Below are 57,047 nucleotides of genomic sequence, written 5' to 3'. Positions count from 1 at the left end.
TGCGCCTTGGCGTGAACGCATTTTTTGCCGATTACGCGCTGCGCGAATTCACCTCGGAAAAATTCGAAGCAATCCTAGGCAGCGCCAACGACCATCTCATCGTTTCGGAAAACGAGGATGGGATCGACGGCTTTATCCGCCTTTCCTTTGATCTCCCCGCGCCGTCCCCAAGCATGGCACAGACTGAGATCAAGACGCTTTATTTACAGCCGAGACACCACGGCAAGGGCATAGGCAAGCGCCTTTTGCAGGCAGCGCTGGCAATATGCGCTGCCAAAGACATTGAAACCGTGTGGTTGTCGGTCAATACCGAAAATAGCGCCGCGCGGCAATTTTACATGGCCAACGGATTTGTGACGATTGGTGAGACGCACTTCCGCATCGACGATCAGGCCTACCTGAACGAGGTGATGGAGTGCCGGACTAGATAACGTGAAACAGAACAAACCGGGCAGCGCAGGGCCGCCCGGTTCGAACATCACACTTGCAACGTCTTTAAGCGGCTTCCACCATGGATGCTGTGAAGACGATACGATCTTCATGCGCTTCATAGCTGATTTTCATGCCGGCTTCTTCAGCCATCAGCAGGGTGTAGTAAGGCTGCACGGAATGTGCATCGACGGCCTCTTCTTCAGTACCCTGCGAGAGTGCGGCGAATTTGGCCGGAACGCGCATCATGCGGCCTTTGACCGTAATTTCGAACCGCGCATCGGTCTCCGGGTTTTCCAGAACGATATCCACATTGCCGCCGCGCGGAATGGCGCTGTAGGCCACGAGGAAGAGGTTGAGCAGCATCTTCACGCGGTTCTTCGGGATGATGGCGCGCGGGCCTGTCCAGCTCACCTCTGCCTTCTTTTCAGCGGCGGCGAAGTCCTTGGCGGCCTTTTCGGCCTCGCCCGTATCGATGGACGCTCCGGCTGAACCGGATGCACCGAATGCCAGACGGGCGAATTTGAGGCGGACCGAGGCATTGAGCGCCGAGGTACGGATCAGGTCCAGCGCGTCTTCGTCCGAGCCGCCCTCATCCAGCAGCTCCAGCCCGTTGTTGATCGCACCAACAGGCGAAATCACATCATGGCAGACGCGACTGCACAGCAGCGCCGCAAGATCGGGGCCGGACAGCGTCAGATTCGGTTTGCTCGTCATAAAATTTTCTCCTGCGCAAGGCTGCGCGGACGGTGTGGAAATTATTAAGCCATAATGACACCATATTTGGTAAACCGATTGTTAATATCATGGTTTCAAAATGCCAAATGTCTTAACAGGGCAAAACGAACGAAACAGACGGACGGAATTGAAGATGCGACTGACCGAACTCCGCACCATCGCACGCCTCGGACTCTTCAGAATTTTCCTGGCGTTCACGAGCCTTTTCGTGTGTGCCGCGCACGCCTCTGCCCAAAGCAGCGACCAATATTCCCTACAGGAAATTGTTGACGCCGGACATGGGTTCTTTGGCGAAACGACGGGCGGACTGGCCAAGGTCGTTGAACGCGCATTCCAGCAATATGGCCTGCCCAATGGTTATATTCTGGGCCAGGAAGGCTCAGGCGCGTTCGTCGCAGGCCTGACCTATGGCGAAGGCCAGCTTTACACCAAGAATGCCGGTCAGCACCCTGTGTTCTGGCAGGGTCCCTCGCTCGGCCTGGATTATGGTGGCCAGGGCACACGCGCCATGATGCTTGTCTATAACCTGCCCGCGGTCAACTCGCTCTACCGCCGTTACGGTGGCGTCAGCGGTTCCGCTTTCATTGTTGCTGGCGTGGGCATGACCGTGCTGAAAAACAGCGATGTGACCATTGCTCCAATCAGAACCGGTATCGGCGCCCGTCTTGGCATCAATGTCGGCTACCTCAAACTGACCCCACAACCCACCTGGAACCCGTTCTGAGAGGCATGACTTTGCGACTGACAGAAATGTCGCCGCACCGGATATAAGGCCTGACGCAAGATTGGCGTGCAAGACATAGCGCCGATGGAATAGACCGGGATATGAACGACCTAGACGGTTTCCGGCACTGTATTTCGTATGGAGACGCGCTGCGTGATCGAGTACTCACTTCTTTTCGGCCTGGGTTTTCTCACCGCCATTCTCCTTGTGTCGCTAATGGCACCCGCGATCCATCGCCGCATCGTCGTCTATACGGAGAAGCGCCTGCGCGCCACGATGCCAATCAGCCCGCAGGAAGTGCGTGCGCAAAAGGATATGGCCCGCGCTTTATACGCGGCAGAAAACGCCCGCACCCGCCAGGAACTGGATGCCGAGCGCGAAAAGGCTCTTTCCCTGAAATTTCGCAATGCCGGTGCATTGGACGAAGCAGGCAAATTGCTGAATGAAACCCGTGAGCTGACATCCGAGCTGGAACAGATGCGGCTGGAAGCCAGCGATCTGCGCGCCAAAGCGCGTCGGCATGAAGATACGGCAGCCCGGCTGAAATCAGCTTTAAGTGACGCCGAGGAAACCGCCATTTCCCGCACGCAAGAGATTTCCGGCCTCACCAAGCGCATCAGCGCCATTTCCCGCGAATTTGACGATCTGAAGATTGCCCTGTCTGCCCGGGATCTGGAAGTTGAACAAGCGAGGCATAAAGCCGCCTCGTGGCGTAATGAGAGGGAAGCGCTGACAAAAGAACTTGATGAAGTGACTTCCAGAAACCGCGAGCTGTCCAGCAATGTTAACCGCGAAAGCCGCAAGGTCGCGCGGCTGGAAGAGCAGCTCGCCCAGGAAGCCGCGCGCCACGCCGACAAGGAACTGCTGCTGGAGCGCCGCACACAGGAAGCAGCAAGGCTCAAGGCGCAGATGGAAAACACCGCAAAGCCTGCAGCCCCGGAAGCAACTGTCGTTGCCGCACCCGCAACCGTCGTGGCAGCAAACACCCAGGCAGCCTCACCGGAGAGGATAGCCCGCGAAATCGAGGATATTCGCAACCAGGGCACGGCTTTGACCGAGCGATTGCTGAACAGCCGAGGCAGCGGCAATGACGAAGCGATTCGCCGGGAAATCTCGCAGATCGCCGCACGCATGATCGCGCTGACAATGGCTCAGGAAGGCAGTGCTTCTCCGATCCCGTCCATGATCGCTGCGGCATCCAGCCAAACCGGTCGTAAAAACCTGGCAAGCCGCGCCAGCGACCTTGTAGCTCAACAAAACAGCTGAACGTTTTCATCTCGCGAAGAAAAATCGAGATCGTTCGCATTAAAAATAACAACGGATAAAATTGTAGCTATCTGTTTAAAGCCCCTGAAAAGCCCGCCCTGTAATGTCGTCCTCACTGGCCCAGACGCAAAGCATCTGACGCCGACAGGACACAGCGGACAAGACCGGCACCAAGCTGGCCGACGCAAAAACGGGGTATGACAATGCTGAAGAAACTCTTTGCTGCCGCCATCTGTGGCATCGTTATCGCGTCTGTCGCAAGCCACGCCGAAGCGGCAGGCCCCGGCGGATTTGCCCGCGGATTTATGTCTATCGAACGAAACGTTGTTGCAGCTGTCGCGCCTGTTGGCAGCGCCTGCACGCTTGATCTGGCGGCATCTCAGATGAGATCCGCACTGGATAATTATTTCGCTGACTTTGATCAGTCGCTTGCGGCCAACTGACCACGCATTTTTGAATACATGACCAACTTGCCGCCGTTTCCTTATGGAACCGGCGGTTTTTTTCTTTCTGCAACGGCTATGCCTGTCAGCGTCAGCAGCAAGGCAATCAGCTGGTAGGGATGCAGGATCTCTCCAAGGATGAGCACGGACAGAAATGTTCCGAACACCGGGATGAGATTGATGAAAAGACCGGCACGGTTGGGCCCGATACGCTCAACACCCATGATAAAGAAAATCTGCGCGACGAGAGATGCAAACAGAGCGGTGTAAACCGTTATCACCCAGCCTTTTGCGTCCGGCCACTGGGCCGTCTCCTGCGAAACTTCCCACAACAGAAGCGGAACCGATGACACCAAGGCGGCCATAGCTGGAATGGCCATTAGCGTGCGCCAGTTAACAACGGGCTTCCAGCGCAGCATGACGGTATAGATGGCATAGGAAAGAACCGCGAGCAGCATGATGGCGTCGCCAATGTTCATGTCGAGGTGCAACAGTGACAAGAGATCACCGTGGGAGGCGAGAAGCGACACACCCGTAATGGTCAGAATGAAACCGATGATCTGGCCCGCGAAGATCCGCGTGCGGAATAGCGCGAAGTTCAGCGCAAAGATGACCATGGGAATGCCAGCCTGAATGACGGCAACATTGATGGCCGAGGTATGTTTCAGCGCGGTGTAGAGCGTGGCGTTGAAACATGTGTAGCCCACTGCACCCAAAGCGAAAAAATAGGGCAGCCGCGTTTTCACAACCGGCCAGTCGCGGCGCAGGTGCGGCAGAGAGATTGCGGTTATGACGGCCACCGCTATGGCCCACCGCAGAAATGTCAGAACCATGGGGCTGACATGCCCAACCGCCAGCTTTCCCGCCACGGCGTTACCGCCCCAGCACAGTGTGGCGATGATCAAAACGAGATAGGCTCTGGATGACACGGATTTTCGACTTTCAGATCAACAACCGCCGCTGTTCTGCACCGCCGATTCGCGTTCCGCAAGGAGGGATCGGGCCCAGGTTAGCGCCCTGAAACCGAATTGTGCCGGAAAAACAAGGATTCCCCCTATAAACAGGGTCGCTTTCCGCAAAACAACGCAGTATACATTCGCGGGTTTTAGTAAGGGGCGTTTATGCGCCAGGAGCAGGAAAGCAAGAAATGACGAATGTCGTGGTGGTCGGCTCGCAGTGGGGCGATGAAGGCAAGGGTAAGATCGTTGACTGGCTTTCGGAGCGCGCAGACGTCGTCGTGCGCTACCAGGGTGGTCATAATGCAGGTCATACGCTCGTCATTGATGGCGTCAGCTACAAGCTGTCGCTTTTGCCCTCCGGCGTGGTACGCCCCGGCAAGCTTGCCGTTATCGGCAACGGCGTCGTCGTTGACCCGCACGCGCTGATCGCAGAAATCGGACGCCTGGACGCTCAAGGCGTTAAGGTCACGCCGCAGAACCTGCGGATTGCTGACAACGCAACCCTTATTCTCTCGCTGCACCGCGAACTGGATGGCATGCGCGAAGACGCGGCTTCCAACAGCGGCACAAAGATCGGCACGACCCGTCGTGGTATTGGCCCGGCCTACGAAGACAAGGTTGGCCGCCGCGCCATTCGCGTCATGGATCTGGAAGACAAGGACGCTCTTTCCGCCAAGGTCGATCGTATTCTGACCCACCATAATGCCCTTCGTCGCGGCTTCGGTGCAGCGGAAGTCTCCCATGAAACCATCATGGAAGAACTGACGTCGGTCGCAGACAAGATCCTGCCCTTCAGCGAAACCGTATGGCTTCTGCTCGACAAGAAGCGCCGCGCTGGCGAACGCATCTTGTTTGAAGGTGCGCAGGGCTCGCTGCTCGATATCGACCACGGCACCTATCCCTATGTCACCTCGTCCAACACGGTCGCCGGTCAGGCATCTGCCGGTTCGGGCATGGGTCCGGGCTCGCTCGGCTATATTCTCGGCATCACCAAAGCTTATACGACACGCGTTGGCGAAGGCCCCTTCCCGACGGAACTGCACGATGAAATCGGCCAGTTCCTGGGCGAAAAAGGCCACGAGTTCGGTACTGTAACGGGCCGTAAGCGCCGTTGCGGCTGGTTTGACGCTGCACTGGTTCGCCAGTCCGTTGCAACCAATGGCATCACCGGCATTGCGCTGACGAAGCTCGATGTTCTCGATGGTCTCGAAGAATTGAAGATCTGCGTTGGCTACAAGCTGGACGGTCAGGAAATCGAGCATCTTCCAGCAAGCCAGGGCGCGCAGGCGCGCGTCGAGCCGATCTACATCACGCTTGAAGGCTGGAAAGAATCCACAGTCGGCGCCCGCAAATGGGCGGATTTGCCTGCTCAAGCTATCAAATATGTCCGCCAGGTCGAGGAGTTGATCGGAGCGCCCGTTGCGCTTCTATCGACCAGCCCCGAGCGGGATGACACCATACTTGTGACTGATCCGTTTGAGGACTAATGTCCTCAGCGATCATGTTTGGTAAACCATATCAGGCCAGAACGTCATTGGCCTCGACGAGAAAGTGCTTATGGCGGATTTTGTAGCAGTCATTCGCAAGGCCGTGGATGGCTTGGCGAACAATACTCCTGAAAACCGGGCAAAGGTTTACGACAAAGCGCGGAGCGCTGTCGTGCGCCAGCTTGAGAATATGAAGCCGCGTCCGCCCGAAGAACTGCTGAAGCGGCAGATTCTGAAGCTGGACACAGCCATTGCCGAGGTTGAAGGTGACTACGCCGAGGCGCTTCCCGCCGTTGAGGACGATGAAGATTACGCCGAAGCGGTGGCAGCACCCGTTGCTGCCCCGCCAACGCCTGATGTCTCCTCGCCCTATTATGAGGAAACCGTCGCCGAGGAACAACGCGCGTACGAGGAACCCGCAGCTCCCGAAGAGCAGCCGGTTTACGCACCGGTAGAGCCTGCTCCCGTTGAGCCCGAAACATATCACGACGAACCGGAAGCCCAAGAGCGCTACGCCGAGCCGGTCGATGAATATGTGAGCCGTGAACCGGAAGCGCCGACCTATTTCACGACGGCGACGGAAGTAACACGCTTTACCCCGCCTCAGGTTGAGGTTGAGCCTGTTGCTGCCGAACCGGAAGATCACGCCCACCAGAACTGGGTTGGACAGGATACGCCCGCAGACAACCGCGACGCCTATCCGCACGAGGAAACCAATCATCAGGCGGACGAAGACCTTCACCGGGAACCAGCCCGTCCTTCGGACGACAGCGATGTCTTCCACGCGAATATTGCCCAGCCCTATGATGCAAGCTACTCCGCCCCGTCACCCTATTATCAGGATGCGGTCACAGAGGATCAGCGGGCAGATACGCGCCACGACGAGATTCACTTTGGTGAGGCTCCAACCTTTGCTGATGAAGATCAGCGTCATCAAGACCAGCAGACGGGTGCACCAAAGCAGCCCCCTGCTGTCGTCGAAGATTACTCCACCTATTTCCAGGACACATCGCTTGACCTGACGGCAAAATCCACCCCGGGCCTGCCGCGCGCCGATGAAGATCCTTTCGCACCTCAGACGCCTAAGAAGGACGATGCGGAACGCACTCCATGGGACGATCTGGAAGAGCTGATCGGCTATGACGGGACGTCAGGCAACGTATCGAACAATGCCAGAAACGATGATTTCAGCTCTGGCATCGCCGCCGATGGCATCCCGGCGTCTGCGTACAGAACTCAGAAAAAACGCAAGCGCAACTATTCGGGCATGGTTCTTGGCCTGTGCGGCGTCGTACTTTTGGCAGGCGGAGCCTACGCTCTTTGGACCAATCGCGATGCGCTGAACGACATGGTCGGCGGTCTGGTGCAATCAGCCCAGAACAGCACGGGCACGTCAACGCAAACGCCGACCGAAACGGCCTCCGCGCCAGCCAATACGCCTGCAACCAGCACACCAGCGGCGCAGACCGGCACAACTGGCCAGCAGCCAGCTTCTTCCACCGCACCTCAGGCGGCAGACGATGGGTCGGTTACAGGCACGAAATACACACAGCGTCTTCTGACTGATGGTACGGAAAAGGACGACGGCGCAGGCCCTGGAGCCAATGGCCAGCCAGTGACCGCCGAAGGTCAGTCTGTTTACCAGCAGACCGAAGCGGCACCCGACGCCTCGGCCCAGACGCCAGCAGCGACAACCGGCGCAACAACAGCTCCAGCCGGACAGGCGCCCGCCCCACAGGCGGCGGCTGCGGCATCTGGCCATCGCATGTTCCTTTATGAGGAAGTGCTGGGCCAGACCGTGCCAACAGCCATTGAAGGCACCGTCTCATGGGGCCTGCAAAATGAAGCGGATGCGAATGGTAAGCCTTCGGCCACCGTACAGGGTCAGATCACCATTCCAGGACGTGGCCTCAGCGCATTGATCACCTTCAAGCGCAACACAGATCCGTCGCTGCCTGCCAGCCATCTGGTCGAGATCGTCTTCTCGGTGGGTGCAGGCTTTGAAGGCGGCGCAATCGACAGCGTCCAGCGCATCGCCATGAAGAGCACGGAGCAGGATCGCGGAAACGCCCTGATCGCGGTACCTGCCAAGATCACCGACGATTTCCACATGATTGCGCTGAACGATTTCCCGGACGCGTTGAAGACCAATCTGGAGCTGATGCGCACCCGTGACTGGATCGACATTCCGGTATCATACCGCAATGGTCGTCGCGCTTTGCTGACCCTTCAAAAGGGTGCAGATGGCAAGGCCGCATTCGACACGGCGCTGCGTGAGTGGAGCGCCGCAGTTCCCGCGACCAACCAGTAACGCGCTGTTGTCATCACACGATACAAAAAGGCCCCGAATGGAAACATTCGGGGCCTTTTGATTGATGGAGTAAATAGAAAGCGCAGTTTACGCGTCTACCACGCGCAGCGCCTTAGCCGCTTCCAGCGCTTCTTTCTGAACCGCTTCCTGCACCTTCTCAAACGCGCGGACTTCGATCTGACGAACGCGTTCGCGGCTGATGTCGAACTCAGTCGATAGATCTTCAAGCGTCACGGGATCTTCGGAAAGACGGCGAGCTTCAAAGATACGGCGCTCGCGCTCGTTCAGAACGTCCATGGCCTTTGCCAGCATGCGACGACGTGTCTCCAGCTCATCCTGCTGGATCAGCACGGTTTCCTGGCTTTCGTGGTCGTCCACCAACCAGTCCTGCCATTGGCCTGCTTCACCTTCCGCAGCCCGAATAGGCGCGTTGAGTGACGCATCGCCGTGCAGCCGACGGTTCATGGAGATGACTTCTTCCTCAGAAACCTGAAGCTTGGTCGCAATCTCGGTGACATGTTCCGGCTTCAAGTCGCCTTCATCGATAGCCTGAATTTTACCCTTCAGGCGACGCAGATTGAAGAACAGGCGCTTCTGGTTCGCCGTCGTGCCCATTTTCACGAGCGACCACGAACGCAGAATATATTCCTGAATGGATGCCTTGATCCACCACATCGCATAGGTCGCAAGGCGGAAACCACGCTCAGGGTCAAATTTCTTGACGGCCTGCATCAAGCCCACATTGCCTTCGGAAACAACCTCGCCGATCGGCAAGCCGTAGCCACGGTACCCCATGGCAATCTTGGCAACGAGACGAAGGTGGCTTGTCACCAGTCGATGCGCTGCATCGCGGTCCCCATGTTCGGCGTAACGCTTGCCGAGCATATATTCCTCTTGAGGCTCCAGCATTGGAAACTTGCGGATCTCATCAAGATAGCGGTTCAGACCGGCTTCGCCGGCTGTAATCGATGGCAAACTGTTGCGGGCCATAAAGCACCCCCTTATCGTTGTTCCAGGCTGGCTCCCTTCTCAGGCAAACCAAATTTGCGTGTCGAACTTCGACCCCGCACGAACCCATGTACCAAATATGTATTGAAAATACGCGTTTCAAGCCGTCGCGGATCACAGCAGCGTTATAAAATTACCTGATCCGTTGCCATGCAAACGGCGCAGACATGAATTCGTTCCGCATTTTTCGCTAAGTGGCAACTCTGCGCCCACGCGAAAGCAGACACGCTGCTCCCGCCCCGGGAGTTGCGTGCCTGTATAAGGCTCAAACGTGGTTGTTCTCAGCCGCGAAGCGCCTGTGCCAGTTCTTCCATATCGTCAGGCATATCGGTTTCAAACTCCATGACCTCGCCGGTCCGTGGATGCTCGAAAGCGAGAAGATAGGCATGCAGAGCTTGCCTTGAGAACCGGTTGACCACTTCCTTCGCCTCATCAGGCAAAAGGTTGGACTTGGTGCGGAAAGCGGCACCATATTCAGGATCACCGATCAGAGGATGGCCGATATGGGCCATGTGCACGCGGATCTGGTGCGTGCGACCGGTCTCAAGGCGGCACTCCACAAGGGAAGCAAGGCAGGTCGCATCCGGCTTCTCGTGATAACGCTCGATCACCTCATAATGGGTGATTGCCTCGCGCGCATCATCGGTATCTTCGCGTTTGACGGCCCGCTTGGTGCGATCAGCTCCGCGCCCAAGTGCTGCATCAATCGTACCGCGCAAGGTCTTGGGGCGACCCCAGACGATGGCCTTATAGGCGCGCTCCAACGGTCCGGTGCGACCGTGATCGGCAAATTGTGCGGCAAGCTTGCGATGCGCATTGTCGTTCTTGGCAACGACCATGACGCCGCTGGTTTCCTTGTCCAACCGGTGAACGATACCGGGACGCTTGACGCCACCAATGCCCGAAAGACTATCGCCGCAATGGTGAATAAGCGCGTTGACCAGAGTTCCCGTCCAGTTGCCAGCACCGGGGTGCACAACAAGGCCCGCAGGCTTCAGCAGAACGATCAGATCCTCGTCCTCATATTCCACCTCAAGCGGAATATCTTCACCCTTGGGTTCGGGGTCTTCCGGCTCCGGCATGGTAATCTCGATGCGGTCGCCCGGCTGCACCTTCTTCTTCGGCTCGGTCACGGCTTTTTCGTTCAGAAAAACCGCCCCCTGCTCGATAAGCGCCTTGATGCGGCTGCGTGAGAGATCGCCACCAACCTCGGCTGCCAACCACGCGTCGATACGGCCTTCGGCGTCTTCGCCGGCAATCAGGACTTTCCTTGCGTCTCCGCCTTGTTTAAAGGGGTCGTTCATTCTTATTTTCCGATCACTCAACAATATCCAAGGATCCCGATGACGCAGATCGAGCAAGTCGAACAGGACGACCAGCCGCTAGACCCGGCCATGGAAAAAGTTCGCCGCAAGATGATCCGGTTGCAGATCGTGTCGGGCTCCGTGATGTTTATCAGCCTTATGGCTGTCTTCGGCGCAGTTGTCTATAAGGCGGTCGGCCCGTCCAAGACCGTGGGCACAACTGCGACGACCACCGTTCCCTCCGATGCGCCGGTTGCCGCCACCGCCAGCCTGCCGCAGGGCTTCGCCATCGAGAACGTCTCATTCGCCAGCGGCGACATGCTGTTTTACGGTCGTCTGGCCAATGGCACGCGCAAGGCGCTGGTCTTCAACGTTCAGGCAGGCCGTTTCGTGGCTGATATAACCATCGATGCCCGGTGATCTCGCGCTAACGCCAATAACCGACGCTGACGACCCTCGCATCGCGGATTTCAAGGATATCCGCGAGCGTGATCTGACGGGCAGACAGGGGCGCTTCATCGTTGAGGGCACCGTCGTGCTGCGAATGTTGGCCGCAGCCCACAGGGCTGGCCGTGATTTCGAAGCGGAAAGCATTCTCATTCTCGAAAACCGCTTGGCAGGCGTCGCCGATATTCTGTGCGAGTTTCCATCCGATGTCCCGATCTATGTCGCCAAGGCATCGGTACTGGATGCGATTGTCGGTTTTCATCTGCACCGGGGCATTCTGGCGCTGGGGAAGAGAAAGAGCGACCGAGACATGGGCGCAACCCTTGGTCAATTGCCGCAATCCTCGCTCGTGTTGGCGGGCTGTGGAATTTCCAACCACGATAATCTCGGTGCGATGTTTCGCAACGCTGCAGCCTTTTACGCAGATGCCGTCTTCCTGGATTCCACCTGCTGCGATCCGCTCTATCGAAAATCGCTACGTGTCTCCGTAGGCTCCGTGCTTTCGGTGCCCTATCACCGGGGTGGTGCAGCACTGCAAATGCTGGAAACCCTGGCCGCAGAAGGTTTTGATATCTGGAGCCTGTCTCCAGCGGGCATCACCGAAATCCGCCAGATCAAGGCATCGAACAGGATGGCATTGGTCATCGGCACCGAGGGCGATGGCTTGCCGCCGGATGTTCTCTCGCGGTTTCACACGGCACGCATTTCTCAGTCGCCGCAGCTTGATAGTCTCAATGCTGCAACGGCTGCGGCCCTTGCACTGTACCAGATGGCCGGTGCGATGGGTCGCGTCTGAGGCCAGGCGCAAATGCTGACAAAACGTTAATAACGCGCATTTGCATTAACCTTGTCTCAAAACCGACCGTTAAGATTTACAATTTAGTAATAGGCGGAACGAAAGGTTTCGCGATGCGTAGCGTATTTGTCGTCGTTTTTCTTTTGGTAGCCTTGGCTGGTTGCGCGACTGCACCGTCGCAGATTACCAATGCCTGTGCGATTTTCGACCAAAGAGACGGCGTATTCAACAACTGGAAAAAAGATGCGCGGGCTGCCGAGCGGGAGTTCGGTGTGCCGGTTCCGGTGATGATGGCTACCATCTACACCGAATCCAGCTTCCAGCCCTATGCCCGCCCGCCGCGCAACAAGCTGTTCGGCTTCATTCCGTGGGGCCGCAAATCCACCGCCTATGGCTATGCCCAGGCGCTGGATGGCACGTGGAAAGTCTATCAGCGCGAAACCGGACGCTGGAATGCCAGCCGCACCGATTTCACCGACGCGATCCACTTCGTTGGCTGGTACCACGCCAAGAGCAACCGTCAGAACGGTATTGCGCTGAACGATCCCTACAATCTCTACCTCGCCTATTATTCCGGCCATGCCGGATATTCCAAAGGCGTATGGCGCAACAACATTGCCATTCAGAAAGCAGCACGTCGCTCCGCCAACATGGCCATCCGCTATGAAAAGCAGTTGCAGGATTGCGGCTATCGGTGAAGCCCGTCACCCGCGCATGATGCGAAGTGACGGAGCCAATCACGCGTAGGGCGCCATAAATGCCCTGACAGCCTCGATCTCGGTGGATCGTATTTCGTGGCCGCCCGAATGCCACTCCATGTCCACATCGCCGCCCTGCGCCTTGAAATAGTCCTGCAGCTTGTTGGTCAAAGGAATTGGGCAGATCGGGTCGCGCTCTCCCGCCGTGATGAGTAGGCGGCGTGATGGTGATGCGGGTGCAGGCTTCGGCTCAAATGGAATGAGCGGGTGCATCAACACCGCCGCATCGAACAGATCGGGAAACTCGATCAGCACATTCGCCAGAATATTCGCGCCGTTGGAAAAGCCCAGACCAACCACCAGCCCCGCCTCGTGGGCATCGCGGTTGGCTGTGACGAACTCCGCCATTTTCTTCGTGGCGCGATCCAGGTCGGCCATGTCATAAACGCCTTCTGCCGTGCGGCGGAAGAAGCGGGCCGCGCCGTATTCGGACACATCACCCTGCGGCGAAACAACGGTCGCATTGGGCAACAATCTCGCACCGAAGTCGAAGAACTGGTTCTCATCGCCACCCGTGCCGTGAAACACGAAAAAGGCGGGCTGCCCCGGTGCACCGGGTCGCACCTTATGGAAATAGCTATCCTTGCTCATAAAAACTCCTCAAAACAGCCTGCGGCGCTGAGGCCGCAAGCGTTTTTCCTGTGTCGAACAATCAATTTTCGAGCGGCTCAAGATGCTGCTCCAGCGTGGCGCGCAGATGCGCGTGCTGGCTTGGCAGTTTCAAAGCTTCGCCCAGATGCGCCGTGTCTTCGTCCCGGTCAAAGCCAGGCTCATTGGTGGCGATTTCGAAGAGAACGCCACCGGGCGTACGGAAGTAGATCGCCCAGAAGTAATCACGGTCGATAACAGGCGTGACCTGATAGCCCGTATCCATCAGCGCCTTGCGAACTTCCAGCTGCGTCTGGCGATTATCGACCGCAAATGCGAGGTGGTGGACAGAGCCGGCACCAAGGCGCGCATCTGAAATATTCGGCATGGTTTCGATATCGATGAAATCGGCACCATTGCCGCCGGGCATGCCCAACCGCAGCACGCCGTCCTTCCGGTCCACTTCCTGATAGCCCATGAACTTCAACAGTTCTGCCGTTGCACCTTCATCCTGAAGCCGCAGCGACGCACCCTGAAAGCCACGGATCGCCTGATCTTCACCGACGCCATTGGCGGTCCATTGCGCGCGCGCATCGTCCTTCACCTCAACCATGGCGAAACCATCGCCATCGGGTCCGGCGAAGTGCAGGCGCTTGTTGCCGAAAGCCTCATCGGCTTTCAGACCATCGACATTGGCCTTAGCCAACCGGTCCTGCCAGTAGCCAAGCGATCCTTCTGGAACGGAAAACAGTGTCGTGCCCACTTCGCCAGTGCCGGGACGGCCACGAGCGATATGCGGAAACGGGAAGTAGGTCATGACGGAGCCGGGCGTGCCAACCTCGTCACCGTAGTAGAGGTGGTAAACGTCTGGCGCATCGAAATTGACGGTCTTCTTCACACGGCGCAAACCCAGCGTATCGGTGAAGAAGTGATTGTTGCCGCGTGCACTCGCAGCCATGGATGTGACGTGGTGCAGGCCCTTGATCTGGTTCAACATTTTTGATCCCTCAAATCTGGATGGGTGCGCGGAACAGCGTCACCCTTCGTTCATGGGCTCAAGATGGTGCAGATCATGCCGTTCGTATAGATCGAACGTTCAGAACGGATTGTGCTGAATTTGTGAACGACGCAATATCATCGTTCAGCAATCAGTTTTTTTGCAGCCGGGTCAGTGGTCGTCATTGGCACCTTTGACCCAGTAACCCGCAGTATGCAGCGTGGTTTTAGGCAGTCCAGCCTCACCCATCAGCATTTTCTTGATTGTGCGCGCTTCACCCTTTTCGCAACCGACGAACACATGCAGACCTTGATGGTCGCCCCAGCGATGGTCACGCAGCGCCTTCTCCAGCAGGCCCGCACTGCCAGCGGCGCGGCCCTTGCGGTGCAGCCAGTGCCAGTTCACCTGCGCTTGCGAGGTGACCGGCTGCTGCTCATTTTCATCATCAATCTCGGCGTAGACCGTCACGGTCTTGCCCGTCGGCATTTCAGCTACCATGCGCAGCATCACGGGCAGCGCGGTCTCATCGCCTGCAAAAACATAAGTTGCGGCATCCGGCAATTCGCCACCGGGGCCAACGATACCGACAACATCACCGGGTGCCGCCGTTGCGCCAAAATGCGCGCCCGGCATGGCATCACCCTCATGCATGACGAAATCAAGATGGATCTCACCACGGGATACATCTCCTGACCTGATCGTGTAGACCCGTCGCGTCAACTCATCTGGCGCCTGCGGCCAGACGATGGCTCCCGTTTTTGATAGATGCGGCCAGACCGGCTCGCGCTTCTGATCCGGCACGATGAGAATGCGGACATGCAGGCCGCCCGTCATCAACCGCTCGATGCCGTTGTCGATGGCAATTACGACCCGCCGCATTTTCTGTGTGAGATTATAGGCTTGAACAACGCGGCCACTGAAAAGATTAGGCATCTCCCGCAGGTCAGCGCTGTGTCCTTCCCAGCGAAAATCGAGTGACGTATCGCCCGTGAACTCGACGATATGTTCAGCCACCATCGCCTTGACGGACAGCAGAACGTTTTCCGACACGCAATTGATGCGCGCCGCAAAGCGCCCGTCTTCCGCTTCAAATGTACCGTTCCCGTAATCCGCCTCGAAATGCAGGGCTGCACCGCTTCGGGTCATGGTCATGTATTCGGCAAAATGCTCGTGAAAAGCATCAACAATGGCTGCCGGATCGGGAAGAGCGACAGATGTTTGCGCAGACAAAAAAGACACCGCGTAAATCCTTCAGATTACAGTCCGGTTATCTTTAGATCAGCGACTTCGAAAGCGCAAAGCCGTTTTTACTGCGTCGATCACAGTTTTTGCGGCAACTGCCAATCAATTGGCTTTCCGCCCCTGGAAACGAGAAATTCGTTGGCCTTGGAAAAATGATGATTGCCGAAAAAGCCATTATGGGCAGACAGTGGCGAAGGGTGTGGGGATTTGAGTACCAGATGTTTCGCCTTGTCAACGAAGGCCGCTTTCTTCTGGGCATAGGCGCCCCAAAGCAGAAACACCACGCCTTCGCACTCGTCATTAACCCTGCGGATGATCGCGTCGGTAAACTTCTCCCACCCTTGTCCCTGGTGAGAGGCGGCACGGGCTTCCTCGACCGTCAGAACGCTGTTGAGCAGCAGCACGCCCTGACGCGCCCAGCTTTCCAGAAAACCATGCTGGACGGGCGCAATGCCAAGATCGCTCTGCAATTCCTTGTAGATATTGACGAGGGATGGCGGTGTGCGCACGCCGGGCTGAACGGAAAAACACAGGCCATGCGCCTGTCCCGCGCCATGATAGGGATCCTGCCCGAGAATAACGACCTTGACCGCATGAAGGGGTGTCAGATCGAGCGCGCGAAAATACTCCGCGCCCTTGGGAAATATCTGCTTGCCTGCATTTTTCTCGGCAAGCAGAAAATCCTTGAGCTTTTGCATGTAAGGGCTGGCAAATTCGGCTGAGAGAGCCTGTTTCCAGCTGTCATCGAGTTTCACGCCTGCGTCTACCATGGCCCTGCACTCGCCCTGTCCTTGATTGTCGCTCGCTTACTTGAACCGTTCGCCGCGCTGAAGCACTTCGATCTTGTATCCATCGGGATCGCAAATGAAGAAATACTTGGCGAATGGAGCGCCCTTATATTCCGCGTTGACGATCTTTCCGACGGTGAGGCCTGACTCTGTCAGGCGCGCGTGCTCGGCATCGACATCTTCAACACTGACGGCAATGTGGCCATAGCCATCGCCCAATGCGTAGGGCACTTCACGGCCCTTGTTGACCGTCAGCTCAAGCTCGAAGTCACCTTCGGCATTGCTCAGATACACCAGCGTAAAGGCTTCGAACTCGTAACGCGCAGCCACGTGGAGGCCAAAAGCTTGGCTGTAAAAACCAACCGAACGCTTTTCGTCCAGCACCCGGACCATAGAGTGAATAAGTTTGGCCATGGTGATACCTTCTTCTTGCTTCGTGGTGGCCTGCTGATCGTCGCAGGCATTGGGCAAGGCTGATAAAGGCAGAACGCGCCGGTTTCAACCCTTCAGGCCCTTTTGAGGCGCATGGCAGATAACAGCACATATGCCAACCGCCGGTCTTTTCGCACTATCATGAGCCCTGAACTCATGATACCGGCAATCATGCGCATCCTTTATCTCTGTCTTGGCTGGCTCATGGTTGGCACCGGCATCGTCGGTGCGTTTCTGCCTGTTTTGCCAACGACGCCGTTTCTACTCGTCGCGCTCTGGTGCTTTTCAAAGTCGTCTCCAAAGCTGGAATCATGGCTCCTGTCGCACCCAAAATTCGGGCCGTCCTTACGCAACTGGCGGGAAAAAGGCGCCATTCCACGCAAGGCAAAAATCGCCGCTGTGTCTCTGATGACAATGAGTTACGCGATTTTCTGGTTCGGAACAGAGCCCACGCCACTACGTGCATCCATCGTGGCAGCCGTCATGCTGGGTGCTGCCCTTTTCGTCACCACCCGGCCTGAGCCTTAACCCTCATCATTATCGATTGCGCGATTGCGGCAGGACGTAAGGAATATGGGAAGCGGGAACGCGCCCGACAGTGCCGCCTATGCCATAGACGCGAGCAATGGTCTCGTCATTGATGGTTTGCAGCGCTGGCCCGCAGGCCGTCACCTTGCCCTCGTGCATGACGATAAGTTGATCGGCAAATTCGGCTGCGAGATTGAGATCATGCAGCACCGCCAGCACTGCACCGCCACCATTGGCGAAATCGCGGGCGGTTTCCAGCACGGAAATCTGGTGGCCGAGATCGAGGCTCGATGTCGGTTCATCCAGAAGGAGCGCCCTCGGCTGCCCATTTTCGACAGGGTTTGGAACCTGCGCCAGCGTCCGGGCAAACTGCACCCGCTGCTGCTCCCCACCTGATAGCAGCGTGTAGGAGCGGCCTTCAAAGCCTGATAGCCCCACCTTCGCCAGAGCACGTCGTGCCTGCTCTTCCGGCTTCAGCGCACCTTGCGCCACCGCCCCCATGCGCACGACTTCCAGCACGGTGAAAGGGAATGAAAGAACCGTGCTTTGCGGCAACACCGCCCGAACCCGCGCCAGCTGCAAAGGCGAAAACAGCTTCACATCCACGGCATTATAGGAAACGACGCCCGCATCTGCGCGCATTTCGCCCGATAGCACCTTCATCAAGGTGGATTTGCCCGCACCATTGGGACCGATGATCACGCTGAACATACCGGGCTGAAGCTCGATAGAAACCTCGTCCAGCAATCGACGCCCAGACCGGGCTACGCTCACATTGCGCGTTGAAATCATGACGCATTCCTCAAACCGAGCCCGTTGCCACGGCCCAACAGCAGAAACAGAAACACCGGCGCGCCGATCAGCGCCGTCACCACACCAATTGGCAATTCGGCGGGCGCGGCCACCGTGCGCGCAAAACTATCTGCCAGCAGCAACAGCCCTGCCCCGCCAATGGCGGAAGCCGGCAGCAGAAAGCGGTGCGATGAGCCGATGACCAGCCGCAAAAGATGCGGCACGACAATGCCGACAAAACCTATCGAACCAGCAGCAGCAACGCTTGCGCCACAGGCGGCGGCAACCGCCAAGATGACGAGGCGTTTTAGGCGCTGCACGGGAATGCCCATGTGGAAAGCGGCGGCATCTCCCAGGATCAGCGCATCGAGCCCTTTGGAGACGAAGGGCATGCTGACCATGATGACCAGAAAGAACGGCAGCGTCGTCCAGATCTTGAGCGGCGTCGCCCCGCCCAGCGAGCCTAGGCTCCAGAAGGTGATGTCCCGCAGGGCGCGGTCATCGGCCATAAAAATCATCAGACCCATCAAGGCCGCACTCAGCGCGGCAAGCGCGATGCCCGCAAGGATCAGGACACTGGTCGATGTCGTACCGTTACGCGTCGCAATCATGTAAAGCAGCATCGTGTTCAACAATCCGCCCATAAAGGCCATGAGCGGCAGGAAGTGAACGCCGAACACCACGGACAGTGGTGCGAGAAGACTGCCACCCAGCGCCAGAGCGGCGACTGCGAAAAGTGCTGCACCAGAGGTGATACCGACGAGACCCGGATCCGCCAGCGGATTGCGGAAAAGCCCCTGCATCATGGCACCGGAAACGGCAAGCGATGCCCCGATCATCAGGCCAAGACCCGTGCGCGGCAGACGAACAGCCTCAAGGATCACACGGTCACGCGGCTCCATGGTCTGCGCGTGGCCGGTAAAATAGAGAACGAGTTCATGCAGCCCGACGCCCGTCGGCCCGCTGGAAAGCGATACGAAACAGGCGAAAACCAGAAAGGCGCACAGTGCCACAAGGGTGATGACACCCTTGCGCGACCGGTCGCCCGCAACAGGACCTGCGACGTCACCCATAGCCAGGATGCTCACGGCTTTACAACGCCGGGGTAAAGTTTTGCGGCCAGCTCACGGCCAGCGGCGGGAGTGCGCGGACCAAAGCCGATCAGATAAAGACCATCCATGCTGATCAGCGATTTGGACGCGGCAGCTGGTGTGGACTGGAATGCCGGGAAGCCGAAAACTTCATCGGGGTTGGCCGCATGGCTTCCACGCTGCATGGTCAGAACGACATCGGGCGCAGCCGCAATCACGGCTTCATCGGTCAAGGGCTTGTAACCCGTGATATCCTCAGCCGCATTGATGCCGCCCGCCATCTCGATGATAGCCGCTGCTTCCGTATCCTTGCCCGCCGCCATGATGCGACCGCCAGCGGTAGACAGAACAAACAGCACCCGCTTCTTCTTGTCGCCAACAGAAGCGACATCCTTCGCCAGAACAGCAAGGTCCGCATCGACCTGCGCTGCAAGTTCCTTCGCCTTGTCTTCCAGACCAACGGCTGAGCCAACGGCCTCGATCTTCGGCGCGATGGCTCGTCCCTCCGGTGGCGTGTCGATGGTCACCATCGGCACTTCACTCGCCTTGAGAATACCGATGACATCGGCAGGACCGGCACCATCTTCAGACAGGATGAGATCGGGCTTTTGCGACAGAATGCCCTCGGAAGAGAGTGCCCGCATATAACCGACATCAGGTTTCGACAACGCATCCGCTGGGTAGCTGCTGGTCGAATCCCGCGCCACGATGCGATCTCCGGCACCCAGCGCATAGAGAATTTCCGTCACAGTGCCACCCAGCGCCACAATCCGTTTCGCCTGCGGGTTGCCTGTATCGGATGCATGAACCATGATTGGGGAGAGCGCCAGAAGGGCACCGAAAGCAAATGAGCGTCGAAAAAGCGGCATGTCGTCATCCTGAAAAATGCGGTGTGCTACAGCCTGCACGCCATATAAGTTGAGTTAATTACACATCTTTAAATGCCAGACAATCCGATAAGTTGACTATTTTCGTTATCTTTTATATTTCGGGAAGCAGCGCGCTGGAAGGTCGGTCCGGCACCAGAAATTTGTAGGGAGATTATCGATGTTTATTGCCATGAACCGCTTTCGTGTCGTGCCGGGCTTTGAAGAAGCGTTTGAAACCATCTGGCGTGATCGCAAGCGTCATCTCGCTGAAATGCCGGGCTATCTGGAATTCCATATGCTGAAGGGTCCGAAGGCTGACGATCACACGCTCTACGCCTCCCACACGGTGTGGGCCACAAAGGACGACTTTACCGCCTGGACGAAATCCGAGCAGTTCCGTGCCGCCCATGCCAATGCCGGAAACAACCGCGGCAAGGTCGAATATCTGTCAGGCCCGCATTTCGAAGGCTTTGACGTCATCATTCACGAGGACAAGGACGGGCAAGACCACCCCGCTGCGGCTTGAAACATGATGGCGAACGCAAACCCCGAAACCGATAATGCCCGGCTGGAGCGCGCCAAGGCCGCCTTAGCAGAAAAGCCTGATGGCGTGGTTGAAGCCATCGCGGCCACGGCACATGTAACGGCGGCAGAGGTTCTGTCCATTCTGCCTTCTGGCGCTGCTGTTTCCGCGCCTGCGCAAGACTTCCTGAACATCTGGAACGAATTGCGATCCTGGGGCGAAGTCCTGATGATTGTACAGACACCGGATATTGTTTTCGAAGTTCGAGGCGCTCTGCCTGAAGGCACCGAAGGCCATGGCTGGTTCAACATTCACGGCGATAGCCCCATCGGCGGCCATATCAAGAAGGACAATTGCGCGTCCATTACCTTTGTCGACCGCCAGTTCCATGGGCGCCGGTCACTCTCCGTGTGGTTCATGAATGCGGGCGGCAGCGCAATGTTCAAGCTTTTCGTTCGCAGAGATGAGGGCAAGGAACTGCTTGGCGACCAGGTGACAAAATTTGAAGCCTTGCGCGACAGTTACCGGACATCATGACGACTGAAGCCGCCATCCGTGGCGGCTTTGCTTTGAACATCCGATGTCGCTTCCGGCATGGCTTACCCCGCCCGTGATGTCCTATGAATCCAAGGCCTTGATAAGCGTTGAAAGGGTAAGGCTTTGCGCCATGCTCGACCTGCGCTATAGGCGTTGCGACACATCTATGAGGGGAAGCCAATGACAACCTATGTTTTGACCGTAGCCTGCACATCCAAGCGCGGAATTGTCGCCGCCATATCGGGCTACCTGGCGGGCAAGGGTTGCAACATTGTTGACAGTTCCCAGTTCGACGACCTCGAAACCGGCAAATTCTTCATGCGCGTTTCCTTTATTTCCGAAGAAGGCCAGAGCATGGAGGCGCTGCAAACGGGCTTCGCCCCCATCGCAGCGGAATTCGGCATGGAAGCCAATATCTTCAGCGAAGGCGAGCGTACCAAGACACTTCTCATGGTCTCGCGCTTCGGTCACTGCCTGAACGATTTGCTTTACCGCTGGAAGATTGGCGCTCTGCCCATTGATATCGTCGGCGTGGTCTCCAACCATTTCGAATACCAGAAGGTCGTCGTCAACCACGACATTCCGTTCCACCACATCAAGGTCACGAAGGACAACAAGCCAGAGGCCGAAGCGCGGATCATGGATCTGGTTGATCAGACTGGCACTGAGCTAATCGTACTCGCCCGCTACATGCAGGTTCTCTCGAACGAGATGTGCCAGAAAATGTCTGGTAAGATCATCAACATTCACCACTCCTTCCTACCAAGCTTCAAGGGCGCGAACCCTTACAAGCAGGCCTATGAGCGTGGCGTGAAGCTGATCGGCGCGACGGCCCATTACGTGACCGCCGATCTGGATGAAGGCCCGATCATCGAGCAGGACACGGTGCGCGTTACCCATGCCCAGTCGGCAGAAGACTATGTGTCGCTTGGCCGCGATGTTGAAAGCCAGGTTCTGGCCCGCGCCATTCACGCCCATATCCATCACCGCACCTTCATCAATGGCAACCGCACGGTGGTCTTCCCGCCAAGCCCCGGTTCCTACGCTTCGGAGCGCATGGGCTAGAGCAATTCCAGCAAATATGGGCCCGCCAGCGACTGAGGATTTCGACTTTATTTTTGACCGGGAGCAACTGACTGCCGCATGCAGCCGTTGCTCCTGTGTTGTCAAACACAGAGGTCTCCCTCATGAAAAAGCTTATCATTGCCGGTACCGCGTTTCTTCTCGCGGCAGGGTCAACGCTTGCCCAACAGCCAGCCCCGCCACCGCCGCCGCCTGCCACTGCTCAAACCGAGCCCATGGCAGACGCACCGCCACCTCCTCCACCGCCAAAGCCCATGCCGGGTGGCCCGAGAGATGATGGCCCAAGACATGCTGGCCCGCGAGACGGCATGCGCGACCGCATGATGATGCCTCCGCCTCCACCGCCTTCGAAGGGTGCACATTTCCGCATCGAACAGGGCGAAACAAAGATCGACATCAAATGCGCCGATGACGAGCCCATGAAGGCCTGCGGCGATCTGTTGATGCAGCTCATCGACAAGATCAATGATTGATCCGAGATCAACGATTGATCTGTAGGCAAAATGGAATGGAAGCGGCGCGCTCGCGCCGCTTCACGCAAACCGCACAGTCGCCTTCAATCCATGTCCGCCAGCGCCATCTTCAAGCGACAGCCGACCATTGAAGAAAGCGGCAATCTCCTCGACAATCGCAAGTCCAAGCCCCGCTCCCGGCGCTGCATTGCCCTCTCCCCTTGCAAAACGCTGACGCACCATGCCGCGTTTTTCAGGAGATATCCCGGGACCATTGTCTTCCACCTCAAGACACACAGCGCCGCCATCACGCAACACACGCACAGTCACTTCCGTCCCGCGTCCGGTATAGGCAATCGCGTTGCTGATGAGATTGCCCAGCAATTCGCCCAGAAGCAGAGGTTCAGCCATGATACTGACCTCATCAATCTGCTCGAAGCCAAGATCGATCCCGGCCTCAGCTGCAATAGGGATGTAGTCGGCGGTAGTGGATTGCGCGAGCTGCGCAAGATCCACCTTCACAAGGCTCTGCTTCTCACCTGATCCTGCCGCATCGATATTGGCCATGCGCAAAAGTTGCGCCAGAATATGCTCGGCATGCGCCACCGACGCATCGCCCTTGCGTGCTGCGGCCTGAGCATCTTCCAGCGTGGATGCACGCGCCGACAGCGCAAGCTGCGTGCGAATGATAGCCAGCGGGGTCCGCAGTTGGTGGCTGGCGTTGCCGGTGAAGTGCCGCAACGCATCCAGCGCCGATTGCAGCCGCACCATAAAGGAATTAACGGTTTCCACGAGGTTCTCGACCTCGACAGGAACGGACTGGCGGATGGGGTGCAGATCATTGGGGCTGCGTTCAGCAATGGCTTCGCTAAGCCGGTAGAGCGGACGCAGCGAAATCGTTACCGCAATCCACACAATGATGGCCGCACCGACGATCATGAACAGCAGCCGCAGCGCCGAACGCAGGATGATGGCCTGCGCCAGACGGCTGCGCGCAATCGTCGTTTCGGCCACCGTCACCGAAAACGGGACCGAATTCACCCCGGTCGATGCGAAACGCTGGATCGCCGCCACCCGGATCGGCTCGCCGCGAAACTCGGCATCCACAAACACCGGAGCATCGCTGCGCAAGCCGCTCACGGACGGCAGGTTCTGATAGCCGGTGAGAAACTGTCCATTCGGCCCGTTGACGCGGTAAAACACGCGGTCTTGCGCGGCAGAGGTGAGCATTTCCAGCGCAACATAGGGTATATCGACTTCCAGCGACCCGTCTTCGGAAACCACCACCCGCTCGGCAATGGCCAATGCAGAGCCGGAAAGAACACGATCAGAGACGATATTGGCAGTATTGATGGCTTCCCGGTAGGTATCCGCCAGCGCGATGCAGCCAATGATCGCCGTCGATATCAGCAGCCAGCCAAGAAGACGCCGACGCAGCGAATAGGCCACCTGCCTCATTCAGCCATCTCCGGCAGTTTTTCGAGATAATAGCCAATGCCCCGCGCCGTCTTCACCGTCAGACCATGTGGCCCGAGGCGCTTGCGCAACCGGCTGACATATTGCTCGATGGCATTGCCGGAAAGCTCATCATCAAAGCCGGTCAGCGATTGAACGATGGCCTCCTTGGCCACCACCTTTCCAGCACGCATGAACAGAACCTCCAGCAGCGCCACTTCGCGTGCCGGAATATCGATCGGATGGCCATCGGCTGAAAAGGTCCGCGATGTCAGATCGAACGACACCTTGCCGAACTGGACCGAAGACGAGCGCAGCCCGGCATTGCGGCGCAGAAGTACCCGCACCCGCGCCTCGAATTCGGTGATGTCGAAAGGCTTGATCATGTAATCGTCGGCACCGAGATCGAGCCCTTTCACCCGCTCTTCCGGCGTGCCGCGTGCAGTCAAGATCAGCACTGCCGCCTTGTCCTGACGCGCACGCATGGAACGCAGCACATCTATGCCATCCATTTCAGGCAAGTTGAGATCGAGAATGACGAGATCGAAGCTCTCTGCTGCAATTGCAGCATCGGCAGAAGCGCCATCGGACACCACATCCACGGCATAGCCGCTTCCGCGCAACAGCGCAGAAAGCCCCTCGGACAGAACCGGATTGTCCTCCACCAGCAGAATTCGCACGCGACGCCCTCCATTTGGCCGAAATTTATCGGAGCGTTCCTGTCTTGTGAATGGCAAGTGGGTGCGGCATGATCTTTTCCATGCGTATTCTTCTGTTTCTCTGTCTTTTCATCACCGTTGCAGGCGGCACACAGGCGCAGCCAATGGTGTTTCCGGCTCCGTCAGGCAAAACCGATGCGCCGACACTCGTCGTTTACTCTTCCCTCGACGAGCCCTTGGCGATGCCGATGATCGCAGGTTTTCAAAAAGCCAACCCGGATGTGGCCGTATCTTATGAGGATATGCTGACAAGCGAGATCTATGATCGCATCGTGCGGGAGACGGACGCAGGCGAAAAAACCGCAGATTTCGCATTTTCGTCCGCCATGGACCTGCAGGTCAAACTCAGCAATGACGGTTATGCGCAACGATCCGACCTGCCCATGAGTGACCGCTGGCCCGCCTGGGCCAACTGGCGCAACACCGCTTACGCGCTGACATTCGAGCCCGCCGTCTTCGTTTACCACAAGCCGAGTTTCGCCAACACAAGTCCGCCAGCCAGCCGCGCTGAATTCGTGGAGTATCTGGAACGCAACGCCAGGGAAATCCACGGGCGCATCGCCACCTATGACATTGAACGCTCCGGCGTCGGCTTCCTCTTCATGTCGCGGGATCAGGAGCAGTTTGGCGATATCTGGAATGTCATCAAGAGCATGGGAACGGCGGGGGTGAAGGTTTACTCCACAAGCGCCGCCATTCTGGAGCGCATCTCGGACGGTCGCTTCATCATGGGCTACAATATTCTCGGTTCCTATGCGGCAGATTGGGCCTCACGCCATCCCGATGTCGGCATTGTGCTGCCGAAGGATTATACGGTAGTCATGTCGCGGATCGGCCTTGTGCCGCACGCTGCCAGAAATGCCGAGCTTGGCCGTCGCTATCTGGAATATTTCATGTCCAAGGAAGGCCAGACCATCATGGCGCGGCAATTGCAGATCCCAGCCGTCAGTCCCGATGTGGCGGGTGAAAACACCGCCAACATGATGCAGGCCATTCACGGCGCACAATTGCGCCCTGTTCCCGTCAGTCCCGGCTTGATGGTCTATCTCGATCAGGTCAAGCGCGCCCGCATCATCGAACGTTGGAATGAAGCGTTACGCGCCCAGTAGACGCGTTTCAAAAATTAATAGACAGTAAAGACGCTTGAGGGTTGCACGGCGTCAGTTAAATGACAGCTTTCTATGGTGCTGTGCAATTCTTCGTTCATCCGTGGAGGCGGACTGAAGAAGCGGGAGGAATGTTTCACGCGACAGACAATTCGGGGCGCAGATTGCCGCCCTTGAGGTCGTCCGTGCCGGCCCTTCCGCTATGATCAAAACAATGCCGAAACGGCATATCAAGGAGGGTTCACTTTGAAGCATTTCCTCATCGCTTCGCTTCTCGCAGGCGCTATGGCACTTCCCGCGGCAGCTGCCGATTACACCATCATCGCACCGGCAAATCCTGGCGGCGGCTGGGACCAGACGGCGCGCTCCATGCAGAGCGTGTTGCAGGAAGAAGGCATTTCCAAGCGCGTTCAGGTTCAGAACGTTCCCGGCGCTGGCGGCACCATTGGCCTTGCACAGTTTGCAAGCCAGCAGAAGGGCAACGCGAATTCGCTCATCGTTGGCGGCTACGTCATGGTCGGCGCGATCCTCACCAACAAGGCTCCCGTTACGCTGAATGACGTCACGCCTATTGCGCGTCTGACCGGTGAATACGAAGCCATCGTTGTTCCTGCATCGTCTCCGATTGAAAACATCGGCCAGCTTATCGAGCAGCTGAAGAAAGACCCGGGCAGCGTATCCTGGGGTGGCGGTTCTGCTGGCGGCACGGACCACATCACAGCGGGCCTGATTGCCAAGGCCGCAGGCGTTGACCCAACCAAGATCAACTACATCGCTTACTCCGGCGGCGGCGAAGCTCTGGCTTCCATCCTCGGCGCACAGGTCACAGCCGGCATTTCCAGCTATGGCGAATTCGAAAGCCAGGTTAAGTCCGGCACCGTTCGCATTCTGGCCATCTCCAGCGACGCCAAGATCGACGGCATCGACGCGCCGACGCTGAAGGAAAGCGGCCTCGACGTCGTGGTTCAGAACTGGCGCATGGTTGCAGCCCCTCCCGGCCTGACAGCTGAGCAGCAGAAGGCTGTCAGCGCAGATGTCGAAAAGCTGGTGAAGTCTGCCAAGTGGCAGGAAACACTCAAGACCAAGGGCTGGATGGATACCTATCTCGCCGGTGACGAATTCAAGGCACAGCTTGCAAAAGACACTGCCGCGACTGAAACCATTCTCAAAGACATTGGACTGGTAAAATGAGCCAGGGTTCAACCCCTTCACATCCTTCAAAGCGCCGCCCTGATTGGGCGGCGTTCGCGATTGCGGTTTTTCTGGTCATCGTCGCCGCTGTCATCTTCTGGGATTCAGCGCGCCTTGCCAGCGTCACCGGTTATTCGCCCGTCGGCCCGGCAACTGTTCCTTATGCCATCGCCTTCTGTCTTATTGGCCTAGCAATCTGGACGGCAATCGAAGCCTGGCGCAACGACTTTCCAGCCCGTGACAAACAGGAAATGGGACCCGTGTTCTGGGTCATTGCCGGTCTTGCCGCGCAGATGCTTCTGCTGAATGTTGCCGGTTTCTCCATTGCAACAGGTCTGCTGTTTGCCTTCACGGCGCGCGCCTTCGGCAAACGCAAGCTGTGGTTTTCAATCCCAATCGGCATCGTGTTCAGCTTCGTGATTTGGGTCATTTTTGCCCAGTTGCTGCAACTTTCGCTGCCTGCTGGACCTCTGGAACGGCTGTTTTTCTAACAGCCAGCCCACCCGATCACAACAAGACATGAGGCACCGCGAACGCGTTTCAAGCGTAAGCTGCGGCTTCACCCGACAGGGGGACAACTGTCCATGAGTACTTTTGACTTCTTGCTGCAAGGCCTTGCGATTGCAGCGCAACCCATGAACCTGGTCTATGCGCTGATCGGCGTTACGCTGGGTACGGCGGTCGGCGTTCTGCCCGGCATTGGCCCTGCCTTGACTGTGGCGCTGCTTTTGCCTGTCACTTACCAGCTGGATCCCGCCGGATCGCTCATCATGTTCGCCGGTATTTATTATGGCGGCATGTATGGCGGCTCGACAACCTCCATCCTGCTGAACACACCCGGCGAAAGTGCCTCCATCGTAACCGCGCTGGAAGGTAACAAGATGGCGCGGGCGGGTCGCGGCGGACCGGCTCTCGCGACAGCGGCCATTGGCTCCTTCGTGGCGGGTCTCATCGCAACCGTCGCACTGGCATTCGTCGCACCTTACATCGTCAAACTGGCGCTGGTGTTCGGGCCACGCGAGTATTTTGCGCTGATGGTGCTTGCCTTCGTCACCGTGTCCTCAGCTTTCGGTGATTCGGCTCTGCGCGGTCTCACATCCCTGTTCATCGGCTTTGCGCTGGCCATTGTCGGCATCGACCAGCTCACCGGCCAGACGCGCATGAGCTTTGGCGTGCCTGACCTGCTGGATGGCATCGAAGTCACGACGCTTGCCGTCGCCATGTTTGCTATCGGCGAAACGCTCTTCATCGTCGCTCAGGGTCAGGGCGGGCCTGACAAGGTTGAAGCCGTGAAGGGTTCTATCTGGATGACGGCGCAGGACTGGTCGCGTTCTTGGAAGGCCTGGCTACGCGGCACGCTGATCGGCTTCCCGATTGGCGCCATGCCAGCAGGTGGCGCTGAAATCGGAACCTTCCTGTCCTATGCGACAGAAAAGAAGCTCTCCAAGCACCCAGAAGAATTCGGCCATGGCGCTATTGAAGGCGTTGCCGGTCCGGAGGCTGCCAACAACGCATCGGCTGCTGGTACGCTCGTGCCATTGCTGACGCTCGGCCTGCCGACAACCGCAACGGCTGCCATCATGCTGGCCGGTTTCCAGCAGTTCGGCCTTCAGCCTGGTCCGTTGCTCTTTGCAACCAATCCGCAGCTCGTCTGGGGTCTGATTGCCAGCCTGTTCATCGCCAACGTCATGCTGCTGGTTCTTAACCTGCCGCTGATTGGCCTGTGGGTAAGGCTGCTGACCATTCCGAAGCCCTGGCTCTATGCAGGTATCCTGCTGTTTGCGACGCTCGGCACGATTGGTGCAAACCCGTCGGTGTTTGAACTCGGTATGCTGCTTGCTTTCGGTATCCTCGGATACGTGATGCGCATTTTCGGCTATCCGATTGCACCTGCGGTCGTCGGTCTCATCCTCGGACCATTGGCTGAACAGCAGTTGCGCCGCGCGCTGGCCATCGGCCAGGGTGATCCTTCGGTGCTGTTCACCTCATGGATTGCCGTTGGGCTGTTTGCCGTTGCAGCGGCTGCGTTCCTGATCCCGCTCATCATGCGCATGCGTGGTCGTGGTCAGGTGCTGTCGCAGCTGGCGGCCAACGAAGACTGATAAAGCGACCCTCCCAAGGTCCCTGCCCCGCATTCGAAAGTATGCGGGGCTTTTTTATGCGAGGAACGCAAAGGGCGCATCTGTGTTAGGACAGAACGAAATGATCCCGAGACGAGGAACACCCATGAAGAGACTTGCGCTCCTGTGCGTCGCCGCACTCACCTCCTGCACCACCGCCACATCAGGTGTCGAACCTATTCCCGGCAGCATCATCTATGGTGGACAACCAGCCACGAAACTCACCAAATCACCCATTGGCAGCACCGTGAACCATGACTTCATGATGTCGGATGGACGCCGCGCCTACGAGACCTACCGGATCGCACCAGATAGATCTCTCATTCTCCTGAACCGCGAAATCATGAGCGATCTGCCCTCGGACAGATAGAGCGGTCTGACCATCGGTTCCGGTCAAACATCATAAAGACCGATGGAACGACTGTCGGGCTAACTCGTTGCTTTCCTGCATGTTTCAAAAACACCCTTGATTGATGTTTCAGGAGAGAAAAATGAGAACCCATAAGACAAGAAACGATTTACCGTCCAACGCCAAGGCCACTGTCATCGGTCTGCTGAACGAGTCGCTGGCATCCGTTATTGATCTGTCCCTTGTCACCAAGCAGGCGCACTGGAACCTTAAAGGTCCCCAATTCATCGCAGTCCACGAGTTGCTGGACACATTCCGCGCGCAGTTGGACAAGCACAGCGACACCATCGCCGAACGCGCCGTTCAGCTTGGTGGCACAGCACTCGGCAGCGTCCAGGCCGTGACATCCACGTCAAAGCTGAAGTCCTACCCAACCGATATCTACAAGATTCAGGACCACCTCGATGAACTCATCGAGCGTTATGGCGACGTCGCAAATCTCATTCGCAAGTCGATTGATGAAGCGGATGATGCTGGAGACGCCAACACTGCAGATATCTTCACTGCCGCCTCGCGTGATCTGGACAAGGCACTCTGGTTCCTGGAAGCACACGTTCAGGAAAAAGCCTGATCGGTCAGCTTTAAAGCAATAAAAAAGCGCCCGGGAACCAACCGGGCGCTTCCACTATATGCTTGATAATCCTTCAGTGGCGGCGCAAGACCGCTTTGCCAATATCGCGCAACATCTCGTGGTCCAGAATGCCGCGTTGGGCGCTTCTGATCAGAACTGCTGCACATTCATTGGCAACATGACTGCTTCTGTCTTCCAGGCATTCGAAACATACGCCATCAAATATAGTTTGCAGATCGCTAACCTGCTGAGGCGATAGTTGCGTGCCTACCCGTTGAAATGCAAGGTACGACAAGGCCCATCCTCCCAAAGATGCGTTTTATCGGCTTTATACTGCAGGGACGCCTATCTTTTACACCTGATCGCATCCGCTGTCGAATCAGATATTAACGAAATATCAACGATTATTTCCTTGGACCTGACGCTGCATTATGCGCGTTGCTTGCCTGTAAGAATGTTGCTCTCGCAGCAGACTAGAGAGGCAAAAGGCCGATATCCGACAAGGCTTTTTCGAGGTGCTCGGGCGATACCGGCTTGGTCAGGAACACGGCACCGGGCGGCAACACGCCTTCAGCAGGATTATACCGTCCAGAGATGACGATCACCTTGATATCGGGCCAGCGACGGTGCGCCACATTTGCCAGCCCAAGCCCGTTAATAGACCCCGGCATGTCGATATCGGTCAAGATTGCATGAATTGAGGTGCTGGCTTCGAGCATCTGAAGCGCCCGATCCGCCGTCGGTGCTTCGAGGGTAGCGAATCCGAGATCGGTGACCATATCCACGAGATCAAGGCGGATCAGCCCGTCATCTTCAACTATGAGGAGACATGATGTCACTATTCAATGCTCCTGCTGAAAACTGGTAAGCTCCGCAGAGATAACGCAGCGTACGCCTGCCGGATCATAGACAATCTCCACAAGGGTATCGGCAGCGCCAGCAATGCCCGCCTTGATGAGGCGCGACCCTGAACCCACACGCTGCGGCGTGACAACGGCCGGGCCACCGCTTTCCGTCCATGACAGTTCAAATCGGTCCTTCATCTCGCCAGCAATCTGCCACCGAATATCCACCATGCCTTCCGGCACCGAGAGAGCACCGTACTTGATGGCATTGGTCGCAAGCTCATGCATGATGAGCGACAGTGAGAGCGATGGACGTGAGCCGACACGTAAGACTGGCCCAGAGACCGTAAAGCGCGTCATCGCCGGATCATCATGGACCTCAAGCAACTGGTTGACGAGTTTATGAACCTGGGACGTGCCGAGGCCACCCTGTATGACCGTGTCATGGGCAGCGCTCAAAACACCAATCCGTGCCGACAACGTTTTACGAGCAACATTCAGATCGCCGGCAGAGCGGAGTGTCTGTGATGCAATGGCTTGAACCATGGCAAGCTGGTTCTTGAGGCGATGGCCAAGTTCATGGGAAATCAGTTCCCTGTGCTTTTGCTCGGCCAATTTTTCCGTCACATCCTGTGCCTGCACAAGAATGCCGGTTATCTCTCCGGATGAAGATCGCATCGCCTGATACACAAAGTCGATCATGCGGTTCTGTTTTTCACCATCCGGCCCGCGATTAAGCTCTATTGGTCTTGCGCGTGCAGCAAATGGTTCACCAGTTTTATAGACAGTATCCAGCAGATCGATGAAGCCTTGGTCGACCACTTCCGAAACGGCATCCGCAACCGAACGTCCAATGATGTCGCGCCCGACGCCGATCATCGAATAGTACTCTTCATTGGCGAATTCGAAGATATGGTTTGGCCCGCTCAATGTCGCGATACCAGCAGGAGACATCTCGAAAATCTGAAGGAGCTTCTCCTGCATGCTCTTCTGTTCACGGCGGATCATGATTTCGTTGGTGATTTCCGCACAGGCGCAGAACATTCCAAGCACCACACCCGCCTGGTCTCGCACCGGGGTGTAGGAGAAGGAAAAATGCGTTTCTTCGGGATACCCTTTTCGATGCATCACGAATTCGATGTCATCCATCGATGTGCCCTGACCGGCATAGGCAGCGGAGATGATGGGGTCAACGGCATCCCATATGTCAAACCAGAGGTCGCGAAACGGATGCCCGAAGCCCGCAGGATGGCGATTGCCGCACATGGCAGCGTAACCATCGTTGTAAATGGTGATCTGCTTCGGTCCCCAGACGATCAGCATGGGCTGCAGGGAACCCAGCATGACGTTGACAAGCGTCTGCAACTCGACCGGCCACGCATCGGGAACGCCAAGAGCGCATTCTTCCCAATCGAAGCTACGGAACAGGTCTCCGCATTCGCCACCCCCTACAAAATTCAAACCAACCCCGCATGTCTCGATATCGCCAGAGGCGCTAACAAATTTCGTCCAGTTTTGTTCCGTGATAAATTGCGGACCGGACAAACGGGCAGATCCGATCAGACTGTATGCGATTGGTGTGACACAACCGCTTCCCCGACAATCTATCACGATCAGCCAGAAAAACCATAGGTCGAGCCGCAGCATGGAACGACCAACAGATGCTGACGTTAGAGAAGCGAGGAACGCAGTAAATAATTTGCGAGGAACGGTTCATGTCCATAGTTCAGCGAAAGCCACACCAGCAACGCTTTGATCCGAAAGACCGCCTGATACTGGCGCTGCACGCACAGTTGCGCGCCGAAAGAGAGACCCGCGAGGCGATGGAATGGGTGATGCGCAACGGCGGACTTTCGCCGGAAGTGCTGGAAGCCATGGCGTCCGATCCGATTCCGGTCGTCACAGCCGATGACATGCGCGCCGCCAACCGGGCTGTGACACATCTGAGGCTCAGCGCGGAAGGTGCGGCATCATGACAAGGCGGGCAAGCTGGCGCGGTCAGATCAAGTTTGACGACTTCACCTGCGAAGTCGGATTGTACTCGGCGATTACGTCGACGGAAAAAATCTCGTTCAACATCGTCAACCGCAAGACCGGCAACCGCGTCGAGCGCCAATATGTCGATAGCGACAGTGGAGAGCCCGTTGAAAAAGAAGATCAGGTGCGTGGCTTCGAACTCGACAATGGCGACTACATCATTGTGGAAGGAGATGAGATCGCGCAGATCATGCCGGATAGCAACAAGGTGATTGCTATCCAGAAATTCATCGCAATCGACGAGATAGACAAGCTCTACTTCGACCGCCCCTATTTTCTGACCGCATCGGATGAAGATGGAGAGGACGCGTTAAGCCTTTTGGCGCAAGCGATGCAGCGCCAGAAGGTGGTGGCAGTTGGCGAGGCCGTGCTTTTTCGCCGCAACCGCAACCTCATCATCAGGCCCCATGGCAAGGCCTTGATCGCGACCACCCTTAATTTCGACTATGAGGTCCGCTCCCAAACGGCGACGTTCAAATCCGTGCCGGATCAGGATTTTGACGAGGAAATGCTGGAACTGGCTGGCCACATCATCAAGAAGCGGGCGGGAAAATTCGACCCCTCGGCCTATTCCGACCGGTATAATGATGCGCTTGCCGAACTGGTGAAAGCCAAGATCGAGGGGCGCGCCATCAAGAAGCCTGTCGAGGAAAAGCGCGACAATGTTGTGGACCTGAAGGAAGCGTTGCGCCGCAGCGCAGCTGGAGGAAAGGACGACAAGCCCGCCGCAAAGACAAGAGCCAAAAAGGCGGGCTGACCAAAACGCCACCCGCCTCTATCTCAAGACACCTCAGCCTCGCTTTTCCTTAGCGAGGCTCTTTTTCAGCGCATCCATAATGTTGATGACATTGCCGCCGGTCTTCTTGGCTGGCGCGGACTTTGCCTTGCGCGCGCCGGATGTCTTTTCCTTCGACTTCAGCAGCGTCTTGATCTTCTTCTGCACAGTATCCTGCGCAATGGATGGCTTCCACGCCACCGTGTTTTTTTCGATCTTTTTTTCCAGGATCGACACAAGCTCTGGATCAAGTTTCATCTTCGGATCAAGAGTGTCCATGGTTTCGCGCACCTCATTGGCGTAATGCAGCGTCCATAAAATAATGCCCTTTCCCGATGGCTCCAGCAAAACCGCATGCTCACGCCGATAGATGACCAGCCGCGCTATACCCGCGACGTTGTTGGCCTTCATCGCATCGCGAATAACGCCGAAAGCCTCCGCGCCAATCTTGTCTTCGGGCTTGAGAAAATGCGGGCGATCGCACCAGATCCAGTCGATGGACCCCGCTGGCACAAAGGTCTGGATATCGATGGTCTTGGTGCTTTCCAGCCCAACGGCGTCAATCTCGTCATCTTCCAGCAAAACGAAGCTGCCATCTTCCTTGGGGAAGCCCTTGACCTGGTTCTTGTCCGTCACCTTCTTATGGGTGGTGCTGTCGGCATAGTGGCTTTCCACCCGGTTGCCGGTTTTGCGGTTGAGAATGTGAAACCGCACCTTACCGCTCTCGGTCGTCGCAGGCGTCAGGGAAACGGCTGCCGTGACCAGCGAAAGCCTAAGATGTCCTTTCCAAAAAGCGTGTTGTGGCATGGATTTCAAACTCCCGTTTATCAAGCGCCATAGCCATAACTAGGAAAGCCCAACATCGTTGCTCCTAGGCGCAGTGAGACATGCAATCAGGAAACAACGCTGCATCAAACGACTTCCAGACACCCATGATGGTGTCGGCACAAACGGGCCTTTTGCTCCATTTAATTTTACTAATATGGAACGAATGATCGCACCGTCGGTTACCTCACCACGGAGCTGTGACAAACCGCCCGCATGAGAGGAAAACACCATGAAAAAGTTTATTCTTGCAGCGGCGCTGCTGAGCGCCACTGCGTTGTCGGCTGCTGCCCAGACATCTGCACCTGCTACTACGGCACCTGCAACGCCTGCTCCAACCACAACGGCTCCAGCGCCAAGCACTGATGGTGATACGCCAGCCGTTGCAACGCCGGAAACTGCCAACCCAACCGCCCCTGTCGAAGGCGCGAACAGCTTCACTGAAGAACAGGCCAAGACCCGCATTCAGGAAGCTGGCTACACCGATGTCAAGGACCTGAAGAAGGACGACAAGGGCATCTGGATGGCAGGCGGAATGAAGGATGGCAAGGCCGTCATGATCTCCATGGATTACCAGGGCAACGTCGTCGCCAAGTAACGTTCGAGGTTCTAGCAACCTCCGAGACTTTAGCGACGCCAATCAAATTATGAGGACTAAATTATGAAAACAATTACCGGACTATTCGATGATCACGCCGATGCCCGCGCAGCAGTGACCGAGCTGGAAGCCGCTGGCGTTCCTTCTGATGATATCAGCATCGTATCCAACAATGCGAATAACCGCCACGACACCGACGAGTCGAATGCTGCCGAAGGCGCTGGCACGGGTGCTGGCATCGGTGCCGTCGTTGGCGGCGCTGGCGGTCTTCTGACCGGCCTTGGCATCATGGCTATCCCAGGCGTCGGCCCAGTTGTAGCTGCAGGCTGGCTTGCAGCCACAGCAGCAGGTGCCGTTGCTGGCGCTGTTGCAGGTGGCGCAACTGGCGGCATCGTTGGCGCGCTGACGGACTCCGGCGTTTCTGAAGATGATGCGCATGTTTACGCTGAAGGCGTACGTCGTGGCGGCACCATCGTCACCGCCAAGGTAGATGACGCAATGGCGCCAGAAGCTGAAGCCGTTCTGAAGCGCTCCAACTGGGTTGATCCAGCAGACCGTCGCACAGCCTACAACGAACAGGGCTGGCAGAAATTCGACGATACGCTTGACCCATATGATGCCGACCAGATCGAAAAAGAGCGCATGCGCTACAACCGCCCCGGCATGTAAGCGTCTCTGAAAATGCGAGAGGCCGCCCCGCTTGGGCGGCCTTTTCTACGTCTGGGTTGCGGTGCCGCAATTCAATCTACACTCATGAGGAATTCCATCATGGCGAAAAAGCCCGCTACTCCGAACGCGCATCCCGATACAGACGTCGTGACCATTCACGACCAGAAAATGCACCGTGGACAAGGTGGAGAACTCCATCAGTTTGCCGAGGGCGATACGCCCGTGCTGACAACCGCCCAGGGCGGGCCTGTCTCAGACGATCAGAACTCGCTGCGCATCGGTGCCCGCGGCCCGTTGGTGATGGATGACTTCCATTACCGGGAAAAAATGTTCCATTTCGACCATGAACGCATTCCAGAACGCGTCGTGCATGCGCGCGGCTATGGTGCCCATGGCTATTTCGAAACCTATGAATCCCTTGCGAAATATACCAAGGCTGACATTTTCCAGCGCAAGGGCGAAAAGACACCGGTCTTCGTTCGCTTCTCCACTGTCGCTGGCAACAAGGGTTCAGCGGACTTGGCGCGTGACGTGCGCGGCTTCGCCGTCAAGCTTTACACAAAAGAAGGCAACTGGGATCTGGTCGGAAACAACATTCCGGTCTTCTTCATTCAGGATGCCATCAAGTTTCCAGACCTCATCCACGCCGCCAAGCAGGAGCCGGACCGCGCGTTCCCGCAGGCGCAGACCGCCCATGACAATTTCTGGGATTTCATCAGCCTGACACCTGAAAGCATGAACATGATCATGTGGACCATGTCAGACCGCACCATTCCGCGCTCGTTGCGCTTCATGGAAGGTTTCGGCGTTCACACCTTCCGTTTGGTCAATGCTGAGGGTGTGTCCACCTTCGTCAAGTTCCACTGGAAGCCGAAACTGGGTCTCCAGTCCGTCGCATGGAATGAAGCGGTCAAGATCAACGGTGCCGACCCGGATTTCCACCGTCGCGATCTCTGGAATTCCATAAAGTCCGGCGACTTCCCCGAATGGGAGTTACAGGTTCAACTGTTTGACCAGGAATTTGCCGATAGCTTCGATTTCGATGTGCTGGATCCGACCAAGATCATCCCGGAAGAAATCCTGCCACCACAAGCCATCGGCCGTATGGTGCTGGACCGTATGCCGGACAATTTCTTTGCGGAAACCGAGCAGGTCGCATTCATGACGCAGAACGTGCCGCCAGGCATCGATTTTAGCAATGACCCACTTCTGCAGGGCCGTAACTTCTCCTACCTCGATACGCAGCTGAAGCGTCTCGGCGGCCCCAACTTCACGCACCTGCCGATCAATGCGCCGAAATGTCCTTTCGCGCACTTCCAGCAGGATGGCCACATGGCCATGCGCAATCCGGTTGGGCGTGCGAATTATCAGCCCAACTCCCATGGCGAAGGCCCACGGGAATCGCCGACATCGGGATACCGTCACTTCCCGGCAGAAGAACAGGGCACCAAGGCGCGCCTGCGCCCTGAAAGCTTTGCGGATCACTACAGCCAGGCGCGCCAGTTCTACATCAGCCAGACGGGTGCCGAGCAGCGCCATATCGCGTCCGCGCTGACATTCGAACTGAGCAAGGTGGAAATTCCGGCAATCCGCGAACGAATGGTCGCGCATTTGCTCAACATCGATGAGACGCTGGCGACAACGGTTGCGCAAAAGCTCGGCTTCCAGTCGATGCCGAAGCCAGCCGATGCGGCGATGCCAACGCGGCAGGACCTTGAGCCATCGCCCGCGCTCAGCATCGTTGAAAACGGCCCGAAGCGTTTCGAAGGCCGCAAGCTCGGCATCTTGATCACCGATGGCGTCGATGCTGGCATGCTGAAAGCCCTGACCACGGCCGTTACGGACGCAAAGGCCGTCTTCGAGCTGATTGCCCCGAAGGTCGGCGGCGTGAAGGCATCCGATGGCAGCTGGATCAAGGCCCATCACATGATCGATGGTGGCCCATCGGTGCTGTTTGATGCCGTAGCGCTTCTCACATCACCTGAAGGCATCGAAGACCTTGTGGATGAGGCAACAGCCCGTGACTTCGTGGCGGATGCTTTCCAGCACTGCAAGTTCATCGGCTATGTCAGCTCCGCAACACCCTTGCTGCAAAAGGCTGGCATTGCGGATGCAATCGATGAAGGCGTGATAGCTCTGCCGGATGATGAAGATCCTGCTGACTTCGTCTCGAAGCTCGGCGACCTGCGTGTCTGGGGCCGCGAGCCATCGGTCAAGCTTGGTAAAGCATCACCGCCACCTAAGAAATAATCTCTGAGAAGCGCGGCATTCCGGTGCCGCGCTTTTAAACCATCAGTGCCTAAGCCGGATAATTGCAATGATACAGAAACCGACGCCCAGACGCCTCGTCGTGATCAGCGACTATCAGGCCGGCGGCCCCTTCCCCGACACCATCCCATCCATTGAATATTTCGAGAAGCAATGGCGCAGCGGAGAGCGCGGAGAACCCGTATCCCGATCCGAAGTTATCCCCGATTTCAGGGTTGAAGGCGGCTATATCGAACGCTTGCCACTCGCCTGCGTCAAAGCCGGGCTGGTGGATGTCGTGGAGGTCTGGACGCATTGGCGCGACGATTGCCCGCCGGAGCCCGACGAATCGCAAGCGCCTCTCGTCATTCGCCGCGCATTCCAGATGAATGGTCCGCAAGCGCCTTTCAGTTCCAACGACATGCTCGCACATATAAATACATTCGGCGCACCGGACATTCTCTGCGTCTGGGGACTGGGAGTGTCAGAAGAGATCCTCGATGCCTGCCGAACGAGCTATAAAATATATAATTCCATCGATGCCCCGGCCCTGCGCATCCCACCCGCCGTCAGCAGGCACTTCCATCTCATTCTGACCGGCGCCGAATGGCAATCGCGTGAGATCAACGCTCTCCACCCTGATGTCAAAACCGCCATCCTGCCCATCGGTCCTGAATTCGCTTCGCCAAATCTCTTTCACCCGATAGCCGGACCCAAGCCCTACGATGTCATCTATGTCGCAGCCGCTCAGAGCTACAAGCGCCATGACATTCTCTTTGAGGCTTTGGCAAAACTACCCAAATCCATCAAAGCCCTGTGTGTTTTCGGCTATGGTGAACTTAGTGAAGACCTCCGCCGCTACGCAGCCAATCTTGAGATCAATGTCGATTTCATCGGCCCGCCGGGCGTCGCCTTTTCCGAGGTCAACAGATTGATGAACCTCGCGAAAATCGGTGTGGTCTGCGGCGTCGATGACGGCGCGCCAGCCATTTTGACGGAATATATGCTGGCCGGGTTACCTGTGCTTGCTAACAGCGAACTACGCTGTGGCCTGCAATATATCACGCCGCAAACCGGCAGGGTCGCCTCTGCCGCGCAGTTCCATGAGGGCATCCGCACAATGCTTGAAATGGCGCCAGATCTAGACCCTCGCCAAGTGGTCATAGACAACTGGACATGGCAGCATTCGGTCGAAAAACTCCGAAAACTGATAGGCATTTCAGAACATTCGAAAGTTTTAAATAGGCAGGAACAAAGGTCATTCATCCCGGTTTGAGTACGTCACTCAAACGCGGATGCGCCAATGAACCTCTCCAGTCCGATTTCCTCACCCATTCATGCCATGACTGAGCGGAATACGCCGCTCATCTGCTTTTCGCATTTACGGTGGGATTTCGTGCTGCAGCGACCGCAGCATCTGATGGGGCGCTTTGCCAACGAAAGAGCGGTTTTCTTCTTCGAAGAATTTATACCCACAGATCACCATCTCGCCTATCTGGAAATCCACCCCTTCGAAGGCACGACGGTCAAATCTGTCCGCCCGCGCATCCCCCATTGGTGGAGCGAGGCAGATCGCGAGCGGGCCCTTTCCCGGCTGCTGGACGATCTCCTGGCAATGTATGGTGCGGCGCGTCCGATCCTGTGGTTTTACACACCCACCATGTTCGGCTTCGCCCGCCACGTCGACGCTTCTGCGGTGATCTATGATTGCATGGACGAACTGGCCAACTTTAAATTCGCGCCCCACGGCATGAAGGAAATGGAAGCCGCGCTGATTGCGCGCGCCGATGTGGTCTTTACCGGCGGATACAGCCTTTACGAAGCAAAGCGCCACCAGCACTCCAATATTCACCCCTTCCCCTCAGGCGTGGAAGTTGCGCACTTCAATTCTGCCCGCAAGGATCGTCAGGAGCCCGCAGACCAGCTCTCCATTCCCGGTCCAAAGGTGGGCTATTATGGCGTGATCGATGAGCGTCTCGATCTGGAACTGATCAAGGCCGTGGCAAAAGCTAGACCGCAGCTCTCATTCGTCATCATCGGTCCCGTTGCCAAGATTGCGCCGGATGACCTGCCCCGCGCTGGCAATATTCACTATCTCGGCCAGAAGGATTACCGCGAACTTCCCGCATATCTCGCGGGCTGGGACGCAGCGCTTATGCCCTTTGCGCTGAACAGCTCCACGCAATTCATCAGCCCGACCAAGACACCGGAATATCTGGCAGCAGGCCGCCCTGTTGTCAGCACGCCGATTACCGATGTCATCCGCCACTATAGCAGCGTCGATGGCGTCTTCATCGCCGCTGACGCCCATGCATTCGCCAAAGCCTGCGACGCTGCCATTGCGCTGAAGAAGACGGGCGATGAGTGGCTTGGCCCCGTCGATGCCATGCTGGAAGGCTCATCATGGGACCGAACATTTCACGATATGAGGGCACTGGTGGGTAAGGCCGTCCTCAGCCACACTTACACGGCTTTACCGGCTTCCCCACGCATTCCCAATCATCCCTCTGCTGTCTCGCGCACCGGCGCCATGGCACTCAATAGATGATGAGCAAAGATCGCTGTCGGGTCGTTCTGGCAACAGACAGTCTCGACCCATCCGGCATGGGCGAGCATATGCTAACCCTTGGCCGTGCGCTGGACGATCGCTGGGATGTAACGATCGCCGCCTCATCAAACGCAGCAGATGGATTGACCGCCAAGGCCGCCCGCCATGGCCTCGGCATCAAGACATTTGACGATCATGACGAGTTCTCGCAATGGCTGGCAACATCAGGCGTCAGCCTTCTTCACGTCCATGCAGGCATCGGCTGGGAGGGTCATGGTATCGCTAAGGCGGGAATGACGCAGGATATTCCCGTGATCCGCACCGAACACCTGCCCTATCTCCTCACCGATGAGCAGCAGAAAACCGAATATGCTCAGGCCTGTGAAGCGCTTGCGCATCGCATCGTAGTCTCGCAGGCATCAAGGCTCAGCTTCGAAGCCAATGGTGTATCCCCCGATCATCTGACCGTCGTGCGCAACGGCGTTTTCGCCCTGGATCCCGCAGCCGACAGCGCACCCGATATGGCAGACAAGCTCGACGGCAGAAAAGTCCTGATCACGGTTGCCCGTTTTTCCGCGCAGAAAGACCACGCAACCCTGATCAAGGCTTTGCCATCGGTCATTGCCGCCTTCCCATCCACGCTGCTCATTCTGGTAGGCCGTGGCGAAGAACTGGCGGCAATCGAAACGCTGGTCGATGACCTCCATCTCAACCAGCATGTGCTGTTTGCGGGCCACCGCACCGATATCGCAGACCTGATGTCTCAGGCAGATCTCTTCGTTCTGCCATCCAAATTCGAGGGCCTGCCGCTGGCGGTTCTGGAGGCGATGTCCATCGGGCTTCCCGTGGTCGCGACCAACATTGGCGGCAATATCGAAGCCCTGGGGCCAGAACATCCCTATCTGGCAGAGCCTGCAAATCCCGCATCGCTGGCGGCTGTCTTAATCGACGCGCTGGGCGATGCCGACAGGGCAAAGGCCGTGGGACAAGCTGGCTCCGAGCGGTTCAAAACCGAATTTTCAGCACAACGCATGGCGAGCGAAACGGCGGACGTCTACCGCCACGTTCTTTCCCGCCGCACACATAAGACACAAGGACATATCTGCATGAACAAGGCACGCATCGGCTTCATTGGCGTCGGCGGCATCGCGAACCGACATCTGGATATTCTGGCTGGGTTCGAGGACGTGGCGCTGGTCGCCTTCGCCGATCCAGATTTTGACCGCGCAAGCCAGGCCGCCTCCCGCTTCGGCGCCCGCGCTTTCGATAATCACCGCGCCATGCTGGATGCGGAAAAGCTGGACGCCGTTTACATCTGCATTCCACCCTTTGCCCATGGCGATGCCGAACGGGATCTGATCAGCCGGGGCATTCCCTTCTTCGTGGAGAAACCGATCACGCTGGATCTCGCGCTTGCCGAAGAGCTGAGTGCAGCCGTCGAAGTCGCAAATCTCATCACCGGCGTCGGTTACCACTGGCGTTATCTCGATACTGTCGAAGAGGCGCGCAATCGTCTCGCCGAAAACCCGGCACAGCTTCTATCCGGCTACTGGCTGGACCAAACCCCACCCCCCCAATGGTGGTGGAAGAACGAAGGCTCCGGCGGCCAGATGGTGGAGCAGGCAACGCACATCATCGATCTTGCCCGCTATCTCGTGGGCGAAGTGACCGATGTCTATGGCCGCGCTGGCTTCAAGGACCGGCCGGATTTCCCCGGCCTTGATGTGCCCGCGGTGACGACCGCCAGCCTGACATTCCAGTCCGGCGTTATCGGCAACATAGCCTCCACCTGCCTTTTGGGATGGAACCACAAGGTCGGCCTCAATATCTTCGCAGACCGCCTCGCGATCGAACTCACCGATCACGACATCATGGTTGATGTCGGTGCCGGGCGTCCGGTCCGCCATGCGGAGGGCGATCCCGTCTGGCGCGAAGACCGGGATTTCATCGATGCGATCAGCGGCAAGGAAAACCACATCAGGTGCACATATCAGGATGCGCTGGTCACCCACCGTGTGGCACTTGCGGTCGCAACATCGGCCCGCAGCGGCGAAGCGGTTACCTTCGAGCCTTCGCCAGTCAGCCGCAATCCGCTTGCACCGCTCTACCATCCCCCTCGGGTAGAAGAGCCGCAGGGCCTTCGTCCCGGCCACCGCATGATCACGTCGCTGGGCATTGAAGCACCGGGCAGAGCCTACCTGTTCGACTATGAAGAAGGCCCGCCCGGCGATGGTCAGGTCCGCCTCGACACGCTCTATACCGGCTTTTCGGCAGGCACCGAGCTGACCTTCATGAAGAACACCAATCCCTATTTCCACTCGCGGTTCGATGCAGGCCGGGGCGTCTTCATCGAAAACGAGGCTGATCTTCGTTATCCCGTGCCATTCCTGGGTTACATGGAGGTGGCGCGCGTTTCTGAGGCACGCACCGGCGGTTTCCAGCCGGGGGATGTCGTTGCCGGAACCTACGGCCACAAAAGCGGCCACACCGCTGATCCATTCCATGATGTGATGATACCACTACCCGCCCATATCGATCCCATCCTCGGCGTCTTCGCCGCGCAAATGGGCCCAATCGCAGCCAACGGCATTCTTCATGCCGATGCAGATATGCTTGGAAACAACGTGCCGTCCTTCGGCGCTGGCATTGCCGGGCGTCATGTCATCATCATCGGTGCGGGCACCGTTGGCCTGATGACGGCGCTGTTTGCGCAAAAGGCAGGCGCGCTCGGCGTCATCATTGCCGATCCATCGCCGTTCCGCCGCGAAAAAGCGCAGGCTATGGGGCTGATGGCCATGACGGAGGACGAGGCATGGCAACATGCCAAGGCGCGCTGGCACAATGGCGGCAGCGATCGCGGTGCCGATCTGGTGTTCCAGACCCGCGCCCATGCCCAAAGCCTTCACGTTGCGCTGAAAGCCTTGCGCCCGCAGGGTACGGTCATCGATCTCGCCTTCTATCAGGGCGGTGCAGACCGCCTGCGGCTGGGTGAGGAATTCCACCACAATGGCCTCAATATCCGCTGTGCACAGATCAACCGGGTGCCACGCGGCCTCTCCGGCCATTGGGACAGACGCCGGCTGGCCCATGAAACGGTCAATCTGCTGGAAAGCCACGGCACGATCATCCGCGAGCAGATGATCACCCACATCGTGCCTCTTCAGGATGGGCCAGCCTTCTTGGCAGACCTGGTCAACACCCGTCCCGAGTTCCTGCAGATCGTGTTCAAGGTCAACGAATGATAGCGCAGCAACCCCCTATCCGGATTCTCTTCGTCTTTGCGTGGCTGGTGGTAGGCGGCGAGGAAACCGAGGTGCGGCTGCTTGCCCGCACCCTCGACCGCAGCCGTTACCGGCTTGATGTGGTTGCCTGTTTCCACAAGCCCAATATGCCCGGCCAGACGCATGAGCAGCTGCGTGCGCTCGGCGTTGATGTGGACACCACGCCCTATGACATGTCGTTTGAGGATACTGTTGGATATCTGGCAACCAAGATCGTCGGCTATGACGTGGTTGTCTCCTGCCAGAACGTGGCTGATATCTATCCGGCACTGGAGCGCATGCACTGGCGACCGCCGCTCATCGAGCATGGCGGCCTCATCTCCGAAGCACTGGCAGGCCCGAAGCATCTTACCAGCCGCTATGTCGGCGTCTGCCGCTCCATTTGTGATGCCGCACAATCGGTAATGCCGGGGCGCGAGACGGATGTGGTCGAGATACCGTCCATGGTGGACCTCACCGAATTCGATAGCAGCCAGCGCGCCACCCTGCGCGCCTCTCTCGGCGTCAATGACCAAACGGTTCTGGTGGGCTGGGTCGGAAGGCTCGACCCAAAGAAAAACGTCGAGGATTTCATAGAGGCGGCAGCTCTGGCCTATGCCAGCAACCCCGCTTTGCGATTTGTCGTCATTGGCGGACCAGATGCCTTCATGCCCGACTATGCCGAGCACTTGAAGAGGCTCGCCCAAGAGCGACACCTCACCGGCATCCTCAGCTTTCTGGGGGACCGGAAGGATATTCCCGCGCTTTTGTCTGCGCTCGATATCTTCGTCTGGCTCTCAAGAGGCGAAGGCATGCCCCATGTCATCGCAGAAGCCGGTGCAGCGGGTCTGCCGGTCATCGCAACGCCTGACAATGGCGCCATGCAGCAGATCGAAGACGGCGTTTCCGGCATCTTCGTGCCTTACAATGCCCCTTTAGCTGTCGCGGGCGAAATCCTGAAGCTTGCCGCATCCGGCAGTTTGCGAGCAGCGCTGGGTCAGGCACTGCGTCACAAGGTGGAAACCACCTATAGCGCACGAACCGTTGTGCCTCAGTGGGAGCGGTTGATCAGCGACGTCATGAAGGAGCGCAACGCCGCAGGCCCTACCGGCTTGTTCCAGTCCTTCCTGCAAGGTGGCTTTGAATGCTCCACCCATCGCCTTCGCACGCGCGATGGGCAAGTCGAAGGCAAGCGTCTTGATGTCATCGCCGCCACCGGACATGACCTCCACGCAGCAGCCGATTACCAGCAACTGGCCTCCTACGCGATCTCAACAGTGCGGGATGGCCTGCGCTGGCACCTGATCGAAAAAATATCAGGGCATTACGATTGGTCGAGCTTCACGCCGATGCTGAAAGCCGCCAGCGACACCCGCACGCAGGTCATCTGGGATTTGCTGCACTATGGCTGGCCTGATGACATCGACATCTGGTCGCCGGATTTCGTCAACCGCTTTGCTCAATTTGCCGCAGCCGCAGCAAGGGTGGTGAAGGAGCAGACGGACACGATCCCCTTTTACTCACCCGTCAATGAGATTTCGTTCTTCTCATGGGGTGGCGGAGATGCGGCCTATCTCAACCCCTTTGCCCGTGGCCGTGGCTTCGAGTTGAAAGTGCAACTGGCCAGAGCTTCCATCGCCGCCATGGATGCGATTCTGGCCGTGGAGCCAAGAGCGCGCTTCGTGCATTGCGATCCCGTCATCAATGTCATCACCGATCCCTCCCGCCCGTGGGAGCGGCCTGTGGCGGAAGGCCACCGCCAATCGCAGTTTCAGGGCTGGGATATACTCTCCGGGCGCATGTGGCCCCAAATCGGCGGTGCGGACAAATATCTGGATATTGTCGGGGTCAACTATTACCACAACAACCAGTGGATCCACGGCGGCCCACCCATCGATATGGACCACCCACTCTACAAACCCTTCAGAACCATTTTGGTGGATACCTACGCCCGCTACGGCAAACCCATCTTCATCGCCGAAACCGGCATTGAGGGTGACAGGCGTGCAAGCTGGATCTCCTACATCCACCAAGAAGCGACCGCCGCCATGGAAAAAGGCGTGCCCATTGAGGGAATATGTCTATATCCCATCCTCAACCACCCCGGCTGGGATGACGACCGCGCTTGCGAAAACGGCTTGCTGGAAACCACCTTTGAGGATGGAAAGCGCACCGCCCACGCACCCTTGGCACAGGCGCTCCATTATCTTGCCCCACCATCATGCAGTGCTGCGGAATAGGCGCTCAAAGCTCCACCCCCGCCACAGGTCGTGCCACACCCTGAGTGACACGACCGCTCAATCTCGCTCCACAAAAATCATCTCAACTGCCTTGACTCCATTAGCAATGAGAACATAATAAGAACATAGCTGGCACGGGGGCGCGTGCTTTCCGAAAAACATTGCGGCAAGAAGGCTCTGAAACATGGAGATCGAGAACATGCGCCCACAATTTGAAACGCCGGAAGCTGACCCGGTCGAACACATCATCGTCTGGCATGACGGGGATGAGCGCGAAGCCATCAAGACGCTGCTGGATGACATCAAGCATCTGCGCCACCAACTCGCCCTAGCCGCCGCCGCCATGGGCCACGGATTTACGCGAGGGTGGTTTCCCAGTGAGACCAGAGAGATCGATGAAGTGAATGTCTCTGGCGAAGGACGATGCGAAAAAGCTGCCTCATAGCAGCGTCAGCCGCTCATGGAAAATCTTGGGGTGGCGGTGTGTCCAGAATGGATGAAGGACGGTTCTATAGTCTTGCGCGGGAGGAGGGTGCCGAATGCCAGCTGCGCCATGGTGGGAGCCATCATTCCGCTTTGGCTCACTTACCGTTGTTTTCATTGTCTTTCTTCGCCTGATCATGGTGCCACTTGATGGCATAGAACATGCCTATGCCAAGGACGAGAAGCTTGAGTGGCAAGAGCACTATGGGAAACCAATCAACCCAACTCGAATCCATCGTCTGAATACTTTCAAATTATTTCGCGACATCATCTGTCGTATGCAAAATCTACATCAGAGCTGCTGCATCAACAACTTGTCGTATTGACGCAGCCCTCTGTCCTCCAAACAATACTAGTCATCTTTAAGCTTGAGAAACTCACCACTCCCAAAGTGACGTTGTGACCCCACATAGAGCAAATGTTGCACCTGACGTGATTCATCTCTGACCAATGACGCTGTCTCGACTATGAAATTAAGATGAATGATCATGTTCTTTTTCAGCGCATCTACCTCCACCTCGTCTGCATCGGGCTTTCTCTGGGATGCAATAAGTGCTTTCCTCAAGCCATTATATCGATCAATCGTGGCAAACAGCGACGAATATTCCGAGTAAAGGTGCATAGCGACTGTCACAAGGTTACTAGAACCTAGCGATATGAGAGATTCGAGCTGGCTTAAGTCAGGCTTGAAACCCGGGAGAACGTCAATGGTGTGGACGACCTTCCACAGCTCGTATTCAGGCGAGTTTGTGCTGCGATAATACTCTATCAAGTTGAGCACATTATCCATATCCGCGACAATCCGAACGGAAATCAAAGCGAATATGCGAAGCCTGTCCTTCAGTGCAGCGGCTTGCTCACGCTTTTTCAAGCGTGTTTGAACGAAAAATGTTGTGAACCCGCCCGCCAGAGTACCGAGTAATGCGGTTACAGCCAGCCCCAGTCGCTCTGGCGTAAACGTTTGGATTAGGAATTCGGAAATCTCATTATTCAATTCGAACCCCATGTTGCAAACGAGCTAGGCCGCGCGGCCTATCCAAGGTCTCTCTGAAGCCGCTGTAGATATTGGGTATTGGTTTGCAACACGACGCGACAGAAGTCGCGTCGCATTCAATTTAGCAACAACATCAAAATATATACATCGTTGAGAAAAGTGGTAGCGGGAGAGGGACTTGAACCCCCGACACGCGGATTATGATTCCGCTGCTCTAACCACCTGAGCTACCCCGCCACAGAGGGACGTGACAGTTTTGTAACTGGCTTGTCCATCAGGATGAGCGGCTTATAAGGTGCCGCTCCCGTTAGTGTCAAGCGTAAGATGCGCAAAAATTCTGCTTTCCACACTGTCGCTTGAACCCATGCTGCTGTCAGGCTGCAACCTGGTTCTGAAGCAGCGCCTTGAGCGATGCTTCAGCCTCGGGCGAACGTTCCGACCGCTCGATGAAGCCGCCGCCATAGACGCGGGCGTCGGCACCGGGGGCTGAGTAGAGAACGCAGGCCTGCCCTGGGGCCACACCCGCCTCACCAATGGCGAGATCGACATAGATGCCCCGCTCATCCGCATGCAGCACAGCCTCGCTTGGTGGGCGCGTGGAGCGAACCTTGGCGAAGCAGGAGAAGCCTTCTCTGGCATCGTCCAGCAATGGGTTGTCGCCAAGCCAGTTCATGTCCCGCAGATACACGCGGTGCGTTTCCAGCGCCTCACGCGGGCCGACGATAACACGGCGGCTGCGCGCGTCGAGATAAACGACATAGAGCGGCTCGCCAGTGGCAACGCCAATGCCGCGCCGCTGGCCAATCGTATAATGCACGATGCCGTCATGGCTGCCCAGCACGCGGCCATCGAGATGAACGATATCGCCCACCAGCGCGGCATTCGGCTTCAGCTTGTTGATGATCTCGGTGTATTTGCCCTGCGGCACAAAACAGATGTCCTGGCTGTCTGCCTTCTTGGCAACGACAAGGCCCATCTCTTCGGCCAGCTCGCGCGTTTCAGCCTTGGAAAGGCCTCCCAGCGGAAAGCGCAGATAATCAATCTGTGCCTGCGTGGTGGCAAACAGGAACCAGCTCTGGTCCCGATCGCTATCAATGGGGCGATAAAGAGCCCGCCGGTTGGGCTGGCCTGGCACCGGGTTCAAGCGTGAGCGGATGTAATGTCCGGTCGCCAGCGCATCCGCGCCCAGTTCCTGCGCTGTTGCCAGGAGATCGGCGAACTTGACCGTCTGGTTGCAGGCAACGCAGGGCACAGGCGTTTCACCCATAGCATAGGCTTCGGCGAAGGGGTTGATGACGGTCTCGCGGAAACGCGCTTCGTAATCGAGCACATAATGCGGAATGCCGAGCGTTTCGCACACACGGCGGGCATCGTCGATATCCTGCCCTGCGCAACAGGAACCTGCCCTGTGAACGGCGGCTCCATGGTCGTATAGCTGAAGCGTAATGCCGAGGACATCATAGCCCTCGCGCTTGAGAATGCCTGCCACCACAGAGGAGTCGACACCACCGGACATGGCGACAACAATACGGGTGTCTTCCGGCTTCTTATCAAAGTCGAGCGTGTTCACGTGTTTTTCCAATCGTCAGTCATACCGGGGTTCAAGGCCCCGCCGCCTGTCGTATCTGGCGTGGCCAAGACAGGTAACATGACCCGTCACCGCTCAACATCCAGATTTTTCACGCCTGCATATAGAAAGAATTGAGCAAACACGCAAGTAGAGGGCGACATTGCCGCCCTCCCCGCATCAAGACCTCGATTGGTTGGCTCAGGCGCCGGCCGTTTTCTGGCCACTGCCGATCCACTTGTCGCGTTCCCGCCAAAGGGCCGGAAGTGCCAGCATCGCGACACCCACCAGCGCGATAACGGTCTTTTCGATCTGCGTCAGTTCGGCGGTGCGGCCATCCAGATAGTAGATGCCGTAGACAATCGCGACGTGCCAGACATAGACCTGCAGGGAGTGGCGACCCAGAAGCTGCAGGAACTTCAACGACAGAACCCAGATGACCGCAGCAGCGGCTTTCTGCACCAGTGCATTATGGTGCTTTGGGCCCGCAATCAGCAACCATGTAAGACCCACGGCCACAGCCAGGAAGTTGATGAGATAGACAGGGCCGAAGTCGGCACGGATCTCCATGGTGGAGAACTTGCCGAGCATGAATTCCGGCATCAGGTTCCAGGCAGTCGCAATGCGCAGCGGAACGAAGAACAGGCAGACCAGCAGTGCGGCCTTGGCAATCCAGCTGCGCTGTGGCGAGAAGATCTTCGTCCATGCAATCTTGTTCTGCGCTGTCATGGCACCCATCACCAGCGCGGAGTAGAACACCAGCTGCCAGCCAAACAGGTTGAAGCTGACGCGGATGCCCTGCTCGTCAGCTCCCTTTACAAGCTCATTCACAGGGGCGGTAAAGAGTTGCTGCAAGCCAAGCTGGCCAGCCATCCACACCAGAAGCGAACCGGCAACGACATAGGCCCATTTCCCATCCAGGCACAGCTTTACAAGCAACGGCGCAAACACCATGTAGACGATGTACTGCGGCAGAATGTCCATGAAGGTGGGCTGGAACAGGAAGGTCGCAATCGCAGCCAGACGAAGCGGATCGTCAAACGAGGTCATGCCCAGCCAATTGTACCAGATATAGGGCGCGTGCGGGATGACCATGCGCGCAAACAGCACGACGATCACGAGACCCATCGCGTATTTGTACAGCTCCAGTGCCCGGCTCCAGATCATGTCACGACCGGCTTCATAGCCGTATTTCATCATCTTGCGCGCATATACCATGCCAATCAGCAGGCCAGACAGGAACACGAATCCCTGAGCATCCTCAACGAAGGCCAGCTGCCTATGGTTGATCTCCATCAGCCACAGACCGCCAGCAAAGACGAGGTGGTTGATAAGCATGAAAACGAGGAAATAACCGCGCATTCCGTCGATCAGGTCGAAGCGTTTCATCGTGATTGCTCTCCATACTCGCAGGAACCTTTTGAGCCAAGGTCGCCTGATCCGAATGACAGGATGGTTCTTGGGGCACCATCCAAACCTGGATCGAGAACGCGGCTTCAAAGCTACGGTTCCGCCCAAAATGGCGGTTTGCTGTCCGCGTCCGTGTCACATTGCTGTGTCCCGGTCTGGTTAACGGCCCCTGACTGAACGCTGGATGAATGGAAAAAGGCCATTGCGTGGAAGAACTGCGGCAAGCAGAATCAATGGCTTGGCGCTCAAGGCGCTACATTCCCTGCCCTGTAAGGCATTTGCAAAAAATATGGCCGGTGTGGGAGATGCCCGCACCGGCCATAATCATTGTCAGTATATTTTAACAGTGTCAGGCAGCTTCCTGGATCGCGGCAACCTGCCACTCGGCCTTGCCCGAGCGAACAAATGTCCACAACTCGGTCGATTCTTCGGGCTCATGCTCGTTGCCCTGAACGATCTTGCCAGTGTTTCGGTCACGCATCACGTCGATGGCGGAATAGCGCATGGCGACGGTCGCAAAATCCTTGCCCTCTTCGTGCCAGGCCTCTGCAACATCACCCTGCAACAGCGTCACATCGCGCACATCGTTCTTCACGCCGCTGGTTGCGTTGTCGCTCAATTCCTCTGCCAGATAGGACATGGCTTCTGGTGTGGTCAGCTTGCGAAGCGTGCCGTAGTCTTCGGCCGCGTAAGCAGACTGCACATTCTGAAGTGTCTGCTGGAATGTTTCCAGATCTTCCTGGGTCACACCAATTTCGTCACCCTGCGATGCAGCATTTTCATGCGGCACAGCTTTCGGTGCAGCAGCCGCGGCTGTCGCCACGCCCGCAGCTGCGCCAGCCTTCGAACCCATCTGCGGGATCTTGAAGCCACCGAGCCCGCTCTGGTTATTCTGCGGTGCAGAATAATCGTTGCGTGCGGAGTTGTTGCCAGCGCCGCCAAAAGCTGGCTGGCCCTGACGACGAGACTTGAAGAAGCGCATGGCGAGCATGACAAGGCCGCCAATCAGAAGACCCTGGATCAAAAGACCGAAGAAACCGGCCATACCGCCGAAGCCGCCGCCCATGAGCATGCCGAAGAGGCCACCCATCAGCAAACCGCCCATGAGGCCACCCATCATGCCACCAAACATACCACGGCTCTGCGGAGCCGCCTGTGCGTTCGGGCGGGCTGGCTGGGCTGCGCCCGGCTGTGTCGCCTGGTTGGTGTTCGGCGTCATGCTACGGTTAATCGGTGCAGACTGGCCCGGCGCAGTGTTTGTTGTCGGTGGCGCGGAAAAGGTGCGTGTGCCGCGGCTGCCGAACCCGCCGCTGGCGCGTCTTGCCTCAGCCATATCGACAGCAATGAACGATACGGCAATTCCCAGTGCCGCAACCGCAAACAAACCCCTAAAGCGCCTAATGGCAGCAAACATCATCTTCTCCTGTTGCACCGCCCTCCCAATGAGCGGATCTTAAAATGCGATATAGCAACTATGGATCATCATTTTTAGACGCACGGCATAAAATTTTTCGTGATATGCAACCATAGGTAATCATTTGATCGCAAATACAAAAAAACCGGCACAGGATTTCTCCTGTGCCGGGTGATGATAGCAATCGAGAGGCGTGAGGACTTAGTCGATGTTGAAGGACAGCGACTTGACCTGACGGATCGCAGGATTTGCGCGCAGCTTGTCCAGCACCGCTTCGGAAACAGGACCATCGACATAGAGAAGCGCGATCGCGTCGCCGCTTTCCTTTTCACGACCCAGCTGGAAGTTGGCGATGTTGACGCCCGCTTCACCCAGTGTCGTGCCCATGAAGCCGATCATGCCGGGAACGTCGGTATTGGTGATGTAGATCATGTGCTGACCGACATCGGCATCCATGTTGATGTTCTTGATCTGGATGAAACGCGCCTTGCCATCCGAAAACACCGTTCCGGCAACCGAGCGAATCTGGTTCTCGGTCTTGACGGTCAGCTTGATGAAGCCGTCGTAGACACCCGTCTTGTCGCGCTTGACTTCGGAAAGGATGATGCCCTTTTCCTTGATCATGATGGGCGCAGAAACCATGTTCACATCAGAGACCTGCGGGCGAATGAGACCGGCAAGAATAGCCGATGTCAGCGCCTTGGTATTCATGTTGGCGGTCGCGCCATCATAAAGGATCTCAATTTCCTTCGTGGCGCTTTCCTGCACCTGGCCCACAAAAGAACCGAGAACGTCGGCCAGCTTGATGAAGGGCTTCAGGCGTGGCGCCTCATCAGCAGTGATGGACGGCATGTTGATGGCGTTGGAAACGGCACCCTTGACGAGGTAATCCGACATCTGCTCGGCGACCTGAAGAGCCACATTTTCCTGCGCTTCCGTGGTGGATGCACCCAGATGCGGCGTGCAGACAACGTTCGGCAAACCAAACAGCGGGCTTTCAGTCGCGGGCTCAACCTCGAACACGTCAAAACCAGCACCGGCAACATGGCCGGACTTGATGGCCTCGGCAAGAGCCGCCTCATCCACCAGACCGCCACGGGCGCAGTTGATGATGCGAACGCCGGGCTTGGTCTTGGCAAGGTTCTCAGCGCCGAGAATGCCGCGTGTCTTGTCCGTCATCGGCACATGCAGCGTGATGAAATCGGCCTGAGCCAGCAGCTCATCGAGTTCAACCTTGGTCACGCCCATTTCCTGCGCACGCTCTGGCGAAAGGAAGGGGTCGTAGGCCAGAACGTTCATCTTCAGCCCAAGTGCACGCGAGCACACGATGCCGCCAATGTTGCCAGCACCGATAACGCCGAGCGTCTTGCCGGTGATTTCAACACCCATGAACTTCGATTTTTCCCACTTGCCGGCCTGTGTAGAGGCGTCAGCAGCTGGCAGCTGGCGGGCAACAGCAAACATAAGCGCGATGGCGTGTTCGGCAGTCGTGATGGAGTTACCGAAAGGCGTGTTCATGACGATGATACCGCGACGCGAGGCCGCTGGAATATCGACATTGTCGACGCCAATACCGGCGCGACCGATGACCTTGAGGTTGGTTGCAGCTTCAATCAGCTTTTCCGTTGCCTTGGTGGCAGAGCGAATGGCAAGACCATCATAATTGCCAATGATTTCGGCCAGCTTGTCCTTGTCCTTGCCAAGCTTTGGCTGGAAATCGACTTCGACGCCGCGATCGCGGAAAATCTGGACGGCGGTTTCCGACAGTTCGTCAGATACGAGTACGCGAGGTGCCATTGTGTGGGCTCCTTGAAAAGGGTTCAGTCTTGAAAGCGAAAATGCGCGGCCATGCAGTGGCAGGGCCGGATAAAATCAGGCAGCAGCCTTGAAGGTTGCAGCCTTCTGCGTTTCGAATGCCCACTTGAGCCAAGGCATGACGGCTTTCATATCAGCCGTTTCGATGGTCGCACCGGCCCAGATGCGAAGGCCGGATGGCGCATCGCGGTAAGCACCGATGTCGAGCGCCACGTTTTCCTTCTCGAGAAGGGCAACCATGCCCTTGGCGAAATCGGCCTGCGCGGCAGCGTCAAGTGCTGCAACATCCTTGCAGACGATCTTGAGGCAAACGGACGTGTTGGAGCGCGTCTCGTCCACAACTGCCAGATTGGCGATCCAGTTATGCTCGGCTACGAAGTCGAAAATGACCTGCGCATTAGCATCTGCACGCGCCATCAGCGCGTTGAGGCCACCGAGGCTTTTCGACCAAAGCAGCGCATCGATATAATCCTCGACGCAGAGCATGGATGGCGTGTTGATGGTTTCGCCGGTGAAGATACCTTCAATCAGCTTGCCGCCGGATGTCATGCGGAAAATCTTCGGCAAAGGCCATGCTGGTACGTATGTTGTCAAACGCTCGACAGCGCGTGGCGACAGAATGATCACGCCATGGCCGCCCTCGCCGCCCAGAACCTTCTGCCAGGAGAAGGTCACGACGTCGAGCTTGGAGAAGTCCATATCCTGCGCAAATGCAGCAGACGTCGCATCGCAAATGGTCAGGCCCTTGCGATCTGCAGGAATGAAATCGGCGTTTGGAACGCGAACACCCGATGTGGTGCCATTCCAAGTGAAGACCACGTCACGGTCGAAATCAATAGTGGAAAGGTCAGGCAGAAGGCCGTAGTCAGCCTCGATCTTGCGAACGTCCTTCAGCTTCAGCTGCTTGACGACATCGGTCACCCAACCGGCACCGAAGCTTTCCCAGGCAACCATGTCCACGCCACGTTCACCCAGCAACGACCAAAGCGCCATTTCAACAGCGCCGGTGTCAGATGCGGGAACGATGCCGATGCGGTAATCGGCAGGAACATTCAAAACTTCGCGGGTGAGATCAATGGCCTGCTTCAGCTTGGCTTTGCCAACTTTGGCGCGGTGCGAGCGACCAAGTGGTGCGTCGCTCAGGGCTTCCAGCGACCAACCGGGGCGCTTGGAGCAAGGACCAGAAGAGAAATGCGTATTGTTCGGACGGGTGTCCGGCTTCACTATATCTGTCATTTGACTATCCTTCCAGATAGGCGCCCCACGTTAGGGTGGAGTGTCCTGACAGCGTTGCTATTCGCCTCGGTCGTCACAGTCAAGCAAATTATGTCGCTCAAGGCGAAATTCTCGGCCTATCTGCGGCATCCGGTTCCACTTTACAAAACCCGTCGAGGAAAAATCATCCTCTCCACGACCACAGACGAACGAGAGATGTCGACGTTAAAACAAAAACACCGCCCGCATCGTGGCTGATGCGAGCGGTGTTCTGTTCATTCAAAGACAGCTTACTTGTAGACGGCTGGCTGAAGCGGAATGTCGGCTGGTGGGATATACTGAGCGGTATCGCAACCATTGAAGACATAACGGCCACCAACGCGAACTTCGTGCGAGGTCAGACCCTTGTCGCGGCCGGCCGATGTCAGACCGGTGCTGCTGGTGCCGAACATATCGCCACCGGCAATGTGGCGGTAGCGATAGCCAACGTCAGCCTTCAGGTTGCAGGTCACGTCAACCGAAGCACCTGCCATCAGGCCGTAAGCAAAGCGCCAGTCACCCTTGCCTTCAAGGTCGCAACCGCCGCAAGTGGTCAGCTTGTCCCACTTCACATATGCGCCACCGATGCCAGCGCCCAGATAAGGCGTGATACGGCCGTAGGTGCCCAGATCGACATAGGCGTTGGCCATCAGGCCATAAGCGCGCATGGAGGACTCAGTGGAATTCAGGAAAGGCGCCTCGCCCTTGAATTTGGATTTTGCCATGTAATCAAGGGTCAAATCCGTACGGAGGTAGTTATTGATCTGGTAACCAACACCGCCACCAAACAGGAACTCGTCATCCATTGAGGTCTTCGAGAAACTCTGCGAAGCAATTGCACCGCCGACCAAGCGGTCGAATTCAGCGCCACGGGACTTGTTGAAGGAATAGCCAACATCGCCACGCAGATACCAGCCACTGGCCTGCTGGACCTGAACTTCAGGTGCATTGTCGATAAATGCTGGTGCTGGTTCCTGCTGATAAACGTCTGCTGCGAAAGCAGTTTGGCATGCCATCAAAGCAGCGACGACACCAATCAGGCTCTTTTTCATAACGGCGGCTCCATAAGCGGTATGGCACCAGATGCGCACATACTCGAGAACTTGTTCATTTATGAAGCCTGAAGGAAATTGGTTAAATCCCCGTTAAAACATGACCTATTCTGTCTAACTTCGCTAAGAAACTCAGTTAATACTATCTGACTAAATTATAGAACACGCACCGAAGTTGCGATGACAAGCCGGAAATGCGGCGCCTATCCCTCACATCCCACACAACCGGCATAAGCAAGCGGTAATGTTTTGTTACCTAATATTGTTGAGCTTATCACAACAATAGTTCTCTATCATGAGAACAAGCTAAGTTTTGCTGGTTTATATCAAGATTAGGTCAGGCATGATGCTTGATATGACGGGGAATTCCATCCCTCAGCGAGCTCGCCACACAGTGTCGCAGGTCGTTTCAACAGCTGCTCAAGGTTACCATTCGTTGAAAGCGCAAGTGAAGCTCCTGATCGAGTTTTTTGAGATATCCGATCGTGATCCAATTCTGCTTATCGCGAAATACCGCGCGTTTTGCAGACAAATGCCGATCATGTACTTCATTCTCATGTCAAGCACTTGGGCATTGGCTGGCACACACCTATCTGTTGCACCACTTTGGCTCACCATCATCGTGCCTGCGGTTCTAACCGCTATCTGCGCCATCAGGGTCGCCTTCTGGTGGAAGTCGCGCAATCTCATTCCGTCAGCTCATGAGGCCCTTGTCGCTCTGAAGCGGACGCAGAAGCTGGCAGTGGTCATCTCCGTTGCCTTCACAGGTTGGTCGTTCCTGCTTTATCCCTATGGCGATGCCTACCAGCAATCGCATATAGCCTTCTACATGGCGATCACGGTCATATCCT

General features: G+C 57.1%; 55 protein-coding genes, 1 tRNA gene and 1 pseudogene (2 of these 57 cut by a window edge). 32 read left to right on the top strand and 25 right to left on the bottom strand.

The window, feature by feature from the left end; genetic code table 11:
• A protein-coding gene (locus ACQZ51_RS06835; protein WP_448776141.1) for an N-acetyltransferase family protein crosses the window boundary here: on the top strand, window positions 1-431 show its 3' portion. The gene continues 85 nt to the left of window position 1, outside the view; the window shows 431 of its 516 coding nt (coding positions 86-516); its start codon lies off the left edge, out of view; its stop codon occupies window positions 429-431.
• A 64-nt stretch (window positions 432-495) separates the two neighbouring features.
• On the opposite strand, the gene chpT is transcribed toward ACQZ51_RS06835, so the two are convergent.
• Window positions 496-1,146 (bottom strand): histidine phosphotransferase ChpT, encoded by a 651-nt coding sequence (gene chpT / locus ACQZ51_RS06830; RefSeq protein WP_448776140.1) that lies wholly within the window; start codon window positions 1,144-1,146, stop codon window positions 496-498.
• Between the two features lie 148 nt (window positions 1,147-1,294).
• On the opposite strand from chpT, the gene ACQZ51_RS06825 reads away from it, so the two are divergent.
• The 3 genes from ACQZ51_RS06825 (at window position 1,295) to ACQZ51_RS06815 (ending at window position 3,600) form a co-directional block, all read left to right on the top strand.
• Window positions 1,295-1,891, top strand: a complete 597-nt coding sequence (locus ACQZ51_RS06825) for a DUF1134 domain-containing protein (RefSeq protein WP_448776139.1) — start codon at window positions 1,295-1,297, stop codon at window positions 1,889-1,891.
• 153 nt (window positions 1,892-2,044) lie between these two features.
• A complete protein-coding gene (locus tag ACQZ51_RS06820; RefSeq protein ID WP_448776138.1) occupies window positions 2,045-3,157 on the top strand; it encodes a hypothetical protein in 1,113 nt (370 codons plus the stop codon).
• A 203-nt stretch (window positions 3,158-3,360) separates the two neighbouring features.
• Complete coding sequence (locus ACQZ51_RS06815; protein WP_448776137.1) at window positions 3,361-3,600, top strand: hypothetical protein; 240 nt, start codon at window positions 3,361-3,363, stop codon at window positions 3,598-3,600.
• Window positions 3,601-3,641: 41 nt separating this feature from the next.
• Here the strand turns inward: ACQZ51_RS06815 and ACQZ51_RS06810 are convergent, their stop codons facing one another.
• Window positions 3,642-4,529: a DMT family transporter gene (locus tag ACQZ51_RS06810; protein ID WP_042617463.1), complete on the bottom strand. Its 888-nt coding sequence runs from the start codon at window positions 4,527-4,529 to the stop codon at window positions 3,642-3,644.
• Between the two features lie 218 nt (window positions 4,530-4,747).
• Between ACQZ51_RS06810 and ACQZ51_RS06805 the strand changes: the two genes are divergently transcribed.
• Together ACQZ51_RS06805 and ACQZ51_RS06800 are read left to right on the top strand one after the other, a co-directional pair.
• Window positions 4,748-6,046, top strand: coding sequence for an adenylosuccinate synthase (locus ACQZ51_RS06805; protein WP_042617464.1), 1,299 nt, complete (start codon window positions 4,748-4,750; stop codon window positions 6,044-6,046).
• A 70-nt stretch (window positions 6,047-6,116) separates the two neighbouring features.
• Window positions 6,117-8,357, top strand: a complete 2,241-nt coding sequence (locus ACQZ51_RS06800) for a hypothetical protein (protein WP_448776136.1) — start codon at window positions 6,117-6,119, stop codon at window positions 8,355-8,357.
• An 87-nt stretch (window positions 8,358-8,444) separates the two neighbouring features.
• Here the strand turns inward: ACQZ51_RS06800 and rpoH are convergent, their stop codons facing one another.
• Both rpoH and ACQZ51_RS06790 read right to left on the bottom strand, forming a co-directional pair.
• On the bottom strand, window positions 8,445-9,347 hold the full coding sequence (gene rpoH, locus ACQZ51_RS06795; protein WP_448776135.1) for an RNA polymerase sigma factor RpoH: 903 nt from the start codon (window positions 9,345-9,347) through the stop codon (window positions 8,445-8,447).
• A gap of 299 nt (window positions 9,348-9,646) precedes the next feature.
• A complete protein-coding gene (locus ACQZ51_RS06790; protein WP_192064328.1) occupies window positions 9,647-10,669 on the bottom strand; it encodes an RluA family pseudouridine synthase in 1,023 nt (340 codons plus the stop codon).
• A gap of 39 nt (window positions 10,670-10,708) precedes the next feature.
• Here ACQZ51_RS06790 and ACQZ51_RS06785 point away from each other — a divergent pair, with 39 nt between their 5' ends.
• The 3 genes from ACQZ51_RS06785 (at window position 10,709) to ACQZ51_RS06775 (ending at window position 12,610) form a co-directional block, all read left to right on the top strand.
• Complete coding sequence (locus ACQZ51_RS06785; protein WP_448776134.1) at window positions 10,709-11,089, top strand: hypothetical protein; 381 nt, start codon at window positions 10,709-10,711, stop codon at window positions 11,087-11,089.
• Window positions 11,079-11,912 carry a TrmH family RNA methyltransferase gene (locus ACQZ51_RS06780; protein ID WP_448776133.1) on the top strand — a complete coding sequence of 278 codons (834 nt, stop codon included), beginning with the start codon at window positions 11,079-11,081 and terminating at the stop codon, window positions 11,910-11,912. The genes ACQZ51_RS06785 and ACQZ51_RS06780 overlap by 11 nt, the downstream gene beginning before the upstream one ends.
• Window positions 11,913-12,025: 113 nt before the next feature.
• On the top strand, window positions 12,026-12,610 hold the full coding sequence (locus ACQZ51_RS06775; protein ID WP_448776132.1) for a transglycosylase SLT domain-containing protein: 585 nt from the start codon (window positions 12,026-12,028) through the stop codon (window positions 12,608-12,610).
• Window positions 12,611-12,649: 39 nt separating this feature from the next.
• Here the strand turns inward: ACQZ51_RS06775 and ACQZ51_RS06770 are convergent, their stop codons facing one another.
• From ACQZ51_RS06770 to ACQZ51_RS06750, 5 genes are all read right to left on the bottom strand, one after another.
• Window positions 12,650-13,261, bottom strand: coding sequence for an alpha/beta hydrolase (locus tag ACQZ51_RS06770; RefSeq protein ID WP_448776131.1), 612 nt, complete (start codon window positions 13,259-13,261; stop codon window positions 12,650-12,652).
• A 61-nt stretch (window positions 13,262-13,322) separates the two neighbouring features.
• On the bottom strand, window positions 13,323-14,255 hold the full coding sequence (locus ACQZ51_RS06765) for a VOC family protein (protein ID WP_448776130.1): 933 nt from the start codon (window positions 14,253-14,255) through the stop codon (window positions 13,323-13,325).
• Window positions 14,256-14,426: 171 nt separating this feature from the next.
• Window positions 14,427-15,494, bottom strand: coding sequence for a DUF2218 domain-containing protein (locus ACQZ51_RS06760; protein ID WP_448776129.1), 1,068 nt, complete (start codon window positions 15,492-15,494; stop codon window positions 14,427-14,429).
• Window positions 15,495-15,574: 80 nt separating this feature from the next.
• The gene (gene ung / locus ACQZ51_RS06755; protein ID WP_448776128.1) at window positions 15,575-16,267 is read right to left on the bottom strand and encodes a uracil-DNA glycosylase; all 693 of its coding nucleotides are present in this window, start codon (window positions 16,265-16,267) and stop codon (window positions 15,575-15,577) included.
• Window positions 16,268-16,303: 36 nt separating this feature from the next.
• A complete protein-coding gene (locus ACQZ51_RS06750; RefSeq protein ID WP_448776127.1) occupies window positions 16,304-16,699 on the bottom strand; it encodes a VOC family protein in 396 nt (131 codons plus the stop codon).
• Between the two features lie 189 nt (window positions 16,700-16,888).
• Between ACQZ51_RS06750 and ACQZ51_RS06745 the strand changes: the two genes are divergently transcribed.
• Complete coding sequence (locus ACQZ51_RS06745; protein ID WP_448776611.1) at window positions 16,889-17,245, top strand: YbaN family protein; 357 nt, start codon at window positions 16,889-16,891, stop codon at window positions 17,243-17,245.
• A gap of 9 nt (window positions 17,246-17,254) precedes the next feature.
• Here the strand turns inward: ACQZ51_RS06745 and ACQZ51_RS06740 are convergent, their stop codons facing one another.
• From ACQZ51_RS06740 to ACQZ51_RS06730, 3 genes are read right to left on the bottom strand one after another with little or no spacing between them, the layout of a single operon-like run.
• Window positions 17,255-18,037, bottom strand: a complete 783-nt coding sequence (locus ACQZ51_RS06740; RefSeq protein ID WP_448776126.1) for a heme ABC transporter ATP-binding protein — start codon at window positions 18,035-18,037, stop codon at window positions 17,255-17,257.
• A complete protein-coding gene (locus tag ACQZ51_RS06735) occupies window positions 18,034-19,110 on the bottom strand; it encodes a FecCD family ABC transporter permease (protein ID WP_448776125.1) in 1,077 nt (358 codons plus the stop codon). The genes ACQZ51_RS06740 and ACQZ51_RS06735 overlap by 4 nt, the downstream gene beginning before the upstream one ends.
• 11 nt (window positions 19,111-19,121) lie before the next feature.
• Window positions 19,122-19,997 carry a heme/hemin ABC transporter substrate-binding protein gene (locus ACQZ51_RS06730; RefSeq protein WP_448776124.1) on the bottom strand — a complete coding sequence of 292 codons (876 nt, stop codon included), beginning with the start codon at window positions 19,995-19,997 and terminating at the stop codon, window positions 19,122-19,124.
• 178 nt (window positions 19,998-20,175) lie between these two features.
• On the opposite strand from ACQZ51_RS06730, the gene ACQZ51_RS06725 reads away from it, so the two are divergent.
• From ACQZ51_RS06725 to ACQZ51_RS06710, 4 genes are all read left to right on the top strand, one after another.
• Complete coding sequence (locus ACQZ51_RS06725) at window positions 20,176-20,523, top strand: antibiotic biosynthesis monooxygenase family protein (protein ID WP_448776123.1); 348 nt, start codon at window positions 20,176-20,178, stop codon at window positions 20,521-20,523.
• A 6-nt stretch (window positions 20,524-20,529) separates the two neighbouring features.
• A complete protein-coding gene (gene hutX / locus ACQZ51_RS06720; protein ID WP_448776609.1) occupies window positions 20,530-21,057 on the top strand; it encodes a heme utilization cystosolic carrier protein HutX in 528 nt (175 codons plus the stop codon).
• A 180-nt stretch (window positions 21,058-21,237) separates the two neighbouring features.
• A complete protein-coding gene (gene purU / locus ACQZ51_RS06715; RefSeq protein WP_448776122.1) occupies window positions 21,238-22,122 on the top strand; it encodes a formyltetrahydrofolate deformylase in 885 nt (294 codons plus the stop codon).
• Between the two features lie 122 nt (window positions 22,123-22,244).
• Window positions 22,245-22,613: a hypothetical protein gene (locus ACQZ51_RS06710; RefSeq protein ID WP_448776121.1), complete on the top strand. Its 369-nt coding sequence runs from the start codon at window positions 22,245-22,247 to the stop codon at window positions 22,611-22,613.
• Between the two features lie 60 nt (window positions 22,614-22,673).
• On the opposite strand, the gene ACQZ51_RS06705 is transcribed toward ACQZ51_RS06710, so the two are convergent.
• Together ACQZ51_RS06705 and ACQZ51_RS06700 are read right to left on the bottom strand one after the other, a co-directional pair.
• Complete coding sequence (locus tag ACQZ51_RS06705) at window positions 22,674-24,050, bottom strand: sensor histidine kinase (RefSeq protein WP_448776120.1); 1,377 nt, start codon at window positions 24,048-24,050, stop codon at window positions 22,674-22,676.
• On the bottom strand, window positions 24,047-24,727 hold the full coding sequence (locus ACQZ51_RS06700; protein WP_448776119.1) for a response regulator: 681 nt from the start codon (window positions 24,725-24,727) through the stop codon (window positions 24,047-24,049). Before ACQZ51_RS06700 ends, ACQZ51_RS06705 begins: the two co-directional genes overlap by 4 nt.
• 80 nt (window positions 24,728-24,807) lie before the next feature.
• On the opposite strand from ACQZ51_RS06700, the gene ACQZ51_RS06695 reads away from it, so the two are divergent.
• From ACQZ51_RS06695 to dps, 6 genes are all read left to right on the top strand, one after another.
• The gene (locus tag ACQZ51_RS06695; RefSeq protein ID WP_448776118.1) at window positions 24,808-25,875 is read left to right on the top strand and encodes an ABC transporter substrate-binding protein; all 1,068 of its coding nucleotides are present in this window, start codon (window positions 24,808-24,810) and stop codon (window positions 25,873-25,875) included.
• 243 nt (window positions 25,876-26,118) lie between these two features.
• Window positions 26,119-27,063, top strand: coding sequence for a Bug family tripartite tricarboxylate transporter substrate binding protein (locus tag ACQZ51_RS06690; RefSeq protein WP_448776117.1), 945 nt, complete (start codon window positions 26,119-26,121; stop codon window positions 27,061-27,063).
• Window positions 27,060-27,554 carry a tripartite tricarboxylate transporter TctB family protein gene (locus ACQZ51_RS06685; RefSeq protein WP_042617484.1) on the top strand — a complete coding sequence of 165 codons (495 nt, stop codon included), beginning with the start codon at window positions 27,060-27,062 and terminating at the stop codon, window positions 27,552-27,554. The genes ACQZ51_RS06690 and ACQZ51_RS06685 overlap by 4 nt, the downstream gene beginning before the upstream one ends.
• A gap of 93 nt (window positions 27,555-27,647) precedes the next feature.
• Window positions 27,648-29,165, top strand: a complete 1,518-nt coding sequence (locus ACQZ51_RS06680) for a tripartite tricarboxylate transporter permease (protein ID WP_448776116.1) — start codon at window positions 27,648-27,650, stop codon at window positions 29,163-29,165.
• A gap of 124 nt (window positions 29,166-29,289) precedes the next feature.
• Window positions 29,290-29,553, top strand: coding sequence for a hypothetical protein (locus ACQZ51_RS06675; protein WP_448776115.1), 264 nt, complete (start codon window positions 29,290-29,292; stop codon window positions 29,551-29,553).
• Window positions 29,554-29,656: 103 nt separating this feature from the next.
• Complete coding sequence (dps, locus tag ACQZ51_RS06670) at window positions 29,657-30,163, top strand: DNA starvation/stationary phase protection protein Dps (RefSeq protein WP_448776114.1); 507 nt, start codon at window positions 29,657-29,659, stop codon at window positions 30,161-30,163.
• Window positions 30,164-30,636: 473 nt separating this feature from the next.
• Here dps and ACQZ51_RS06665 read toward each other — a convergent pair whose 3' ends face one another.
• Window positions 30,637-31,002 carry a response regulator gene (locus ACQZ51_RS06665; protein WP_448776113.1) on the bottom strand — a complete coding sequence of 122 codons (366 nt, stop codon included), beginning with the start codon at window positions 31,000-31,002 and terminating at the stop codon, window positions 30,637-30,639.
• Between the two features lie 3 nt (window positions 31,003-31,005).
• A complete protein-coding gene (locus ACQZ51_RS06660; protein WP_448776112.1) occupies window positions 31,006-32,469 on the bottom strand; it encodes a sensor histidine kinase in 1,464 nt (487 codons plus the stop codon).
• 254 nt (window positions 32,470-32,723) lie between these two features.
• Between ACQZ51_RS06660 and ACQZ51_RS06655 the strand changes: the two genes are divergently transcribed.
• Window positions 32,724-32,984 (top strand): hypothetical protein, encoded by a 261-nt coding sequence (locus ACQZ51_RS06655; RefSeq protein WP_448776111.1) that lies wholly within the window; start codon window positions 32,724-32,726, stop codon window positions 32,982-32,984.
• Window positions 32,981-33,802 carry a non-homologous end joining protein Ku gene (gene ku / locus ACQZ51_RS06650; protein ID WP_448776110.1) on the top strand — a complete coding sequence of 274 codons (822 nt, stop codon included), beginning with the start codon at window positions 32,981-32,983 and terminating at the stop codon, window positions 33,800-33,802. The genes ACQZ51_RS06655 and ku (ACQZ51_RS06650) overlap by 4 nt, the downstream gene beginning before the upstream one ends.
• Window positions 33,803-33,835: 33 nt before the next feature.
• On the opposite strand, the gene ku (ACQZ51_RS06645) is transcribed toward ku (ACQZ51_RS06650), so the two are convergent.
• The gene (gene ku, locus ACQZ51_RS06645) at window positions 33,836-34,627 is read right to left on the bottom strand and encodes a non-homologous end joining protein Ku (protein ID WP_448776109.1); all 792 of its coding nucleotides are present in this window, start codon (window positions 34,625-34,627) and stop codon (window positions 33,836-33,838) included.
• Window positions 34,628-34,877: 250 nt separating this feature from the next.
• Between ku (ACQZ51_RS06645) and ACQZ51_RS06640 the strand changes: the two genes are divergently transcribed.
• From ACQZ51_RS06640 to ACQZ51_RS06600, 9 genes and pseudogenes are all read left to right on the top strand, one after another.
• On the top strand, window positions 34,878-35,243 hold the full coding sequence (locus ACQZ51_RS06640; protein WP_448776108.1) for a PepSY domain-containing protein: 366 nt from the start codon (window positions 34,878-34,880) through the stop codon (window positions 35,241-35,243).
• A 63-nt stretch (window positions 35,244-35,306) separates the two neighbouring features.
• On the top strand, window positions 35,307-35,912 hold the full coding sequence (locus tag ACQZ51_RS06635; RefSeq protein WP_042617494.1) for a general stress protein: 606 nt from the start codon (window positions 35,307-35,309) through the stop codon (window positions 35,910-35,912).
• Between the two features lie 99 nt (window positions 35,913-36,011).
• Complete coding sequence (katE, locus tag ACQZ51_RS06630; protein WP_448776107.1) at window positions 36,012-38,162, top strand: catalase; 2,151 nt, start codon at window positions 36,012-36,014, stop codon at window positions 38,160-38,162.
• A 67-nt stretch (window positions 38,163-38,229) separates the two neighbouring features.
• The gene (locus ACQZ51_RS06625; RefSeq protein WP_448776106.1) at window positions 38,230-39,435 is read left to right on the top strand and encodes a glycosyltransferase; all 1,206 of its coding nucleotides are present in this window, start codon (window positions 38,230-38,232) and stop codon (window positions 39,433-39,435) included.
• A 144-nt stretch (window positions 39,436-39,579) separates the two neighbouring features.
• Window positions 39,580-40,638, top strand: a pseudogene (locus ACQZ51_RS06620) (glycosyltransferase); the annotation flags it as partial.
• Between the two features lie 68 nt (window positions 40,639-40,706).
• Window positions 40,707-43,949: a glycosyltransferase gene (locus ACQZ51_RS06615; protein WP_448776608.1), complete on the top strand. Its 3,243-nt coding sequence runs from the start codon at window positions 40,707-40,709 to the stop codon at window positions 43,947-43,949.
• Window positions 43,946-46,207 (top strand): glycosyltransferase, encoded by a 2,262-nt coding sequence (locus ACQZ51_RS06610; protein WP_448776105.1) that lies wholly within the window; start codon window positions 43,946-43,948, stop codon window positions 46,205-46,207. The genes ACQZ51_RS06615 and ACQZ51_RS06610 overlap by 4 nt, the downstream gene beginning before the upstream one ends.
• 199 nt (window positions 46,208-46,406) lie before the next feature.
• On the top strand, window positions 46,407-46,652 hold the full coding sequence (locus ACQZ51_RS06605; RefSeq protein ID WP_448776104.1) for a dehydrogenase: 246 nt from the start codon (window positions 46,407-46,409) through the stop codon (window positions 46,650-46,652).
• 94 nt (window positions 46,653-46,746) lie between these two features.
• Complete coding sequence (locus ACQZ51_RS06600) at window positions 46,747-47,016, top strand: hypothetical protein (protein ID WP_448776653.1); 270 nt, start codon at window positions 46,747-46,749, stop codon at window positions 47,014-47,016.
• 26 nt (window positions 47,017-47,042) lie between these two features.
• Here the strand turns inward: ACQZ51_RS06600 and ACQZ51_RS06595 are convergent, their stop codons facing one another.
• The 8 genes from ACQZ51_RS06595 to ACQZ51_RS06560 form a co-directional block, all read right to left on the bottom strand.
• Complete coding sequence (locus ACQZ51_RS06595) at window positions 47,043-47,684, bottom strand: hypothetical protein (protein WP_448776103.1); 642 nt, start codon at window positions 47,682-47,684, stop codon at window positions 47,043-47,045.
• Between the two features lie 160 nt (window positions 47,685-47,844).
• Window positions 47,845-47,921: transfer RNA gene (locus tag ACQZ51_RS06590), tRNA-Met, on the bottom strand.
• A gap of 136 nt (window positions 47,922-48,057) precedes the next feature.
• Window positions 48,058-49,254, bottom strand: coding sequence for a tRNA 2-thiouridine(34) synthase MnmA (gene mnmA, locus ACQZ51_RS06585; protein ID WP_192064413.1), 1,197 nt, complete (start codon window positions 49,252-49,254; stop codon window positions 48,058-48,060).
• A gap of 198 nt (window positions 49,255-49,452) precedes the next feature.
• Window positions 49,453-50,640: an OpgC family protein gene (locus ACQZ51_RS06580; protein ID WP_448776102.1), complete on the bottom strand. Its 1,188-nt coding sequence runs from the start codon at window positions 50,638-50,640 to the stop codon at window positions 49,453-49,455.
• Between the two features lie 370 nt (window positions 50,641-51,010).
• Window positions 51,011-52,075, bottom strand: a complete 1,065-nt coding sequence (locus tag ACQZ51_RS06575) for a Tim44 domain-containing protein (protein ID WP_448776101.1) — start codon at window positions 52,073-52,075, stop codon at window positions 51,011-51,013.
• Between the two features lie 201 nt (window positions 52,076-52,276).
• Window positions 52,277-53,872, bottom strand: a complete 1,596-nt coding sequence (serA, locus tag ACQZ51_RS06570; RefSeq protein ID WP_448776100.1) for a phosphoglycerate dehydrogenase — start codon at window positions 53,870-53,872, stop codon at window positions 52,277-52,279.
• Window positions 53,873-53,947: 75 nt separating this feature from the next.
• Window positions 53,948-55,126, bottom strand: coding sequence for a phosphoserine transaminase (locus ACQZ51_RS06565; RefSeq protein WP_448776099.1), 1,179 nt, complete (start codon window positions 55,124-55,126; stop codon window positions 53,948-53,950).
• 269 nt (window positions 55,127-55,395) lie between these two features.
• Window positions 55,396-56,196 carry an outer membrane protein gene (locus ACQZ51_RS06560; RefSeq protein WP_448776098.1) on the bottom strand — a complete coding sequence of 267 codons (801 nt, stop codon included), beginning with the start codon at window positions 56,194-56,196 and terminating at the stop codon, window positions 55,396-55,398.
• A gap of 556 nt (window positions 56,197-56,752) precedes the next feature.
• Between ACQZ51_RS06560 and ACQZ51_RS06555 the strand changes: the two genes are divergently transcribed.
• Window positions 56,753-57,047, top strand: the 5' portion of a protein-coding gene (locus ACQZ51_RS06555) for a putative bifunctional diguanylate cyclase/phosphodiesterase (RefSeq protein ID WP_448776097.1). The gene runs 1,544 nt beyond the window's last position; 295 of the gene's 1,839 nt are visible here — the first part of the coding sequence; its start codon is at window positions 56,753-56,755; its stop codon lies off the right edge, out of view.

The organism is Agrobacterium sp. CG674, assembly GCF_053521645.1.
The sequence above is the reverse complement of the archived record's forward strand: the minus strand, read 5'-3'. Positions and strand labels throughout refer to the sequence as shown.

Bases quoted from the DNA above. Each gene is read 5' to 3' on its own strand.
- ACQZ51_RS06695 (WP_448776118.1), top strand. From the start codon at position 24,808: ATGCGTATTCTTCTGTTTCTCTGTCTTTTCATCACCGTTGCAGGCGGC.
- ACQZ51_RS06680 (WP_448776116.1), top strand. From the start codon at position 27,648: ATGAGTACTTTTGACTTCTTGCTGCAAGGCCTTGCGATTGCAGCGCAA.
- ACQZ51_RS06735 (WP_448776125.1), bottom strand. From the start codon at position 19,110: ATGGGTGACGTCGCAGGTCCTGTTGCGGGCGACCGGTCGCGCAAGGGT.
- ACQZ51_RS06615 (WP_448776608.1), top strand. From the start codon at position 40,707: ATGAGCAAAGATCGCTGTCGGGTCGTTCTGGCAACAGACAGTCTCGAC.
- ACQZ51_RS06625 (WP_448776106.1), top strand. From the start codon at position 38,230: ATGATACAGAAACCGACGCCCAGACGCCTCGTCGTGATCAGCGACTAT.
- dps (WP_448776114.1), top strand. From the start codon at position 29,657: ATGTTTCAGGAGAGAAAAATGAGAACCCATAAGACAAGAAACGATTTA.
- serA (WP_448776100.1), bottom strand. From the start codon at position 53,872: ATGGCACCTCGCGTACTCGTATCTGACGAACTGTCGGAAACCGCCGTC.
- ku (WP_448776109.1), bottom strand. From the start codon at position 34,627: ATGCCACAACACGCTTTTTGGAAAGGACATCTTAGGCTTTCGCTGGTC.
- ACQZ51_RS06560 (WP_448776098.1), bottom strand. From the start codon at position 56,196: ATGAAAAAGAGCCTGATTGGTGTCGTCGCTGCTTTGATGGCATGCCAA.
- ACQZ51_RS06770 (WP_448776131.1), bottom strand. From the start codon at position 13,261: ATGAGCAAGGATAGCTATTTCCATAAGGTGCGACCCGGTGCACCGGGG.
- ACQZ51_RS06790 (WP_192064328.1), bottom strand. From the start codon at position 10,669: ATGAACGACCCCTTTAAACAAGGCGGAGACGCAAGGAAAGTCCTGATT.
- katE (WP_448776107.1), top strand. From the start codon at position 36,012: ATGGCGAAAAAGCCCGCTACTCCGAACGCGCATCCCGATACAGACGTC.
- ACQZ51_RS06750 (WP_448776127.1), bottom strand. From the start codon at position 16,699: ATGGCCAAACTTATTCACTCTATGGTCCGGGTGCTGGACGAAAAGCGT.
- ACQZ51_RS06655 (WP_448776111.1), top strand. From the start codon at position 32,724: ATGTCCATAGTTCAGCGAAAGCCACACCAGCAACGCTTTGATCCGAAA.
- ACQZ51_RS06685 (WP_042617484.1), top strand. From the start codon at position 27,060: ATGAGCCAGGGTTCAACCCCTTCACATCCTTCAAAGCGCCGCCCTGAT.
- hutX (WP_448776609.1), top strand. From the start codon at position 20,530: ATGGCGAACGCAAACCCCGAAACCGATAATGCCCGGCTGGAGCGCGCC.
- ACQZ51_RS06775 (WP_448776132.1), top strand. From the start codon at position 12,026: ATGCGTAGCGTATTTGTCGTCGTTTTTCTTTTGGTAGCCTTGGCTGGT.
- ACQZ51_RS06800 (WP_448776136.1), top strand. From the start codon at position 6,117: ATGGCGGATTTTGTAGCAGTCATTCGCAAGGCCGTGGATGGCTTGGCG.
- ACQZ51_RS06805 (WP_042617464.1), top strand. From the start codon at position 4,748: ATGACGAATGTCGTGGTGGTCGGCTCGCAGTGGGGCGATGAAGGCAAG.
- ACQZ51_RS06765 (WP_448776130.1), bottom strand. From the start codon at position 14,255: ATGTTGAACCAGATCAAGGGCCTGCACCACGTCACATCCATGGCTGCG.
- rpoH (WP_448776135.1), bottom strand. From the start codon at position 9,347: ATGGCCCGCAACAGTTTGCCATCGATTACAGCCGGCGAAGCCGGTCTG.
- ACQZ51_RS06785 (WP_448776134.1), top strand. From the start codon at position 10,709: ATGACGCAGATCGAGCAAGTCGAACAGGACGACCAGCCGCTAGACCCG.
- ACQZ51_RS06705 (WP_448776120.1), bottom strand. From the start codon at position 24,050: ATGAGGCAGGTGGCCTATTCGCTGCGTCGGCGTCTTCTTGGCTGGCTG.
- ACQZ51_RS06730 (WP_448776124.1), bottom strand. From the start codon at position 19,997: ATGCCGCTTTTTCGACGCTCATTTGCTTTCGGTGCCCTTCTGGCGCTC.
- ACQZ51_RS06610 (WP_448776105.1), top strand. From the start codon at position 43,946: ATGATAGCGCAGCAACCCCCTATCCGGATTCTCTTCGTCTTTGCGTGG.
- ung (WP_448776128.1), bottom strand. From the start codon at position 16,267: ATGGTAGACGCAGGCGTGAAACTCGATGACAGCTGGAAACAGGCTCTC.
- ACQZ51_RS06565 (WP_448776099.1), bottom strand. From the start codon at position 55,126: ATGACAGATATAGTGAAGCCGGACACCCGTCCGAACAATACGCATTTC.
- purU (WP_448776122.1), top strand. From the start codon at position 21,238: ATGACAACCTATGTTTTGACCGTAGCCTGCACATCCAAGCGCGGAATT.
- ACQZ51_RS06745 (WP_448776611.1), top strand. From the start codon at position 16,889: ATGCGCATCCTTTATCTCTGTCTTGGCTGGCTCATGGTTGGCACCGGC.
- ACQZ51_RS06575 (WP_448776101.1), bottom strand. From the start codon at position 52,075: ATGTTTGCTGCCATTAGGCGCTTTAGGGGTTTGTTTGCGGTTGCGGCA.
- ku (WP_448776110.1), top strand. From the start codon at position 32,981: ATGACAAGGCGGGCAAGCTGGCGCGGTCAGATCAAGTTTGACGACTTC.
- ACQZ51_RS06710 (WP_448776121.1), top strand. From the start codon at position 22,245: ATGAAAAAGCTTATCATTGCCGGTACCGCGTTTCTTCTCGCGGCAGGG.
- ACQZ51_RS06635 (WP_042617494.1), top strand. From the start codon at position 35,307: ATGAAAACAATTACCGGACTATTCGATGATCACGCCGATGCCCGCGCA.
- ACQZ51_RS06675 (WP_448776115.1), top strand. From the start codon at position 29,290: ATGAAGAGACTTGCGCTCCTGTGCGTCGCCGCACTCACCTCCTGCACC.
- ACQZ51_RS06580 (WP_448776102.1), bottom strand. From the start codon at position 50,640: ATGAAACGCTTCGACCTGATCGACGGAATGCGCGGTTATTTCCTCGTT.
- ACQZ51_RS06640 (WP_448776108.1), top strand. From the start codon at position 34,878: ATGAAAAAGTTTATTCTTGCAGCGGCGCTGCTGAGCGCCACTGCGTTG.
- ACQZ51_RS06740 (WP_448776126.1), bottom strand. From the start codon at position 18,037: ATGATTTCAACGCGCAATGTGAGCGTAGCCCGGTCTGGGCGTCGATTG.
- chpT (WP_448776140.1), bottom strand. From the start codon at position 1,146: ATGACGAGCAAACCGAATCTGACGCTGTCCGGCCCCGATCTTGCGGCG.
- ACQZ51_RS06780 (WP_448776133.1), top strand. From the start codon at position 11,079: ATGCCCGGTGATCTCGCGCTAACGCCAATAACCGACGCTGACGACCCT.
- ACQZ51_RS06725 (WP_448776123.1), top strand. From the start codon at position 20,176: ATGTTTATTGCCATGAACCGCTTTCGTGTCGTGCCGGGCTTTGAAGAA.
- ACQZ51_RS06605 (WP_448776104.1), top strand. From the start codon at position 46,407: ATGCGCCCACAATTTGAAACGCCGGAAGCTGACCCGGTCGAACACATC.
- ACQZ51_RS06600 (WP_448776653.1), top strand. From the start codon at position 46,747: ATGCCAGCTGCGCCATGGTGGGAGCCATCATTCCGCTTTGGCTCACTT.
- ACQZ51_RS06815 (WP_448776137.1), top strand. From the start codon at position 3,361: ATGCTGAAGAAACTCTTTGCTGCCGCCATCTGTGGCATCGTTATCGCG.